Source organism: Herbaspirillum lusitanum (assembly GCF_026127345.1).
Taxonomy (GTDB): domain Bacteria; phylum Pseudomonadota; class Gammaproteobacteria; order Burkholderiales; family Burkholderiaceae_D; genus Herbaspirillum; species Herbaspirillum lusitanum.
Genome location: NZ_QXFG01000009.1, coordinates 110403 through 165839 on the forward strand (window position 1 = coordinate 110403; position 55437 = coordinate 165839).

At 60.2% G+C, this 55437-nt stretch carries 59 protein-coding genes, 1 tRNA gene and 1 pseudogene (2 of these 61 running past the window's edge); 31 read left to right on the top strand and 30 right to left on the bottom strand.

Annotated elements, in window-relative coordinates; all coding sequences use genetic code 11:
- The 4 genes in view from DXT88_RS14160 to DXT88_RS14175 are tightly spaced (each overlapping or abutting the next) and all read right to left on the bottom strand, a layout consistent with a single transcriptional unit that may run on beyond the window.
- Positions 1-368, bottom strand: partial view of a VapE domain-containing protein gene (locus DXT88_RS14160; protein ID WP_265214368.1) — the 5' end (the start) only. The gene continues 2140 nt to the left of window position 1, outside the view; the window shows 368 of its 2508 coding nt (coding positions 1-368); the start codon lies at positions 366-368; its stop codon lies off the left edge, out of view.
- Entirely contained in the window at positions 358-825 is a 468-nt protein-coding gene (locus DXT88_RS14165) for a YmfL family putative regulatory protein (protein ID WP_265214370.1), read from the bottom strand. Before DXT88_RS14165 ends, DXT88_RS14160 begins: the two co-directional genes overlap by 11 nt.
- The gene (locus DXT88_RS14170) at positions 791-1057 is read right to left on the bottom strand and encodes a hypothetical protein (protein ID WP_171939046.1); all 267 of its coding nucleotides are present in this window, start codon (positions 1055-1057) and stop codon (positions 791-793) included. The genes DXT88_RS14165 and DXT88_RS14170 overlap by 35 nt, the downstream gene beginning before the upstream one ends.
- Positions 1050-1664 carry a hypothetical protein gene (locus tag DXT88_RS14175; RefSeq protein WP_265214373.1) on the bottom strand — a complete coding sequence of 205 codons (615 nt, stop codon included), beginning with the start codon at positions 1662-1664 and terminating at the stop codon, positions 1050-1052. Before DXT88_RS14175 ends, DXT88_RS14170 begins: the two co-directional genes overlap by 8 nt.
- A gap of 86 nt (positions 1665-1750) precedes the next feature.
- Between DXT88_RS14175 and DXT88_RS14180 the strand changes: the two genes are divergently transcribed.
- Positions 1751-2083 (top strand): hypothetical protein, encoded by a 333-nt coding sequence (locus DXT88_RS14180; protein ID WP_265214375.1) that lies wholly within the window; start codon positions 1751-1753, stop codon positions 2081-2083.
- Here the strand turns inward: DXT88_RS14180 and DXT88_RS14185 are convergent.
- Complete coding sequence (locus tag DXT88_RS14185) at positions 2056-2271, bottom strand: transcriptional regulator (protein WP_112069179.1); 216 nt, start codon at positions 2269-2271, stop codon at positions 2056-2058. The two genes, DXT88_RS14180 and DXT88_RS14185, sit on opposite strands and share 28 nt — an antisense overlap.
- 25 nt (positions 2272-2296) lie before the next feature.
- Between DXT88_RS14185 and DXT88_RS14190 the strand changes: the two genes are divergently transcribed.
- The 11 genes and pseudogenes from DXT88_RS14190 to DXT88_RS14240 all read left to right on the top strand — a co-directional run.
- Positions 2297-3064: an XRE family transcriptional regulator gene (locus tag DXT88_RS14190; protein ID WP_265214381.1), complete on the top strand. Its 768-nt coding sequence runs from the start codon at positions 2297-2299 to the stop codon at positions 3062-3064.
- A gap of 366 nt (positions 3065-3430) precedes the next feature.
- Positions 3431-3715, top strand: a complete 285-nt coding sequence (locus DXT88_RS14195; RefSeq protein ID WP_265214383.1) for a hypothetical protein — start codon at positions 3431-3433, stop codon at positions 3713-3715.
- On the top strand, positions 3712-4008 hold the full coding sequence (locus DXT88_RS14200) for a hypothetical protein (protein WP_265214385.1): 297 nt from the start codon (positions 3712-3714) through the stop codon (positions 4006-4008). Before DXT88_RS14195 ends, DXT88_RS14200 begins: the two co-directional genes overlap by 4 nt.
- Entirely contained in the window at positions 4005-4145 is a 141-nt protein-coding gene (locus DXT88_RS14205) for a hypothetical protein (protein WP_265214387.1), read from the top strand. The genes DXT88_RS14200 and DXT88_RS14205 overlap by 4 nt, the downstream gene beginning before the upstream one ends.
- On the top strand, positions 4142-4393 hold the full coding sequence (locus DXT88_RS14210) for a hypothetical protein (RefSeq protein WP_265214389.1): 252 nt from the start codon (positions 4142-4144) through the stop codon (positions 4391-4393). The genes DXT88_RS14205 and DXT88_RS14210 overlap by 4 nt, the downstream gene beginning before the upstream one ends.
- Before the next feature lie 4 nt (positions 4394-4397).
- Entirely contained in the window at positions 4398-4676 is a 279-nt protein-coding gene (locus tag DXT88_RS14215) for a hypothetical protein (protein ID WP_265214391.1), read from the top strand.
- A gap of 13 nt (positions 4677-4689) precedes the next feature.
- On the top strand, positions 4690-6522 hold the full coding sequence (locus DXT88_RS14220) for a ParB/RepB/Spo0J family partition protein (protein WP_265214392.1): 1833 nt from the start codon (positions 4690-4692) through the stop codon (positions 6520-6522).
- A complete protein-coding gene (locus tag DXT88_RS14225) occupies positions 6519-6983 on the top strand; it encodes a hypothetical protein (RefSeq protein WP_265214394.1) in 465 nt (154 codons plus the stop codon). Before DXT88_RS14220 ends, DXT88_RS14225 begins: the two co-directional genes overlap by 4 nt.
- Positions 6980-7237 (top strand): helix-turn-helix transcriptional regulator, encoded by a 258-nt coding sequence (locus tag DXT88_RS14230; RefSeq protein ID WP_265214395.1) that lies wholly within the window; start codon positions 6980-6982, stop codon positions 7235-7237. The genes DXT88_RS14225 and DXT88_RS14230 overlap by 4 nt, the downstream gene beginning before the upstream one ends.
- Complete coding sequence (locus tag DXT88_RS14235; RefSeq protein WP_265214397.1) at positions 7234-7434, top strand: hypothetical protein; 201 nt, start codon at positions 7234-7236, stop codon at positions 7432-7434. Before DXT88_RS14230 ends, DXT88_RS14235 begins: the two co-directional genes overlap by 4 nt.
- Positions 7406-8209: pseudogene (locus tag DXT88_RS14240) on the top strand (recombinase family protein); the annotation flags it as partial. The gene DXT88_RS14235 and the pseudogene DXT88_RS14240, both read left to right, overlap by 29 nt.
- A 288-nt stretch (positions 8210-8497) precedes the next feature.
- On the opposite strand, the gene DXT88_RS14245 reads toward DXT88_RS14240, so the two are convergent.
- Together DXT88_RS14245 and DXT88_RS14250 are read right to left on the bottom strand one after the other, a co-directional pair.
- Complete coding sequence (locus tag DXT88_RS14245) at positions 8498-8887, bottom strand: hypothetical protein (protein WP_265214398.1); 390 nt, start codon at positions 8885-8887, stop codon at positions 8498-8500.
- A gap of 61 nt (positions 8888-8948) precedes the next feature.
- Positions 8949-9025: transfer RNA gene (locus tag DXT88_RS14250), tRNA-Met, on the bottom strand.
- Positions 9026-9285: 260 nt separating this feature from the next.
- Here DXT88_RS14250 and DXT88_RS14255 point away from each other — a divergent pair.
- From DXT88_RS14255 to DXT88_RS14270, 4 genes are all read left to right on the top strand, one after another.
- A complete protein-coding gene (locus tag DXT88_RS14255; RefSeq protein ID WP_029363812.1) occupies positions 9286-9870 on the top strand; it encodes an NUDIX hydrolase in 585 nt (194 codons plus the stop codon).
- A gap of 15 nt (positions 9871-9885) precedes the next feature.
- Positions 9886-10608 carry a leucyl/phenylalanyl-tRNA--protein transferase gene (gene aat / locus DXT88_RS14260; protein ID WP_265214401.1) on the top strand — a complete coding sequence of 241 codons (723 nt, stop codon included), beginning with the start codon at positions 9886-9888 and terminating at the stop codon, positions 10606-10608.
- A gap of 145 nt (positions 10609-10753) precedes the next feature.
- Positions 10754-11482, top strand: coding sequence for an arginyltransferase (locus DXT88_RS14265; protein WP_016835662.1), 729 nt, complete (start codon positions 10754-10756; stop codon positions 11480-11482).
- 123 nt (positions 11483-11605) lie between these two features.
- A complete protein-coding gene (locus tag DXT88_RS14270) occupies positions 11606-12640 on the top strand; it encodes a quinone-dependent dihydroorotate dehydrogenase (protein ID WP_265214404.1) in 1035 nt (344 codons plus the stop codon).
- 76 nt (positions 12641-12716) lie between these two features.
- Here DXT88_RS14270 and DXT88_RS14275 read toward each other — a convergent pair whose 3' ends face one another.
- The 5 genes from DXT88_RS14275 to DXT88_RS14295 form a co-directional block, all read right to left on the bottom strand.
- Positions 12717-13439 (bottom strand): amino acid ABC transporter ATP-binding protein, encoded by a 723-nt coding sequence (locus DXT88_RS14275; RefSeq protein WP_265214406.1) that lies wholly within the window; start codon positions 13437-13439, stop codon positions 12717-12719.
- Complete coding sequence (locus tag DXT88_RS14280; RefSeq protein WP_016835659.1) at positions 13436-14188, bottom strand: amino acid ABC transporter permease; 753 nt, start codon at positions 14186-14188, stop codon at positions 13436-13438. Before DXT88_RS14280 ends, DXT88_RS14275 begins: the two co-directional genes overlap by 4 nt.
- Before the next feature lie 86 nt (positions 14189-14274).
- Entirely contained in the window at positions 14275-15054 is a 780-nt protein-coding gene (locus DXT88_RS14285; protein WP_016835658.1) for a basic amino acid ABC transporter substrate-binding protein, read from the bottom strand.
- A 194-nt stretch (positions 15055-15248) separates the two neighbouring features.
- Positions 15249-16172 carry an arginase gene (gene rocF, locus DXT88_RS14290; protein WP_265214413.1) on the bottom strand — a complete coding sequence of 308 codons (924 nt, stop codon included), beginning with the start codon at positions 16170-16172 and terminating at the stop codon, positions 15249-15251.
- Between the two features lie 30 nt (positions 16173-16202).
- Positions 16203-17264, bottom strand: a complete 1062-nt coding sequence (locus DXT88_RS14295; protein WP_265214415.1) for an ornithine cyclodeaminase — start codon at positions 17262-17264, stop codon at positions 16203-16205.
- Positions 17265-17407: 143 nt separating this feature from the next.
- Between DXT88_RS14295 and DXT88_RS14300 the strand changes: the two genes are divergently transcribed.
- Entirely contained in the window at positions 17408-17875 is a 468-nt protein-coding gene (locus DXT88_RS14300; RefSeq protein ID WP_016835655.1) for an Lrp/AsnC family transcriptional regulator, read from the top strand.
- Here the strand turns inward: DXT88_RS14300 and DXT88_RS14305 are convergent.
- Both DXT88_RS14305 and DXT88_RS14310 read right to left on the bottom strand, forming a co-directional pair.
- Positions 17856-18449 carry a tRNA-uridine aminocarboxypropyltransferase gene (locus DXT88_RS14305; protein ID WP_265214531.1) on the bottom strand — a complete coding sequence of 198 codons (594 nt, stop codon included), beginning with the start codon at positions 18447-18449 and terminating at the stop codon, positions 17856-17858. The two genes, DXT88_RS14300 and DXT88_RS14305, sit on opposite strands and share 20 nt — an antisense overlap.
- Positions 18450-18478: 29 nt before the next feature.
- Positions 18479-19387 (bottom strand): LysR family transcriptional regulator, encoded by a 909-nt coding sequence (locus tag DXT88_RS14310; protein WP_265214418.1) that lies wholly within the window; start codon positions 19385-19387, stop codon positions 18479-18481.
- A 110-nt stretch (positions 19388-19497) separates the two neighbouring features.
- On the opposite strand from DXT88_RS14310, the gene DXT88_RS14315 reads away from it, so the two are divergent.
- On the top strand, positions 19498-20496 hold the full coding sequence (locus DXT88_RS14315; RefSeq protein WP_407649341.1) for an SDR family oxidoreductase: 999 nt from the start codon (positions 19498-19500) through the stop codon (positions 20494-20496).
- Between the two features lie 18 nt (positions 20497-20514).
- Here DXT88_RS14315 and DXT88_RS14320 read toward each other — a convergent pair whose 3' ends face one another.
- A complete protein-coding gene (locus tag DXT88_RS14320; RefSeq protein WP_265214422.1) occupies positions 20515-21528 on the bottom strand; it encodes a sulfonate ABC transporter substrate-binding protein in 1014 nt (337 codons plus the stop codon).
- A 310-nt stretch (positions 21529-21838) separates the two neighbouring features.
- On the opposite strand from DXT88_RS14320, the gene DXT88_RS14325 reads away from it, so the two are divergent.
- From DXT88_RS14325 to DXT88_RS14345, 5 genes are all read left to right on the top strand, one after another.
- Positions 21839-22336, top strand: coding sequence for a rhodanese-like domain-containing protein (locus DXT88_RS14325; protein WP_265214532.1), 498 nt, complete (start codon positions 21839-21841; stop codon positions 22334-22336).
- A gap of 64 nt (positions 22337-22400) precedes the next feature.
- A complete protein-coding gene (epsC, locus tag DXT88_RS14330; RefSeq protein ID WP_265214424.1) occupies positions 22401-23333 on the top strand; it encodes a serine O-acetyltransferase EpsC in 933 nt (310 codons plus the stop codon).
- A 36-nt stretch (positions 23334-23369) separates the two neighbouring features.
- The gene (locus tag DXT88_RS14335) at positions 23370-23705 is read left to right on the top strand and encodes a helix-turn-helix domain-containing protein (protein ID WP_265214426.1); all 336 of its coding nucleotides are present in this window, start codon (positions 23370-23372) and stop codon (positions 23703-23705) included.
- An 80-nt stretch (positions 23706-23785) separates the two neighbouring features.
- Positions 23786-24718: a family 2A encapsulin nanocompartment shell protein gene (locus DXT88_RS14340; protein ID WP_016835647.1), complete on the top strand. Its 933-nt coding sequence runs from the start codon at positions 23786-23788 to the stop codon at positions 24716-24718.
- An 8-nt stretch (positions 24719-24726) separates the two neighbouring features.
- Positions 24727-26715 carry a family 2A encapsulin nanocompartment cargo protein cysteine desulfurase gene (locus DXT88_RS14345; protein ID WP_265214429.1) on the top strand — a complete coding sequence of 663 codons (1989 nt, stop codon included), beginning with the start codon at positions 24727-24729 and terminating at the stop codon, positions 26713-26715.
- A 97-nt stretch (positions 26716-26812) separates the two neighbouring features.
- Here the strand turns inward: DXT88_RS14345 and DXT88_RS14350 are convergent, their stop codons facing one another.
- From DXT88_RS14350 to cysT, 8 genes are all read right to left on the bottom strand, one after another.
- Positions 26813-28516, bottom strand: coding sequence for a ShlB/FhaC/HecB family hemolysin secretion/activation protein (locus DXT88_RS14350; protein WP_265214431.1), 1704 nt, complete (start codon positions 28514-28516; stop codon positions 26813-26815).
- Between the two features lie 95 nt (positions 28517-28611).
- Positions 28612-29070, bottom strand: coding sequence for a hypothetical protein (locus DXT88_RS14355; protein ID WP_157137938.1), 459 nt, complete (start codon positions 29068-29070; stop codon positions 28612-28614).
- Between the two features lie 30 nt (positions 29071-29100).
- Positions 29101-29493: a hypothetical protein gene (locus tag DXT88_RS14360; protein ID WP_157137937.1), complete on the bottom strand. Its 393-nt coding sequence runs from the start codon at positions 29491-29493 to the stop codon at positions 29101-29103.
- Complete coding sequence (locus DXT88_RS14365; protein WP_265214434.1) at positions 29490-35972, bottom strand: two-partner secretion domain-containing protein; 6483 nt, start codon at positions 35970-35972, stop codon at positions 29490-29492. Before DXT88_RS14365 ends, DXT88_RS14360 begins: the two co-directional genes overlap by 4 nt.
- 302 nt (positions 35973-36274) lie before the next feature.
- Positions 36275-37210, bottom strand: coding sequence for a CysB family HTH-type transcriptional regulator (locus DXT88_RS14370; protein ID WP_016835643.1), 936 nt, complete (start codon positions 37208-37210; stop codon positions 36275-36277).
- The gene (locus DXT88_RS14375; RefSeq protein WP_016835642.1) at positions 37207-38307 is read right to left on the bottom strand and encodes a sulfate/molybdate ABC transporter ATP-binding protein; all 1101 of its coding nucleotides are present in this window, start codon (positions 38305-38307) and stop codon (positions 37207-37209) included. Before DXT88_RS14375 ends, DXT88_RS14370 begins: the two co-directional genes overlap by 4 nt.
- A 14-nt stretch (positions 38308-38321) precedes the next feature.
- Positions 38322-39248 (bottom strand): sulfate ABC transporter permease subunit CysW, encoded by a 927-nt coding sequence (gene cysW, locus DXT88_RS14380; RefSeq protein WP_016835641.1) that lies wholly within the window; start codon positions 39246-39248, stop codon positions 38322-38324.
- A 1-nt stretch (position 39249) separates the two neighbouring features.
- The gene (cysT, locus tag DXT88_RS14385) at positions 39250-40107 is read right to left on the bottom strand and encodes a sulfate ABC transporter permease subunit CysT (protein WP_016835640.1); all 858 of its coding nucleotides are present in this window, start codon (positions 40105-40107) and stop codon (positions 39250-39252) included.
- A gap of 461 nt (positions 40108-40568) precedes the next feature.
- On the opposite strand from cysT, the gene DXT88_RS14390 reads away from it, so the two are divergent.
- The 7 genes from DXT88_RS14390 (at position 40569) to DXT88_RS14420 (ending at position 48629) form a co-directional block, all read left to right on the top strand.
- Positions 40569-41309: a FadR/GntR family transcriptional regulator gene (locus DXT88_RS14390; RefSeq protein ID WP_265214438.1), complete on the top strand. Its 741-nt coding sequence runs from the start codon at positions 40569-40571 to the stop codon at positions 41307-41309.
- A 137-nt stretch (positions 41310-41446) separates the two neighbouring features.
- Positions 41447-42877, top strand: coding sequence for a glucuronate isomerase (gene uxaC / locus DXT88_RS14395; protein WP_265214440.1), 1431 nt, complete (start codon positions 41447-41449; stop codon positions 42875-42877).
- A 117-nt stretch (positions 42878-42994) separates the two neighbouring features.
- Positions 42995-44182 (top strand): extracellular solute-binding protein, encoded by a 1188-nt coding sequence (locus tag DXT88_RS14400; RefSeq protein WP_265214442.1) that lies wholly within the window; start codon positions 42995-42997, stop codon positions 44180-44182.
- Between the two features lie 80 nt (positions 44183-44262).
- Complete coding sequence (locus DXT88_RS14405) at positions 44263-45363, top strand: ABC transporter ATP-binding protein (protein ID WP_265214444.1); 1101 nt, start codon at positions 44263-44265, stop codon at positions 45361-45363.
- Positions 45364-45368: 5 nt separating this feature from the next.
- The gene (locus tag DXT88_RS14410) at positions 45369-46241 is read left to right on the top strand and encodes an ABC transporter permease (RefSeq protein ID WP_265214533.1); all 873 of its coding nucleotides are present in this window, start codon (positions 45369-45371) and stop codon (positions 46239-46241) included.
- 29 nt (positions 46242-46270) lie between these two features.
- Complete coding sequence (locus DXT88_RS14415; RefSeq protein WP_265214446.1) at positions 46271-47149, top strand: ABC transporter permease; 879 nt, start codon at positions 46271-46273, stop codon at positions 47147-47149.
- Positions 47150-47171: 22 nt separating this feature from the next.
- Positions 47172-48629 (top strand): mannitol dehydrogenase family protein, encoded by a 1458-nt coding sequence (locus DXT88_RS14420; RefSeq protein ID WP_265214448.1) that lies wholly within the window; start codon positions 47172-47174, stop codon positions 48627-48629.
- Between the two features lie 10 nt (positions 48630-48639).
- Here DXT88_RS14420 and DXT88_RS14425 read toward each other — a convergent pair whose 3' ends face one another.
- On the bottom strand, positions 48640-49542 hold the full coding sequence (locus DXT88_RS14425) for an AraC family transcriptional regulator (protein ID WP_265214450.1): 903 nt from the start codon (positions 49540-49542) through the stop codon (positions 48640-48642).
- Positions 49543-49703: 161 nt separating this feature from the next.
- On the opposite strand from DXT88_RS14425, the gene DXT88_RS14430 reads away from it, so the two are divergent.
- The gene (locus DXT88_RS14430) at positions 49704-50471 is read left to right on the top strand and encodes an SDR family NAD(P)-dependent oxidoreductase (RefSeq protein WP_265214452.1); all 768 of its coding nucleotides are present in this window, start codon (positions 49704-49706) and stop codon (positions 50469-50471) included.
- A 341-nt stretch (positions 50472-50812) separates the two neighbouring features.
- Here the strand turns inward: DXT88_RS14430 and DXT88_RS14435 are convergent, their stop codons facing one another.
- From DXT88_RS14435 to ssuD, 6 genes are all read right to left on the bottom strand, one after another.
- The gene (locus tag DXT88_RS14435; RefSeq protein ID WP_265214453.1) at positions 50813-51406 is read right to left on the bottom strand and encodes an RBBP9/YdeN family alpha/beta hydrolase; all 594 of its coding nucleotides are present in this window, start codon (positions 51404-51406) and stop codon (positions 50813-50815) included.
- Position 51407: 1 nt separating this feature from the next.
- The gene (locus tag DXT88_RS14440; RefSeq protein WP_265214454.1) at positions 51408-52259 is read right to left on the bottom strand and encodes an EAL domain-containing protein; all 852 of its coding nucleotides are present in this window, start codon (positions 52257-52259) and stop codon (positions 51408-51410) included.
- A 24-nt stretch (positions 52260-52283) separates the two neighbouring features.
- Entirely contained in the window at positions 52284-52499 is a 216-nt protein-coding gene (locus DXT88_RS14445) for a TOBE domain-containing protein (protein WP_007884497.1), read from the bottom strand.
- Between the two features lie 77 nt (positions 52500-52576).
- Positions 52577-53443 carry an ATP-binding cassette domain-containing protein gene (locus tag DXT88_RS14450; protein ID WP_265214470.1) on the bottom strand — a complete coding sequence of 289 codons (867 nt, stop codon included), beginning with the start codon at positions 53441-53443 and terminating at the stop codon, positions 52577-52579.
- A gap of 50 nt (positions 53444-53493) precedes the next feature.
- On the bottom strand, positions 53494-54342 hold the full coding sequence (gene ssuC / locus DXT88_RS14455; RefSeq protein ID WP_265214472.1) for an aliphatic sulfonate ABC transporter permease SsuC: 849 nt from the start codon (positions 54340-54342) through the stop codon (positions 53494-53496).
- Positions 54343-54351: 9 nt separating this feature from the next.
- Positions 54352-55437 carry the 3' portion of an FMNH2-dependent alkanesulfonate monooxygenase gene (gene ssuD, locus DXT88_RS14460; protein WP_265214474.1) on the bottom strand. It continues 90 nt past the right edge of the window, so only the last 1086 of its 1176 coding nucleotides appear in the window; its start codon lies beyond the right edge, outside the window; it ends in the stop codon at positions 54352-54354.

A 55437-nucleotide genomic window follows, 5' to 3' on the forward strand; every position in this document is an offset into this window, starting at 1 on the left:
GCAGGCGCTGATTTCTGTGGCAAGTGGGGAGTCCCGTTGGGAATCCTCTTGACCTTATCAGCGCCGTGAATAGCGATACCCAGCTCACTGGCTAGGCGAGCGCACGCCTTCCCTTGCGAGATTGATTCCTTTGCAGCGAAGAGCGAAATAGGATCACGGCCGGCTTCGCCGTCCATGGAAAAATCGGACCAAAAACCAGCTTTGTCGCCTTTCAGGCGAACACGCAATGATTTGCCGGCTTCGCCGGAAAGGGAACCAATGCAAAACTCGGCGCCATCAACCACGCCGTTGGGAAACCATTGGGCCAGCAGTGAATCCAGGGAGGCAAGTGCCGCCGCATTGACTGCATCGAAGTCCTCAAGCTCCACTCACCGGCTCCTGATCATGGCTGCAATAGATCTGGAACATCAGTGCCATGAGCTCCTGCATGGTGCGTTGAATCTCGTTAGAGATGCGCTGCAGGTCTGCCTTCTCACGGGCATCAATGTGGTTGTCATCCGTATAGGCGGTGTACGCCCGAGACAATTCGCCGAGACGCGCCCACAGTTCCTGGAACTTCGAATGCAGGTCTTCTCGGTCGACGCTGCCAGGCGTGATCAGCTTGACGAATACACCACCGCTCGCGACCGCAATGGCTTCAGCGAAGAGCGTGGTACTAGTGAATGCCTGCATCTCCAGCGAGTGCTGCGTGCGTACCGCTTGACCTTTACGCTCATAGACGCGATTTGAGAGCGCATCTCGCGTCATTCCCAAAGCGGCCGCCATGGCATCCCATCCCCCTGGGAAGGCATCAATCATTCCCTGGTGTGCTTGGCGTAAATTCATGTGTACTCCCTCGTATTTTGGCGAATATTGCGCCGTGATATATTCCGAAAACACTCAACAGCCCATTACTGGAGCCTTCGTGAAGAAAAATCGCCCGCCCCTGCTGACAATCGGTGACCTCAAAAGAATGCTCGCTGGATTCGATGACAACGACGAACTCGATTTCAGCGGACTGGATTTCTATCGGCTCAAGATCCGCGGCCCAAACTTGGTTCAGGTCGAGTTCAACCAACAGGTTTATCGGAATGCTGAAGGTGACGTGGTGGTTGAAAATCTTGAATAATTGAAATCGCCCAAACTGATGCAACGTCGCGTGTGACGGGCCGATACGATTCGGCAGTCACGCCATTGACTATCCGACGGAAGATGTAGCGCTCAGCTGCGCGTTCAATTTGCCAAACGTCGACTGGCTTGAGGGTGCTGGTGACCTTCTGATTTTTTGGCAGGGCGGCCGGCCCATCGGAATGGGTTCGGCACGCATAGCTATTGATGTAGTCAGCCACGCTGTCGGCAAGATGGTTCGCTGAATCCACGCTCAGGCGCAACCGGATAATGCCGTCGCGAGTCTCGAAGCCGATACCAATTTCATCGGTGCTATCGTCTACAGGGGTCGTATTGCGCCAGGATGCAGGTACATAGATAGCTGGTATTCGGGATTGACGGTCAGCCGCCCTGTGAAGCCGATATTGCTTGTCATCGACGTTGACAGTGAGCCTCGGTTGCAACACCTGGAAGAGCCGCGCCACCTCGGCCATACCGTCATTAAATTGCGTGGACGGCACTGCAGTCCCACCAGCCATACGCCAGAATTTGCGTTCGTGTTTCGGTTTGAATTTCACAATCCACTCCCTTTCATTGTGGTTTTCTCGATTGCCTGGCAGTCATATGCTTCGCCCCATCATTCAAAAAACATGAAGGAACGAGCATGAAGGCCGACAGATACTTAGTTCTCATCCACTTCGCGGCCAAGGTCACCAGGGCCAACTTGTCCGAAGTAGCCGTGCAGGTAACGCGCGCAGTCCGAAACACCCTGCTGAACTGTGAGGCGATTTGCTCGACCGCTTCCTCCGTCGCATTCGTGGGTGAGTCCCGTGCATCGGCAGACTCCCTATTCCGCTTACTGGCAAGCGATCTCCGGCCTGGCGACAACCTGAGTATTTTTTCGCTGGGGCAAGGCATTGCCACCTCGCACTCAGGCTTGCATAAATGGGCGACGCGCCAGGGAGTGATTCAAGCAGCGGAAACCGGCGACCCGTAAATATCCGGCCGCAGTTCAAAGCGAGAAACCTCGCCGCCAGTTGCTCGTTCGATTGAAAGACACCGTTCGGCGGGAGCGGATTTCCTCGCAACCCACTGTTGGACGGCCTGAGGAGTCACACCGACCTTCTCGGCAAGCTCTGTTTGTCCGCCCACCAAGCGGCAGGCTTTCTCAATTGAAGTTTCCATGCGCCGAGTTTAAAGGCTAACTTGTATGAATACAAGTATTTCTTCAAGAGACAATTACAAGCCCAGCTTGTACCATCGCGCGATGGAATTCAAAAACCGATTACAGCAGTTACTCCAAGCAAAAGACGGTGGGAACATGTCTGCCCTTGCTTCTTTCTGCGGAGTCACGCCTCAGGCGGTCCAGCAATGGATCGCGCAGGGTCGAACGCCCCGCGCGCATCGCCTGCAGCAAATTGCGGAATATTTTGGAATTACCGAAAAGGATCTTCTCTTTGGAGAAGATGTGCCAAACGTTGCGGCTGACACGCCGGAAGCTCCTGGCCTTCTTCCAGACTCCTACATTCAAGTTCGTGCATACGAACCCGGTGATGACGACTTTGTGACAATTAAAACAGTAAGACTCAAACTTTCAGCGGGCATAAGTGGGTACTCGACCGAACCCGAGCGCGGTGAGGGAATGCCGATTGTTTTTCAGAAGGAATGGCTGGAAAAGCACGGTTATTTCCCGGACAACCTTATCGCACTGAAGATCCGTGGTGAAAGCATGCGCCCCAAACTGGATGATGGCGACCTGGTAGTGATCAATACCGCAGACCGTATCCCGAAAGATAACCAGATATATGCCGTAAATTTTGATGGCGAGGACGTGATAAAACGCCTGCGTCGAGAGAATCGAGAATGGTGGCTTGTCTCGGATAATCCGGACCAAAAGAACTATCCAAAACAGATCTGCAGGGGTGCTAATTGCATCATCATTGGACACGTGATTTACATGCAAAGCAGAGCCCTCTAACGACGTTACGGTAAGCCATTCACCAGTCACTAAACCGCGCTCCACAAACCGCCTCTCAGGCGGTTTTTTTGTTTCTGGCACCGGGGAAATTAGGCACTTAACTTAAACTTTAAAAACAACACTTCTTAATACAAGTTTTACTTGTCGCTTTACAAGTTTAACTTTATTATCCCTCCATCTGTGCCGTGCACCCTAGATGGAGGATTAGATGCAATCAGTCCGCAAAAAAGCCGCAGCCATTCAGCTGCCAGCCAAGTTCAACTTCCTTGCCGGTCGCCGACCGCCGTCACGCCGAGAATGGCCCCTCAACACGCCAGTTTCGTCGGCGCAAGGCGTTGCAGCAAGCGAACCTTCGCGAGGCGCCAAATGACCCGCTTCCACCTGGCGCCGGAATCTGAGGCACGCTTCCGCGCCGTCACCCACAAGACCCTCCATGTCTCGCACGTGCGTCACAAGTGCGCATGCGGCAAGCAGACGACCGCCAAGGCCCTGACGCAGTACGGCCATTGCGTGAGCTGCCAGAAGACAGCGGAGAAGCATGCTCCCAAGATCACCTTCATCACCAGCCCCAGCGACAGACTTCTCCCCGACAACAACGACCGGCGCTTCGTCGCTTTCCCTTGCACCTGGACGAAAGCGAGGAAGGCATGAGCGCGCCCGAAACCCAGAGACTCCAGGTCTCGACACCGATCAAAGCCCTGCATTTATCCGTATCTCGCTGCGAAACTCGGTGCTGGGCCTCCCTTTTCTATACCTCCAAGGCACGCCCCAGCCAAATGCTGGCCTATGCAAGTGGACAAACACTCTCCAACGCGCGCGTTGAAGGCGTCGGTGACAATGTTTGGGCTCTATGGATAGGAGATACGGCGTTTGACATCGCCGCGAAGGAAGCTCCGAAGGTTGCCGCGTTTTTGGATTGCCAGATCAAGGAGCGCGCCGCATGAAAGCCTTCCTGCTGACAGTCACTCGCGAGAGCGGCGTCCCGCTGACCCTGACCATCATCGCGCACTCCTCTTTCGATGTGCATACGTCTGCACTCGATATGTTCGGCATGTGCAAGATCTCGGTGAGGCCAGCATGATCCGAACCGCCCTCACCCGCCTCATCGCCGCCATTGCGGCCGTCTATCTCCTGCTGATTGCCCAGGCATTCACCAAGAACGGCCCCGAGCTGGAGGCCTTCGTGGATCTCGGCCGCGAGATGACTATCGAGGAGCTACCGTCTGTCGATCAGCTGCGCTCCCTGTGTTCAGTCGAGTGGCCGAGGGATGTTGCTGGCCCTAGGACCGCAGAGGCCCGCCGTAATGCCTGCAGCGTATTCGGGGAGTGACCACATGCGCCACCTCCCCAAGACAGTCGCCCCACAGATGACGCTCCAGGAGCTGGGGCTTGCCGTCGCATCCAAGGCCGGCTGCTCGCCCCTGCTTGGCCAGGATGTCGCTCGTACGCTCCTAGACGAATTCAACTCAATGCTCGCTGCCGGCTACCAGCTCAGCGTCCCACAACTTTGCCGGCAGACCAGGCCGGGCCATACCACCTGGCGCATCGATGTCGCGAACCCGGTTCTCGGCTTCGCTGGTGCCCTGCTCTTCACCGTCCCCACCACTCACTAATCCGGAGATGACCATGAATCAAGTCACCCAAGCGCAGTTCGGGATGATCCCGCTGCAATTTATCGAGACCGATCCCAACCAGCCGCGACGGACATTTGATGAAAACGCCCTGCAGGAACTGGCGGATAGCATTAAGGTCAGCGGCGTTATCCAGCCCATCCTGTTGCGTACCATTGAAGATAGCGATACGCGCCTGCAGCTGGTCGCAGGCGAGCGCCGATATCGAGCATCCCAGATCGCCGGCCTGACCGAGATCCCCGGCATCGTGCGTCAGTTGAGCGATGCCGAGGTGGCCATTATCCAGCTAGTCGAGAATCACCAGCGCGCCGGCGTGCCACCGCTCGAAGAGGCCGAGGCTATGGCCCGCGCCATGCGCGACCACGGCCTAAAGATTGACGATATTTGCACCGAGCTGGGCGTTAAGCGCCGCTGGGCGTATTCACGCCTGCAGCTGCTTGACCTCTGCGCCGAGGCACGTATCGGCTTAAACGACGGTCGGCTTGCACCATCGACCGCATTGCTCATCGCCCGCATTCCAGTAGCCAGCCTCCAAGAGCGAGCTGCAGGCGAAGTTCTGACAAACAATGGAGCAGGCTCCCCCATGTCCTACCGGCAGGCTAAGACTTGGATCGAGCAACGCTACACCCTTGACATCAATCGAGCTGTATTCAGCCTGGTGGATGCGAAGCTCTGCAAGGCAGCAGGATCATGCGCAGAATGCCCGAAGCGTACCGCAAACGATCCCGATAAGTTCCCCGACATCACTGCAGACGTCTGCACTGATCCCGACTGCTTTGAAATGAAGACCGAGGCGCACAATACGGCTGAAATCGATAAAGCCGCAAAGAAGAAAATCCGCTTCTACGAATCTTGGGAGCAATGCAAGACGGAGCGCAACGGTGATCTGAGCACGGACTTCGTCCTGGCGCGTACCTTCGACCGGCTTATCAACGCCGATCACCAGAACATGCCTGTCGATGATTTGCTCGGCACCGACCGAATGCCCAAGCCTATTGGAATATTCAAGAATCTATCTGGACACATCACGAACATCTACTCGAAGAGCGATATCCAGTGCGCGCTCGAGAAGGCAGGCTTGGCCAGGACCGAAGCAGAAGAAGAGGAATTCGATAAGCAGGAAGAGCAACAGCGCATCGAACTGGCGAAGGAGAAGAAAGCGACGGACCAGGAAGACCCCGCCGCCGTTCTGCGCAACCGTCTTGGTGAGATCAACTGGAAGATCGCCAAGGCCTATAACGTTTTCCATGAAGATCTCCTGGAGGAAATCAAGGATCTCGTCGATCAGCAGACCTTACTGCCAATCTACCGGACTCTGGCTGTCTTCTCAGCAGGACAAGCAGCGCGCTCCGAACAACTCAGTTTTTCGCAGAAAGTGGATGAGTCGTATAACGTCGATTTTATGGAGGCAGCCGCCGTCGAGGAGTTGGTAGAGCACGCCTCCGATGAGGATGTATGCCGCTTGCACCTCGACGCGGTACTCAGCAACATTCCGAGTGTCTACGGTGGCGCCATCGATGGTGGCCTCATCAAGTTCGAGGACGAATGGGAAGAATGGAATTATCAGCACTATCAGACCCTCATCAAGCTCGGAAACATCTGCGGCATCGACATTGATCTGCTACGAGACAAGCACCTCGCCGAGCCACTGCAAGAGCTTGCCGAGGCAATGACGCCTACCAAGAAAGAGCCGACTGAAGAGCCCGCCGAGACACCCAAGCCCAAGGCCGCGAAGAAGCAGCCTGCTCGGCCCAAGAAGACTGCGCCAACCCCGGATGCTGATCCGAACGCTGCCTGGCCCTTCCCGAAGTCGAAGGACGGATCGTGAGCGGCCATCTGCGCAGTCGGGCAAAGCGCGCAGCCCGTAAACACAAGCACCAGGTCGTCCGCGACCACGGCGGCCTGACGATGGCACAGATGCCGTGGCGGATGCGCGCCACCTTTGGACCCGTCGAAGATATCCTGACGACGCTCGAGACTACTGGCGACATCGATGCGGACAAGGATGGCGCGGTCTATCGCGCTCCCAGCAGCCACATTTGGTACGAGCTCGCCGGTGCCATCGAGGGCTTCGCCGAGTTCTACGAGGCGCACGCCCGCATCAGCGGCCGCGAGATGCCCACGAGCTCACTCCGCCAGTTGGCGAACAAATTTGCCTACGGCGTGATGATCTTCCAGTCGGATATTGATGCAGTCCGCCGCGACCTCGCGATCCTCAAAAAGGAGACGCTTCCCATGACGGAGCACTACACCACCACCATCATCCAGAGCATGACAGAGGATGTATGAATAGCCCGATCAAATTCTTTTTGGACATGCATGAACTGTGCATAGCGACAACACTGAGCGAAACTACGATACAGAAGCTCATCCGAGAGCAGCAGTTCCCCGCACCTCGCCATCTCGGCGGCCGACGCGTAGGCTGGTTGGTGAAGGAGGTCTTGGAGTGGGCAGAAAACCGTCCAGTATCAGACCTGCCGCCACCACCCAACACGGGAGCTAGAAAGCCGAAGCCCAAGCAGAAAAAGCTGGAGGTGAAATGATGAAGCGCACCAAAAACAAATACCCGAGTTCCCCATTTATGGGGACTGATATGCTTCAAGAAAACTCAAACATGCGCCCCCTGATCAGAATGCTTGCGTCTCAGGCTGTTAAGAAATGGCTGATCGGAAATCCACCAAATATCGAAACGTCAACAACACATGATGGCAATGAAGGCAACGATCTACGCACGGTATAGCAGCGACAAACAGAGCGAAACATCTCTCGACGATCAGTTACGTGTATGCCGCGCCCGGGCTGACCGGGAGGGCGCAACGGTCGAATTCGAGCGCTGCGATGCTGCCATCTCTGGCTCGACCGCAGTGGGCACCCGCCCTGCCGGCAACGCGATGCTGGCTGACGCGCTCGCCGGCCGCTTTGATCTGCTACTGGTGGAAGGCCTGGACCGCCTTGCACGCGACCAGGTCGAGCAAGAGCAGATTGTCCGTCGCCTGGAGCATCGTGGCATCCGGATCATCGGCGTTTCGGATGGCTACGACTCGCGGCACAGCGGTCGCAAGATAATGCGTGGCGTCCGAGGGCTGATCAACGATCTCTACTTGGACGACCTGCGCAGTAAGACGCATCGAGGCCAGGCCGGCCAGGTGGAGCGGGGATATATCGCCGGCGGGAAGTCGTATGGATATGACATCGTGAAGGCGGACGGCGGGAGCACGTACAAGATCAACGAAAGCCAGGCACGCTGGGTCGTTTGGATTTTCGAGCAATATGCCGCTGGAAACAGCGTGCAGCGGATCGCCCATGAACTGAATAACCAGGGCGTATCATCGCCGCGCGATAGCACGTGGGCCGTGTCCGCCATCTATGGCAGCCCGGTGAAGGGCTCGGGCATCTTGAATAACTCGATGTATGTGGGACAGTACGTCTGGAACAGATCTCAATGGATCAAAGACCCGGATACCGGCCGGCGCCAAAGAACAGAGCGCCCCCGACAGGAATGGCAGATGGCCAGTCTGCCGGAGCTGCGCATCATTGATGACGAACTCTGGCGCCGCGTGCGCGAGCGCATTGATGCCGGACGGGACGAACATGGGCGTAAGCGCCAGGTCCGGCCAGCGACGACTCTCTTTGGCGGGATGATGCTCTGCCCCCACTGCGGCGGGGCCGTGGTAGCGATCAATGCTGACCGCTACGGCTGCGCGGCCGCGAAGGATCGTGGCCCGGCCGTGTGCAAAGGTTTCTCCATCCCAAGAGACCTGGTTGAAAAGCGCCTGATTTCGATTATCCGGGCAGAGCTGCTGTCACCGATGGCGGCCGCAGAGTTTGAAAAGGCTTTTGAAGAGTTGCTGATAGAAAATACCGGCTCGACCGAAGATGTGGCCCAAGCTACTAAACGGATCACCCAGCTCACAGCAGAGATCGGGCGAGTGATTGACGCCATCACAATGGTCGGCGTCTCGGAGGCGCTGGCCGCCAAGCTGAAGGCTTTGGAAAATGATCGTAGCGCGCTGCAGCGCCGGCTCGCACTCAAAGCGGCAAGTGAGGCGGCACGCACGCCCAATGTCGGCAGCATCTTCAATGAGATCCTGATGAACCTGACGGATGCGCTGCGGGAGAACCCATTGATGGCCAGGAAGATCCTGGGCGATATCTTCGGCTCGATCCAGCTGGAGGTGAGGGAAGATAACCAAGTGTGGGCCAGAATGGCAACGGCCCGGCTACTTAAGCAAGTAGCCGGGCCGTCTATATCGGTGGTTGCGGGGGCAGGATTTGAACCTACGACCTTCGGGTTATGAGCCCGACGAGCTGCCAGACTGCTCCACCCCGCGTCTGAAGAAATAGATTATACGACATATCCGCCCCCGATGCAAACTTCCGCTGAGAATACTTTGCCTGAAGCACGTGCGTCATGCTGCGCATGCCTTGCAGAGGCATCGCGATTTGCACAGGGAAGGATGCATGCATAAAAGAGTAACCCTGATAGCGACAGTGATACACTTCTACCTCGCATTTGCCGTGAATCATCATGCCGACGATGGCGCATTATTTGCCGCCCGACGTTCCTACAAAAACACGCCTACCGCCTTTTATGAAATTTTGTTCTGAATGCGCTCATCCGGTTTCGTTGCAGATTCCTCCCGATGACAATCGCCCTCGCTTCGTGTGCGGCAATTGCGGCGCCATTCATTACCAGAATCCAAAAATGGTGGTCGGTTCGATCCCGGTCTGGGAGCGTGACGGCGAAGTGCGCGTGCTGCTGTGCAAGCGCGCCATCGAACCGCGTCACGGCTACTGGACCTTGCCGGCCGGCTTCATGGAAAACGGTGAAACCACCACCGAAGCCGCCGAACGCGAAACCGAAGAAGAAGCCGGCGCACGCATCAAGCTGGGCGCGCTGTTCTCGCTGATCAACGTGCCGCACGTACATCAAGTGCATTTCTTTTACCTGGCCGAACTGCTCGACCTCGATTACACCGCCGGCATCGAAAGCCTGGAAGTCACGATGTTCAGGGAAGACGAGATTCCCTGGGCTGACATCGCCTTCCCGACGGTGGAATATACCTTGCGTTCCTTCTTTGCCGATTTAGCCAAAGTGAAAACCGGCGATGGCGTGTTCGGTCTGCACACCGACGATATTCGCAAACGCATGGTGCAACCGGAACAGCCTGACTAATTTACGGAACAGCGCATGATTTCCTGGCTGGATGTCGATTCGCCCTTCCCCGATGTGTCCAAGGCGCTGGCCGAACCGGCCGGTTTGCTTGCCGCCGGCGCCGACCTGTCGCCGCAACGCCTGCTCGAAGCCTACCGCCGCGGCATCTTCCCGTGGTTCTCGGAAGGCCAGCCCATCCTGTGGTGGAGCACCGATCCGCGCATGGTGCTGTACACCGATCGTTTCATCATTTCCGACAGCCTCAAGAAAACCCTGCGCAAGATCGAGCGCAGCCGCCATACCGACCGCCGCTGGGAGATCCGTTTCGATTCGGCCTTCCGCGACGTCATGCGCGCCTGCGCCGGACCGCGCCGCGATGACGCCGGCACCTGGATTTCCAAGGACATCGTCGACGGCTATTGCGGCTTGCACCGCGCCGGTTATGCGCATTCGGCGGAAGTCTGGCTGGAAGGGAAGCTGGTCGGCGGCGCTTACGGCGTGTCGATCGGCCAGATGTTCTACGGGGAATCGATGTTTGCGCGCGTGACCGACGCCTCCAAGGTGGCGCTGGCGTACCTGGTGCATTTCCTGCGCCGGCACGGCGTGCAGATGATCGATTGCCAGCAGGAGACGCCGCACCTGGCGTCGCTGGGCGCGATCCCGATTCCTCGCAACGACTTCATCAACCACCTGCGCGTGGCCATCGAGGCGCCGCAGATCGGTTTCTGGCATCCGCTGGACCTGTTTCCGCCGGCCTGACGCCCGGCCCTCTTGCCTTGAAGCCCTGCCGACGGTGCAGTTACTGCCGCCCCAAAGTAGTGTAAATTACAGGGAATCGTGACGAAATCGTTACACCGCCGCGCACAGCGAAGCGACTGCCAATGATTGCAACACCAGGACGCCCATGACGCATCTCAAAGACCTGCCGTTTTCCACGTTGCAGTTTTATGCAACGGCTCCCTATCCCTGCAGTTACCTGGATAACCAGCAAGCCCGCTCGCAAGTCGCCACGCCGTCGCACCTGATCAACGCCGATGTCTATTCCGAACTGGTCAAGACCGGTTTCCGCCGCAGCGGCATCTTCACCTATCGCCCCTATTGCGACGGCTGCCAGGCCTGTACGCCGGTGCGCATCAAGACCGCCGAATTCATCCCCAACCGCAGCCAGCGCCGCGCCTGGAACAAGAACAGCGGACTGGTCACGCTGGTCACCAACCTGACGTACGCCTACGAGCATTACGAGCTTTACCTGCGCTATCAATCAGTGCGCCACGCCGGCGGCGGCATGGACCAGGACAGCCGCGACCAGTACGCGCAGTTCCTGCTGCAAAGCAAGGTCAACACGCGCCTGGTGGAATTCCGCGAAGCCGACGGCACGCTGCGCATGGTCAGCATCATCGATGTGCTCGACGACGGCTTGTCATCGGTCTACACCTTCTACGATCCCGATGTCGAAGGCTCGTCCTACGGCACCTACAACATCCTGTGGCAGATCGAGCAAGCCCGCCAGCTCGGCATCCCCTACGTCTACCTTGGCTATTGGATCAAGGAAAGCGCCAAGATGGCCTACAAGACCAACTTCCAGCCGCTGGAAGCATTACAGAACGGCAACTGGACTGCATTGCGCGAATAGCGCGGAGAGTGTCATCTCGTACGCGCCGTTTGCGCGGAAAAGCGCCCCGGACACGTTAAAATGGCGGCACTTTTTCTTCCGGCTTGCTTGCCGCTCACGTCCGTTTCCTTTCAGCCCATCACCGTGTCCGATAAATTCCTCTACGCCCTTGCCCGCCCGCTGCTGTTTTCGCTCGACGCAGAATCCGCCCACCACCTGACCTTGCCCGCCTTGCGCCGCGCCGCCGCGCTCGGCCTGACCGGCTTCATCAGCAAGCCGGCCGCCGATCCGCGTACGGTCATGGGCGTCACCTTCCCCAATCCGGTCGGCCTGGCCGCCGGCCTGGACAAGGACGGTTCCTACATCGACGGCCTGGCGGCGCTCGGTTTCGGCTCGATTGAAATCGGCACGGTCACGCCGCGCGCGCAACCGGGCAACCCGAAGCCGCGCATGTTCCGCCTGCCGGCTGCGCACGCCATCATCAACCGCATGGGCTTCAACAACGGCGGCGTCGACGCCTTCGTCGCCAACGTGCAAGCCTCGCGCTTCTACCAAGGCAAGCAAGGCGTGCTCGGTCTGAACATCGGCAAGAACGCCGACACCCCGATCGAACGCGCCGCCGACGACTACCTGCACTGCCTGGAAAAAGTCTATCCCTACGCCAGCTACGTCACCGTCAACATCTCGTCACCCAACACCAAGAACCTGCGCCAGCTGCAAGGCGCGTCCGAACTCGATGCCCTGCTGTCGCAGTTGAAGGATGCGCAACTGCGCCTGGCCGACCAGCACAAGCGCTACGTGCCGGTGGCGCTGAAAATCGCGCCGGACATTGACAGCGAACAGATCAAGAACATCGCCGACGCGCTGCTGCGCCACAAGCTCGACGGCGTCATCGCCACCAACACCACCATCACGCGCGACGCCGTCAAGGGCCTGCAATACGGTGAAGAAGCCGGAGGCCTGTCGGGTGCGCCGGTGTTCGAATTGTCGAACCAGGTGGTGCGCGGCCTCAAGGCCGAGCTCGGCGACGCGCTGCCGATCATCGGCGTCGGCGGCATCCTCAGCGGCAGCAACGCCAAGGCCAAGATGGAAGCCGGCGCTTCGCTGGTGCAGTTGTACTCGGGCCTGATCTATCGCGGCCCGGCGTTGGTCAAGGAATGCACCGACGCCTTGCGCTAAACCGCTCCGGCATAAAAAACCGCCGTTGCATTTGCATGCAACGGCGGTTTTTTCTTGCAGGATCAGTTCAAGCGTACTAGAGCACCTTGCGCAGGAAATCGCGCGTGCGTTCGTTCTTCGGCTCGCCCAGTACCTGCTGCGGCGGACCTTCTTCCATGATCACGCCCTGGTCGATGAACAGCACGCGGTCCGAGACTTCGCGCGCGAAACCCATCTCGTGCGTGACCACCACCATCGTCATGCCCTCTTCGGCCAGCGTCTTCATCACGGTCAGCACTTCGCCCACCAGTTCCGGATCGAGCGCCGAGGTGGGCTCGTCGAACAGCATGACCTTGGGCTCCATCGCCAGCGCACGGGCGATCGCCACGCGTTGCTGCTGACCGCCGGAGAGCTGGTTCGGGAAGGCGTCGATCTTATCCAGCAAGCCGACTTTCTGCAGCAGCTTCTCGGCCACCAGCACCGCCTCGCGGCGCGACAGTTTCTTCACCTGCATCGGCGCCATGATCAGGTTTTCCAGCACCGACATGTGCGGGAACAGGTTGAAGCGCTGGAACACCATGCCGAGGCCGGCGCGCAGCGTGTTCAGGTTGACGTGCGGATCGTTGACCTTGACGCCGTCGATGAAGATCTCGCCGTCGGTCGCTTCTTCCAGGCCGTTGAGGCAGCGCAGGAAGGTGCTCTTGCCCGAACCGGAAGGTCCGATCACGCACACCACTTCGCTCTCCCTGATCTCGCAGTCGATGCCGCGCAGGATGTGTGCTTCACCGTATTGCTTTTGCAATTGCTTGACGCTGATCATCGCGCATCTCCTTTGCCGTAGCGGTTTTCAAGATGCCGCACGAACGCCGACAGCAGCAAGGTAATCGCCCAATACACCAGCGAGATCGTCAGGTACGGCTCCCAGTAGCGCGCATAGGCGCCCGACACCGTGCGCGCGGCATAGGCCAGCTCGGCCAGGCCGATGGCCGACGCCAGCGATGAATCCTTGACGATGGCGATGGCGTTGTTGCCCAGCGGCGGCAGCATGCGGCGGAACGCCTGCGGCAGCACCACCTTGCGCAGCGTCTGCATGTAGGTCATGCCGAGCGAACGCGACGCCTCGCTCTGGCCGCGGTCGATCGACTGGATGCCGGCGCGGAAAATTTCCGACACGTAGGCGCCCGAGTTGAGCGTGATGGCCAGCACCGCCGACGCAAACGCGCCGTACTGCGAACGGATCTCGCGCGCGATGTCGCCGCTCAGAATCAGGCCGCCGCTCGGATTGATCAGCATCGGCATCAGCGCGAAGTGGATCAGCAGGATCTGCACGAACAAGGGCGTGCCGCGCAGGAAGCTGACGTAGAAGCGCACCGGCAGCTGCACCGCGTAACGCAGGAAATATTTCCAGAAACCGTGGCGCGCCTCAGCCAGCCGGCCGACGCCCAAGGCCAGGCCCCAGCACGTGCCCGAGATGACGCAGATCAGCGCGACCTTGATGGTCATCCACGTGCCCTCGATGAACAAGGGCAGGTACTCGCCGATGATTTCCCATTGGAAGAAAGAATTCATGAATGGAATCCGGGTAAAAATCTGCCCACGTCTCGCAAAGAAGACGTGGGCATTGAGAAGAAGTACTTAGATGTGCGGATTGCGGATTATTGCAGCGGCAGCGTCGGCACGTTGGCGTCGAACCATTCCTTGTAGATCTTGGCGTAGGTGCCGTCGGCAACGATCTTCTTCAGGCCGGCGTTGATCTTGTCCTGCAGTTCCTTGTTGCCCTTCTTGACGGCGATGCCGAAGTATTGACGGGTGAACTTGGCGTCGCCGACCACCTTGAATTGTTTTTCAGGATGGCTCTTGATGTAGAACTTGATCACGCCGACGTCGCCGATGGCGGCATCAACGCCGCCGCGGTACAGCTCTTCCAGCATCAGCGGCGTGTTGTCGAAACGGTGGATGGCGGTGCTGGACTTGCCGACTTCTTCCGACAGGATGATGTCGCCGGCGGTCGAGTTGACCACGCCCACTTGCAGCTTCTTCAGGTCAGCCAGCGCGGCGACCTTGGAGCCGGCGCCGGTGATGATGACTTGCTCGGCCGGGAAGTACGGCAGCGAAAAGTCGACCATCTGGGCGCGCTTCTCGGTGATGGTGATGCCGGAAATGATGATGTCGCGGTCACCCTGGCCCAGAGTGGCGAAGATGCCTTCCCATGGTGTGCTGACCAGCTTGATCTGGAAGCCGGACGCCTTGGCGATGGCCTTGATGATGTCGATGTCGAAACCGACCAGTTCCTTCTTCGGCGTCTCGAATTCAAACGGACGGTAAGTGCCGCCGGCGCCGACGACGTAAGTCTGGTCTGCTGCCTGGGCCGAGACGGCGGTCAGCGACAGAGCCAGCACGCTGCCTGCGAGCAGGACGAGTTTCTTGAGCGACATTGTTTTTCTCCCTGAATAAGCTTGTAGATAAATTTATGAAATGAGCTTGTTGATGAATTCTTGTTGCTTCCCGGGGCTGGATCCGAATTTGCGCAAACGCGCTGCAAAGCCGCCGCCCGGAGCGCGGAACCCGACATGATCCGGGGTATGCAGCGATCAGTCAACAGCCAATTTATTGATTTTTTATTACTTTTTTATCGAATCAATGTCGATTTTCCAAACAGGCTCTCCACCAGCTCCACCACCAGTTCAGCCGTCTGGTTGCGCACGTCGCAGGCCGGATTGAGCTCCATGACGTCAAGCGATGCGAGCCGGCCGGTGTCGGCGATCATTTCCATGCATAACTGGGTTTCGCGGTAAGTCGGTCCACCCGGCACTGCCGTGCCCACACCCGGCGCCACTGCGGGATCGAGGAAATCGATGTCGAAGCTCACATGCAGATGGGTGCCGGCGTCGATGCCCGACAAGGCCTGCTCCATGGCCACGCGCATGCCATGCTCGTCGATGTGGCGCATGTCGTAGACGCGCAGGCCGAGTTCGTGCAGGTGGCGCTTTTCGTCGCGATCGACGCTGCGAATGCCGACCTGGCGGATCGCATCCGGTTGCAGCACGGGTATTACTCCGCCGATGTGGGTGAGCGCATCGGGGCCGTTGCCCAGCAGGCACGCCACCGGCATGCCGTGGATGTTGCCGGTCGGCGTCGAGTCGCTGGTGTTGGCGTCGGCATGGGCATCCAGCCACAGCACCAGCAGCTTCTTGCCCTGCTCGCGGCAATGCTGCGCCACCGCCGCAATCGACCCGATCGCCAGCGCGTGGTCGCCGCCCAGCAGCACCGGAATCTGCCCGCGGTGCAAGGCGCCGTGCACCGCTTCATGCACTGCGCGATTCCAGGCCACCACTTGCTCCAGATGACGGAAACCCTGCACCGGACCTTGCTGCGGATTGGGCGGGCCGCTGACGTCGCCGCCGTCGGTCACGGCGAGGCCATGCTGCTGCAAGGCTTGCTGCAGGTTCGCCACGCGCAACGCTTCCGGCCCCATCGAGGCGCCGCGACGGCTCGCGCCGATGTCGGTGGGAGCGCCGATCAGGCGGATTTCCTTGCTGCGGTTTTCTTTCATTTGTTTCCTTCGGTTTCCATGGTTGATTGTTCAGGCGTGCAGCAGGTTCAGTGCGGCAGTGAATGTTTCCGTCGACTCGCCCTTCACGGCGGCGCCGTACAAATCCTTGGGATCGGCCAGGTCCGGCACCAGGTCGATCTGCTGTGTGAATCGTGCGTCCAGTTGTTCGTCCAGATAGCGCAGCGCCGAAAAATCCTCCAGCGCAAATCCCACCGAGTCGAACACCGTTACCTCGTCGTCGCCGACACGCCCGCTGGCCGCGCCTGCCAGCACTTGCCACAACTCGGTCACGGCGAACTCCGCCGGCATCTGTTGCAACTCGCCCTCTATGCGCGATTGCGGCTCGAACTCCACCACCACGCGCGCCCTGCTCAACACCTCGCGCTGCAACTCCGTCTTGCCGGGACAATCGCCGCCGACGGCATTGAGGTGCATGCCTGCTTCCACCATGTCGGCAGTGACGATCACCGCCCGACGCTTGTCCGCCGTGACGGTGGTGACGATGTCGGCGCCGCGCACGGCCTGGTCAACGCTGCCTGCGCGCACGATGCGCAAGTCCGGATACGCGCCCAGGTTGCGGCACAGCTTGTCGGTGGCCGCCGCATCGACGTCGAACACGCGCAGTTCATCAATTCCAAGCAGGCGATGGAAGGCAATCGCCTGGAATTCGCTCTGCGCGCCGTTGCCGATCAGCGCCATCACGCGGCTGTCCGGCCGCGCCATGTGCCGCGCCGCCAGCACCGAGGTCGCCGCCGTGCGCAAGGCCGTGGTCAGCGTCAGTTCGCTCAGCAAACGCGGATAACCGCTGCCGACGTCGGCCAGCACGCCAAAGGCGGTCACCGTCAGCAAACCGTGTGACGTGTTTCGTGGATGTCCGTTCACATATTTGAAGGAATACAGCCGCCCATCCGAAATCGGCATCAGTTCAATCACGCCCACGGCCGAATGACTGGCCAGGCGCGCAGTTTTGTCGAACTGTTGCCAACGCAAGTAGTCTGCTTTGATAGTGGCCGCGAGCCCTTCGATGACCTGCTCCAGCGGGCGCGTGGCGAGGAAGGACTGCAATTCCCGGGTTCCGATGTACTTGACCATGATGAATGGTGCGGCTTGACGCCGCTTTTGCTGCGATGAAGGAAATTTTACAGATGAACATTGGAAATTTGCTTTCTTTATCCTATAAATAAAGACATGCTTATGCAGCTTTATTTCGTAGCTCGAGCTTAACGGGAGGTTCCATGGACAAACTTGACGTCAAGATCCTTGAATTGCTGCAACAGGACGGTCGCATGAGCAATGTCGACATCTCGGAAAACATCCACCTGTCGCCGCCGCAATGCCTGCGCCGCGTGCGCGTGCTGGAAGAACAAGGCGTGATCCGGCGTTACGCCGCGCTGGTGGCGCCGGCGGCGGTGGGGCTGGACGTCACGGCGTTTGTCGCGCTGTCGCTCGACCGCGCGCAGTTCAAGCAGGTGCGCGAGGTTGAAAGCGTGATCCGCGACTTTCCGGAAATCATCGAGTGCTACACGATTTCAGGCGACTTCGATTATCTGCTCAAGGTGGTATCGCACGACCTCAAGAGTCTGTCGCACTTCCTGACCGATCGCCTGATGCAGGTGCCGGGCGTGGCCGGGCTGCGTTCGATGATCTGCCTGGAAGAAGTCAAACCGCTGTCGGGATTACCGATCAGGCTGGAGGATCGTTGAGTACGTCCGCGGGAACATAGGAACCCTGCTGCGTCACGAAACCATCGAAGGCTTGCAGTAGCGGCAAGTACCTGGCGGCGGCGTCCTCGAGCTGCCCCAGCGCATGACAAGCGGCTTCCAGCGTCGACAATTGATCGGCGCGATGCGCCTTGCGGATGCGATATTGCGAGGCCGGCGGATCGACCAGCGGCAAGCGCGGCAAGACCTGCAGCAAGGGATTCAGATACAGCATCTTGCGGCTCTTGCGCCAGGTGGCGTCGAGAATCACCAGCCGCAGCCGCTCTGGCGTGGACAGATCGGGCAAGGCGCCGGCCGGTTCGCCCGGCGTGCGTGGATACAGCAACACCGGCTGAATGCCTCCGCCGAACAGCAAATCCCGCAATACCGCTTCATCGAATTGCTCACCCTGCGCCAGCACGCTGTCCGTCAGGCTCAGGTGCAGCAGGCGCCCGCTGCCCTTGGCCTGGGCGACTTCCAGCGGATGCTGCAGGATCAACACCTGCGCCGCTGACGGTAGCGGCCGGATCCAATTGCAAATGCAACTGCTCTGCGCGCGCAGGCAACGTTCGCACATGGCGCGTTTGGAAGACGAATCAGCGCCCGTCACTTGATGTATTCCTGCAAACCCGCCGCCAGCGCATCGAATGCCACACGCACGCGCGCGCTGTTGCGCAGGTCTTCGTGCATCACCACCCAGGTCTCCAGCGCGAACGAAAACTGCTTTGCCAGCACGCGCACCAGGCTGGCGTCGCGTCGTGCCAGCGGCGTCTGGCAAAAACCGATGCCGTAACCGGCGCGGATCATCGCCAGCTGCGCAATGTCGCTGCTGGTGCGCAACGCGAACTGGCTGCGGCGCAAGGCCGGCATGTGTTTGGCGGCGCTGCGGATGAAGGCGGTTTCCTTGTCGAAACCGATGATGGCGTGCTCGTTCAGTTGCGCGAGATCTTTCGGCGTGCCGTGCTGCGCCAGGTAATCCTTGTGCGCATGCATGCCCAGTTCGATGGCGCCGATACGGCGCGCGACCAGCACTTCCTGGGTCGGCTGCACCATGCGCACGGCGATGTCGGCTTCTCGCTTGAGCAAGTCCTCGATGCGGCTCGACAGGGCCAGTTCGATCACCAGTTCCGGATGGCTGCGCTTGAGCGCCAGCAGGATGGGCGGCAGCACTTCGACGCCGATCACTTCGCTGGAGGTAATGCGCACCGTCCCGCGCACCTGATCGCCGGCGCCGCCATGCGCCGAGGCCGCACGCATCAGCGCCGCCGTGGTGGCGGCCAGGCTTTCGGCGTACGGCTGCAGGCTGAGCGCCGCCTCGGTCGGCATGAAGCCGTGCTGCGAACGCGTGAACAAGGCAAAGCCGACCGCCTGCTCCAGCGCGTCGACGTGACGGCCGATGGTCGGTTGCGTCAACCCCAGCGCACGCGCGGCGGCAGAGAGCGAGCCTTCCTGCAATACCGCGAGGAAAGAGCGATACAACTCCCAGCCGGGATCGGCGACGGTTCTTTTATCCATACAAATAAGTATAGCATCACGATACTTTTAACCAATTCCATTTAACCCACATTTACCCGACACTCCTCTCATCGCAACGAACAATCAGCGAATCAGACAATCAGGAGTGAATGATGGCAAACGAAAAAAACGTATTGATCCTCGGCGCCACCGGCGGCATCGGTGGTGAAATGGCGCATCGCCTGCATGCGCGCGGCTGGCACGTGCGTGCATTGCATCGCCAGGCCGGGCAGATCGCGGCCCGGCCTGGCATGCACAAGTTCGACTGGGTCAGCGGCGACGCCATGCAGCAGGCCGACGTGGTGGCCGCCGCGCGCGGCGTCGACGTGATCGTGCATGCGGTCAATCCGCCCGGTTACCGGCGCTGGGCCGAACTGGTGCTGCCGATGATGGACAACAGCATCGCCGCCGCCCAGGCCTTCGGCGCGCGTATCGTGCTGCCGGGCACGGTCTACAACTACGGCCCGGACGCCCTGCCCGAGCTACGCGTCGATTCGCCGCAGCACCCGGTCACGCGCAAGGGCGCGATCCGCGCGCAGATGGAACAGCGCCTGCAAACCGCGGCGACCAATGGCGTACGCAGCCTGATCGTGCGCGCCGGCGATTTCTTCGGCCCGCATGCCGGCAACAACTGGTTTTCGCAGGGGCTGGTAAAGCCGGGCAAGACGCCGGCCTCCATCATCTATCCCGGCAAGCCCGGCATCGGCCATCAGTGGACTTACCTGCCCGACCTCGCGGAAACCATGTCGCGCCTGCTGGAGCGGGAGTCGTCGCTGGAGAGCTTCGCGCGCTTCCACATGAACGGCCACTGGGACGCCGACGGCACGCAAATGACGGACGCGATCCGCCGCGTGCTCGGCAATGCACGGCTGCCGGTGCGCGGCTTCCCGTGGTGGCTGCTCGGCCCGGCCGCGCCGTTCGTGCCGCTGTTCCGTGAAATGAAAGAGATGCGCTACCTGTGGCAACAGCCGGTGCGCATGGATAACGTGCGCCTGCTGCAGGTACTTGGTGAAGAGCCGCATACGCCGCTCGATGAGGCCGTCCGCGCCACGCTGCGAGGGCTCGGCTGTCTTCCCGCGCAAGCCGGAACGCAGGCTCGCGCGGCGTAGGAACACATCAATCGAACATCACACCGCCAGCCACGGCGGCGCAGCTTCCTTCAGGTCGATCTTCCTGGGAATCAATTTCAGGTCGAAGAAAGTATCCGCGATGCGCTGCTGCTCCGCCAGGATGGCGCCGGTGATCGGTTCGGTGCCGAAGCTGTAGCGGCCGACCATGATATCGACTACTGGTTTCGGCAAGCCAAGCACCGTCGACAGTTCCGCCGACAAGGCCGCATGGTTGGCCTTGGCCCAGACGTCGATCTGGTTGAGTTCATCGATGATGAGGTTGATGACGTCCTTGTTCTTCTGCGCATAGTCCTTCGATGAAAAATAGTAGGCGCGATTCTTCACCACGCCGTTGGCATCCGCCAGGATCTGCGCCGACAAGGTGCTTTGCGCGGCCGCCAGATAAGGCTCCCAGATCGCCCATGCATCGATGGCGCCCTTTTCGAACGCGGCACGCGCGTCGGCGGGCGACAACCAGACCGGGTTGACGTCGGCATAGCGCAGGCCGGATTTTTCCAGCAGCTTGACCAGGAAGTAGTGAACGTTGGAACCCTTGTTCAGGGCGACCTTCTTGCCCTTCAGATCGGCCACCGACTTGATGGCGGAACCGGCCGGCAGCAGGATTCCTTCCAGCCCGGGACGGGGCACGGTCGCCGCAACATAGACCAGCGGCGACCCCGCCGCCTGCGAAAAGATCGGCGGGGCTTCTCCGACGTCGCCGAAGTCGATGGAGCCCACGCTGAGCGCTTCCAGCTGCACCGGACCGGCCGAGAATTCTATCCACTTGATCGAGACGCCCAAAGGCGCCAGGCGTTTTTCCAGCGTGCCGCGGCCTTTCAACAGACTGAGCAAGCCCTTCTGGTAACCGATGCGCAGCTCGCGCGTGGCGGCCGAGGCGGAGAGTGGGAACAGCGACGTCAAGGCAGTAAAGGCGGTGAGAGCGCTGAATCCTGCCCCACCCTTGAGGACGTTGCGACGCAAACTGTCGACGGCGGAGGCGGTATTCGATTTCAAGGTAGTTGTTTTTTTCATGTGTTTTTTATGATTGATCAAGTTGATCGCGGGCCTGCTTACTGTAAAGACGAGAGGCCGCAGCAGGGAACGAATAAAAAACCATATCAATATGCGGTCGCCGACGATCCGCACCGCAGTCTTCTTATTTGTTTTTCAAACTAGCGAACTCGTTTTTATTCGTTTTATTTCAAATTGGCGGCCCGTACATTTATGTCAACGGCCTGCTGTCGTCTATCGCCACCAGAATGACCGCAATGGCGAGCAGGTCCGAGCCGATTCGCAAGGTCAGAACATTCAGAACGTCAGAACAATCATCGAGGTCTCCTTCATGTCCGTCGCTTATTCGTCCGCACCTGTCCAATCCCCTGTATCCACAGCGGCCTTGCCCGAGGAGCTGGCCTCCATCAAGGCAGATGCCCGATCTTCTTCCCTGCCCTACGCCGGCGGCGTTCCGCCGGTGCTGGCCTGGAAGCTGTTTTCCACCCGGCAGGTCTTGCTGGTGGATGTCCGCTCGAATGAAGAGCGCAAGTTTGTCGGCCATGTTCCCGGCAGCATCCATGTGCCGTGGGCGACCGGCACTGCGCTGACGCGCAATCCGCGCTTCGTGCGTGAACTGGAAAGCAAGATCGGCGGCAAGGAGGTCGTCGCGCTGCTGCTGTGCCGCAGCGGCAAGCGCTCGGCGCTCGCGGCGGAAGCGGCGACCAAGGCCGGCCTCACCTGTATTTTCAATGTACTGGAAGGCTTCGAAGGCGAGATCGACGCGCAGCAGCAGCGCGGCAAAGCCGACGGCTGGCGCTTCCATGGACTGCCTTGGATCCAGGACTGAATACGGGGACTGAATGCAGGACCAAGCCCGGCCGGACGACAACAAGTAAAGATAAAGGAACAGCGTGGCCACTTTCGACATTCCCAACATCGTGCAGTCGTTGCACGAAGCGCGTCTCAGCTGGCGCCAGGCGCAACGGCGCGCCAGCGAACCGGGGGGACGCGAGTTTCCCTCACGTGACGCGCTGTCCGAAGTCATCGAGAGCCTGAAGGGCGTGCTGTTCCCGATGCGCCTCGGCCCGCCCGACCTGCGCCAGGAAAGCGAAGATTTCCACGTCGCTCATGCACTGGATGCGGCACTGCATTCGCTGCTGAAACAGGTGCGGCTTGAATTGAAATACAACGCCGCGCTCACCAGCGTCGCCGGCGCCACCGAGCGCGACATCGAGCATGGTGCACTGGCGGCGACACGGACTTTCGCAGCCGCGCTCCCGGCCATCCGCACCCTGCTCGACAGCGACGTGCTGGCAGCCTATCAGGGCGACCCGGCGGCGCGCAGCGTTGATGAAGTGTTGCTGTGCTATCCCGGCGTGCTGGCGATGATCCACTATCGCCTCGGCCACCAGCTGTATGTCCTGGGCCTGCCGCTGCTGGCGCGCATCGTCGCCGAACTCGCGCACGGCGCCACCGGTATCGACATCCATCCGGGCGCCACCATCGGCGCCGGCTTCTTCATCGATCACGGCACCGGTGTAGTGATCGGCGAGACTGCGGTCATTGGTGAACGCGTACGCGTCTACCAGGCGGTCACGCTGGGCGCGAAACGTTTTCCGACCGATGCGGAAGGCAATCTCCAGAAAGGCTTGCCGCGACATCCGGTGGTGGAAGACGACGTCGTCATCTATGCCGGCGCCACCATCCTCGGACGCATCACGCTGGGCAAAGGCGCGGTCATCGGCGGCAATGTCTGGCTGACCCACGATGTGCCGCCGGGCGGCCGCATCGCGCAGGCGGAGTCGCGTGAAGGCGCGTTTGCCAACGGCATCGCTTCCACGTGAACATCATCGTGAACCGCCTCATCCGGGAGAGCTGACATGAATACCAGACAACACGCCGGCAAGCCTCCGAAATCCGAGCCGACGGAAAGCAGCGACAACCTCCCCAGCCCGCTGGTGCAAAGCTTCGGCATCGGCGTGCGGCAGTTGCGCGAGGCGCAGGGCTGGTCGCAGGAACGCTTGGCCGAGAACTCCAACCTGAATCGCTCCTACATCGGCGAAATCGAGCGCGGCTGCGCCATCGCCTCGCTGGTTACCGTCGAGAAACTGGCCGTCGCTCTGAAGCTGACGCCCTCCGCCCTGGTGACGCGCGGCGAAGCGATCAGCCAGATGAACCTGGTGCGCGGGATCAAGTTGATGGCTATAGCATGTTGAGGCAACAACGCCGAGACGCCACACTCTGACGGTCATTTTTCAGTCGTCTTTTTTATTTCACTTATTGAATTGGAGTCACGATGTCGGCAACAGTTGGCGGTACCACCGCGCTTGGCGATAACGCCGCACGGCAACTAGCAAACGCAACCAAAACCGTACCGCAACTGGAAACCATCAGCCCCCGCTGGCTGACGCATCTGTTGCAATGGGTTCCCGTCGAGGCCGGCATCTATCGCCTCAACAAGGTCAAGAATCCCGAATCGATCAAGGTCACCTGCACCGCACGCGAAGAAGAAAACCAGCTGCCGCGCACCTTCGTCGACTACGAAGAAAATCCACGCGAATATTTCCTCAACGCGGTGTCGACCGTGCTGGACGTGCACACCCGCGTCTCCGATCTGTACAGCAGCCCGCATGACCAGATCAAGGAACAGCTGCGCCTGACCATCGAGACCATCAAGGAAAACCAGGAAAGCGAACTGATCAACAATCCCGACTACGGCCTGCTGGCGCAAGTCACCGATGAACAGCGCATCTTCCCGCTGACCGGCGCACCGACGCCGGACGATCTCGACGAGCTGCTGACCAAGGTCTGGAAAGAACCGGCCTTCTTCCTCACGCATCCGCTGGCCATCGCCGCATTCGGCCGCGAAGCCACCCGTCGCGGCACGCCGCCGCCGACCATCAGCCTGTTCGGTTCGCAATTCATCACCTGGCGCGGCATTCCGCTGATCCCCTCGGACAAGGTGCCGGTGGCCGACGGCAAGAGCAAGATCCTGCTGCTGCGCGTGGGCGACAAGCGCCAGGGCGTGGTCGGGCTGTTCCAACCCGGCCTGCCGGGCGAACAAAGCCCGGGCTTGTCGGTGCGCTTCATGGGCATCAACAACCATGCGATTTCGTCATATCTGATTTCGCTGTATTGCTCGCTCGCGGTGTTGACCACCGACGCGCTGGCGGTGCTCGACGATGTCGAGATCGGCAAGTACCACGATTATCCCGACACCTATAAATAAGCCGCGACGTGAGCCTACTTTCGCCCCCACCCTCATTGCCGTCCGGCCAGCCTGTCGGCGTTCCTGAAGCATCAGGCGCGCCGTTCGATCCGGCGGTGCTGGCGCGCCTGGCGACCGAGTTCTTCTCGGCCCCGCCGGCGCCGCCGTTCGCACCGCACGGTGTGCAGGCGCCCGCCAACATTGCACCGCCCGGTTCGCCGCTGGTCAGTCCGGCAGGTTTCGGGCCGGGCGTACCCGGCACACCGATCCCGCAGGGCCAGATTCCCGGCGCCAACCTGATCCCCGCATCGCCGACCCAAGTGCTGTCGCTGGGCAATCGCGCGCCTGCCCTGGCCCCGGTTGCTCCGGCCGGCAACGGCGTACCGGACAAGATCCTGAGCGCAGTGCCTGCCTACGATGCACGCAGCGGCGGCGCCTTGCTGGGCGTGCCGGAATCAGTTGGCGGGTCGGGCGGCACTCGGCCGACAGCCGGCGCATCGCCTTACTATTTCCTCAGCGACAGCTATGGACAGCCTGCTGCAGGAAATGTCCCCGGACCGGCAACACCGGATGCATATCATTTGCCGACACCGCCGATCCCGGAACACCGCAGCCTGACTGCGCCACCGGCGACCGGAATTCCAGGCGCGGCATCGTCCTCATCCGCGCCTTCGCCATCCGCCACGCCGCAGTATTACTTCGTCGACTCGGTGGTGCTGCCGAGCGGCTACGTCACGCCTGCCAAGGCGCAACCGCATGCGACGGTGCCGCTGGCCGGCGGCGATCGCCATGCGCCGTTCGACGTAAACGCGGTGCGACGCGATTTCCCGATTCTTCAGGAGCGCGTCAACGGTCGCCAACTGGTCTGGTTCGACAACGCGGCAACAACGCACAAGCCGCAGTCGGTGATCGACCGCATCAGCTATTTCTACGCGCACGAAAACTCGAACATCCACCGCGCCGCGCATGAACTGGCGGCACGCGCCACCGACGCCTACGAGGGCGCGCGTGAACGGGTGCGCCGCTTCATCAATGCGCCGGACGTCAACGAAGTCATCTTCGTGCGCGGCACGACAGAAGCCATCAACCTGGTGGCCAAAAGCTGGGGTGCACAGCATGTCGGCGAAGGCGACGAGATCATCGTCTCCAACCTCGAGCATCACGCCAACATCGTTCCGTGGCAACAGCTGGCCGCCGCCAAGGGCGCGAAACTGCGCGTGATACCGGTGGACGATTCAGGGCAGATCCTGCTGGACGAATATCGCAAGCTGCTCAACGACCGCACCAGGATCGTGGCGATCACCCAGGTGTCGAATGCGCTCGGCACGGTCACGCCGGTCAAGGAAATCGTCGAGCTGGCACATCGCGCCGGCGCCAAGGCGCTGGTCGACGGCGCACAGTCGGTGTCCCACATGCGCGTCGACGTGCAGGAGCTGGGCGCCGACTTCTTCGTGTTCTCGGGCCACAAGGTGTTCGGCCCGACCGGCATCGGCGTGGTCTGGGGCAAGCGCGACGTGCTGGAAGACATGCCGCCGTGGCAAGGCGGCGGCAACATGATCGCCGACGTGACATTCGAGAAGACGGTGTTCCAGCCGATCCCAAACAAGTTCGAAGCGGGCACGGGCAACATCGCCGACGCCGTCGGACTGGGCGCCGCGATCGACTACGTCAACAAGATCGGCATCGAAAACATCGCCCGCTATGAGCACGACCTGCTGGTCTACGGCATGCAGCAGCTGCGCGAGATCAAGGGCGTGCGCCTGATCGGCACGGCCGACGACAAGGCCAGCGTGATGTCGTTCGTGCTGGCAGGCTACAGCACCGAGGAAGTCGGTCATGCGCTCAACGAAGAAGGTATCGCCGTGCGTACCGGCCATCACTGCGCCCAACCGATTCTGCGCCGTTTCGGCGTCGAAACGACGGTACGCCCGTCACTGGCTTTTTATAATACCTTCGACGAAATCGACCGTCTTGCGACGGTCGTCAGAAGACTCGCCGGACAACGGCGAGCCGGCTGAACGGGCTATCGGAAGTCTGTTATGTCTGCTATCAAAGCGGCCACATCTTCGGGTGTGGCCGTTTTTTTCTTGAAAATCCCGACAGCAGTTATAACAATCAAAATGCAAGATTGACACTGAACCCACCCGTTACGTCCGCAGTCTTGAATCCATCCGGCTTGTTCAACGGCCTGGCGATAAAAGCGTCATAGCTCACCGTCCAGAATGCCCCGCGCAAGCCGATGACTGCACCGGCCAAACGATCTCCAAGAAGATATTGCGCCGACGGTCCACTGACCTGTCCCGCATCAATGCCGGCATACAACTCCTGATTGCCCTGCCCTAATGCCAACGCCAGTTCGTTGCGAACCAGCCAGCCGCGCTCGGCCTGCAGGATCAGCTCACCATCGAAGCCGCGCACAGTGTAACGGCCGCCGATGGCGAACTGGTCTTGCGACGGCAATGCGCCACGATTCCATTGCGTGCGTACGCTGCCGTTGTAACGCAGGCGCTGGCCAGCGATCTGGAATGGCGCATTGATCGTGGCGTCCGCCACGAAGAGACCGTAGCGTGTCGCCAACTGCGGAAGATCGGCGGTAGATTCGGGTTCCCGGCCTTGCTTGTCAAGTGCGCGGCGGTAGACCAGGTTCGCATCGACCGTGGCATCACCGATGAACTCACGATGATTCACGCCGGCCTCCCACGCGCTGGTCCGATGGCGTTGCGGCCCGACTTCGGTATCGTCGATGAAGTTGCGCGAGTTGCGCAGCAGACCTTTGAGCGACAGCGTCGTCTTGCGGACGGCATCGCGGTATATCAGGCGGGACAACTTCAATTCGGCGTTTTCGCTTTGGCCGCTATAAATAATGGAGTTGTTTGCGCCGGCAACTTGCTGATGATAGCGGCTGCCTGACAACGTGCCACCCAGCATCCAGTAGCCGGCAGGTACGGAATAATGGACCGTATAGCTGTTGACGCCATGATCGCCATAGTGACCGAGACTGCGATTCCAGCTTGCATAGAAGAGATCGTTGAGAGTCCACCAGTTGTCATAAGACAGCGTGGCGCCGGCCTGGTATTTGCCGGTGGCCTTGGAACCGCCATCGTCGAGCGCAACATTGAAGCGAAACGGAAAACTTTGCTGATAGCGGATCACCAGGTCGCTATCGCCGGGCTGCTCGGCCGCTTCGGTGGGAGTCACTTCGATGTCAGCTTGTGCCGTCGATACACGTTTGAAATTCTCCAGCCCTTGTTCGATATCGCGCAGATTGAGGATATCGCCTGCGTTGATCGGCAGGGCATTCCAGGCGGTTCCGCGCGGACTGGCATCAGGTGCGAAACGGATGTGACGCACGTGCCCGGGCAAGATCGTCAGGACCAGCTCGCCACTCTTAAGATCTTGGGTCGCTGCTCGGATCTGGGATGTCGTATAGCCTCGCAGGATGAGCGCATTTTGCATGTGCGCAATGACGATATTGACGCCTTCTGTTCCGAGACAACTACCAAGCGCACCGCCTTGGCCGGTGACGCTGCTCAGTGCGAACTGAAATCGTTCGGCCGCTTCGCCGATCAGGCTGATCCGAGAGATGGGAAAGCAAGGCGATTCTTGCACTGGAAAAATTGTAGAGACATCGACTTCTTTCGGCGCCGGCAAGCGCACATCGGGCGACTGCTCCTGCTGCTGACGCAGTAACCGCTCGCGTTCGCGTTGTAGTTGCTCCTGGTTGGCGGCGATGTCAGTGCCGGTGGTTTGCGCTTGGACAGATCCGCTGGCGAGCAGCATGGCGAGGCTGCTGAGCAAGCCTGATGTGATGCTTTGCATGAGTTTATTTCTTTTTGTCGTTTGATTTGACTGCGCTAGGTCGCTTGTTGGTGGAGGGTTATCACGACCAACTTCCAGATGAGATGGGTCTCGATTTACTGCCCTGCTTTCTTGCCAATCACTGTCACTTTAATATTGGATGATGCGTTTAGTTTGATGGCTTCTTCGGTCTCCACGTACAAAAAAATATGTTTCGAAGAAGTATTCTGAGTTACTTTTTCTATTGCAGCTTTGACTGTCGCAACGGTGACTAACGACGAATGACCAACTACCCCGATCGCTAGGTCACTTTTAAGATTGAGTAGTGATTCCAGAGATTCAATGGCATTCGAATTCATTACTCCCAATATCCCACTCATCATTGCATTGGCGACACCATTACCTGGTGACGGCACTATGACGATAAACATATTTGGCCTTCTTGCAACACGATTAATCGCGTCAATCTGAGTCTTATATTCGTCAGCATTAAATCGTTCTGGTGCACTAACGCACCCAGCCATGCTTAAAATAAGTACAAAGAAAGTTGCTAGCGATTCTCTTTTTATTTTCATGAAAAAATTATGTAGGTGGCTGACGTCCTATCAATCAGGTAGGGCATGGTATTCACCACGTGTGGATCGACACGCAAAGGAGTTCTTAAACGTCTGATAGGAGCAAATGTCCGGATATCCATCCGGCTTCGGCACGAATACATAGCCTTTTTTCAACATGCAAATGTCGCTATAGTTGGCACGATCTTCACTAGTGCCGGACGATAGTTCCTTATTTCTTTGAATTTCATTCCAACAGCCCCGGTCTGCACGTTTGATATCATCAACGCTTGCTCCTGATTTTTTCCATAGAAAATATTCTGGTGGCAATGGTTTATCCATATCAGCAATGGATTGACAGCCTCCAAGCGAGAAAATCGTTGTCATAACTACGGTCCGCAATAACTGCAAATCCGTTTTGAAAATATTTTTTTTAAGGTTCATTTTTTAACTCTATTTATATTTTTGGGTGGAACAAGTAGGGGCGTACTGATTTGCCCCTTCCCCCATACAACGTCAGTTTCATTCCGTGAGCGATTGCGATCTCCACTATCATTACGCTCTGGAGGCAAATATCCCGTATAGGCCCCGTGCGAGTCAGGAAATGACGATGTGTTGCCTCCAGTTGGCGCATTCCCACCAATCATCGTTCCCACCGGATCATTCTTGTGTGTAGATTGGTAAACAACACCTCTCCCGCTGGTAGCCTGATTAACGCGGTCGGCCATACGGTCTGCATTCGCCGCCGCACCATTGAACGTGACACTACCTATTGCCACATCTGTTGTCCCGCGATTCAATTGTTCCGCCACCGCATTGCTACTTGTTAGACTGCCTCGGCTATGATCAACTTCAATTACGACACCGCCTTGCATCTTTGCTTGTTCACGTATATCAATATTCGCTTTGCTAGCATTACTGATAGGCAAAGCGGCGCCCAAAATCTCATTGAGCTTGTCCCATCCGGCATATAACACTTCCGCCACAGGATTACCCGTGTAGGGATTAATGATGACGTAGACACCGTGCGCATTTGCTGCATCATTACTTTGTCTTCCAGCATTCTCCAACGCTTGCTTTTCTGTATTCATAATGCCGTGGTTGTAGACGTAAATTTTTCCATCGATCACTTTGACATCTGCTTGGTCGACTTTTGTGCTCTGACAGTTTTGCCCACCGCTATCGCATTTCTGTAACAGGATTTTTTTATCAGCCGTAGCAGATTGAATGACACGATAAATGGTCGCCACCGATACCTGTTTTGTTGCTTCCTGCATGATCTGGTTTTGCGCTTCGGCGTCTTGTTGCAGTTCCTTGCCGTTCCATGTCTTCTTGAGCGCGTTGCTGTTGTCTTTGTCGCTACGAACGGTTGTGTCGCCAGCAATGCCTGAGACGCCAGATGTGGTGGTGCTGGATACACTGCCACTGTCCTTGCCAAATCCAATGCCCGCGCCGTTCAGGGCGCTGTTACCGCCACCGACACTAAAGCTCTGACTCTCGGCCTTGTAGTCGCTCTTGTTCTGGAGGTTACTGGTGGTCAGACTGGCGGTGGTGAAACTGTTCTTGTTGTCGGTGATGGCCTTGTCATTGCTGGTGATCTTGCTGCCTTTCAGGTCGGTGTTGCCGTTGACGTTGATCTTGAAGCCGTCAGCTCCCGCCAGGATGCCGCTTTGCTCGGTGACGCTCTGGTAGTTGCCGTCGACCTTGCTTCTTGAGGCGCTGAGGCTACCTGACACAAAGCCTTTCGTGCCGAGGCCCACACTGATGCTGCCACCCAGGCTTTGCTGCTGGCTCTTGTATTGGCTGGTGTCTTGCAGGCTTTCCATATTGAGATTGCCACCGACATTGGCGGTGACTTGCTCGCCTGACGCCGTTGCTCCCTCGATGGTGGTGTCGCCGCCGGAGTTCATCGTCAGTTGGTTGCTGGCCTTGACGTGCGTATTGGTGACATCGCTGTCGCTGCCATCGCCCTTGCCACGACTACCCGAAGCGCTGGCATTGACCATGAAACCAGAACTGCCGAAGGAAATTCCGAGGCTGGCCGAGCTGCCCTTGTTGGTGCTGTGTTCTTCGTTGCTGTTGCGCTGACCAATAAGGTTGATCTGGCTGTCGGCTTTGAGGTTGACGTTAGTGCCGCTGACTTCGCTGCCACCGATGGTGAGATTACTTTTTGCACCTGCACCGATGGCGATGATCGTGGTATTGCCGCCTGCGACGACGGTCGAACCTGCCGACGTCGTGCTGGTTTGTACGGTGTTGCTCTGGTTGCTGGACGTACCCATCGAGATGGCTAGATCGACACCACCGGCCGGGGCGGCGCTGCCGCCTACTGCCCCGGCGGCGTTTGCTACGGCCAAGGCGCTGGCAGCATCGGCCAGCACCTTGCTGCGGCCGTTCTTAGTTTTTTGTTTGGCATCCTGCATGCTCATCACGGTTTGCACGGCAGACACCACCGGATTGGTGATTTGCACGGTGACGCCTTGCTGCTTGGATTTTGTTTCTTGCGTGTTCTGCTCGGTGTTGACGCCGGCGGTGATGTCGACTTGCTTGCCGCTGATGCTGACGTTGCCTTGCGGGGCAATAACGGCGCTGGCGGTCTGAGTGTAGTGCTGGCCGGCGGCCAGGGTCACGTCGCCGTTGGTGGCGCCGACGGTCGAGCCGCTTACGGTGCTGCTGCTGCGGGTCTGAGCTGTACTTTGCATCTTGCTGCCGACGGTGACGCCAAGGCCACCGCCGCTGAACATGCCGGAGGTGGTTTCTTTCTTGTAATGGCTTTCGGTGCTGGTGTCGGTGGCGGCGACGATGTTGATGTCATTGACGGCGGTAATCTGCGTGCCTTGTGTGGAGACAACGTCGCTGCCGGTGATGGTCGCGTTGTTGCCGGCGGCCAGCACGGTGGTGTTGCCGCTGAAGGTGCTGCCGGTTTGGCGGCTATAGCTGCTGGCGTCGTCGGTTTGCGTGGTTTTGCCACTGAGGATGCCGCTGGAACTCTTCTGGTGCTCGTCGCGCGCGCTGGCCGATTCATTGGCGGTGCCGATGTTCAGATTGTTGCCGGCGGTAGCGGCCAATGCAGCGACGGCTGTGACTTGCGTACCTTTAGTGGTGAGGTCGTGGCCGGCGTTGATGCTGATGTTGTTACCGGTGATTTGAGTGGCGACCTCCTGGCTGGCAGTGACCGTGGCGCGATTCACACCCGCTTCCGTGCCGTGGGCACCGTTGGCCTGATCGACGAAATTGGGGCCGGTAAGTGTACTGACCCAGTTGGAGGCGCCCTTGTCATCGGCCCAGCGTATTTGCTCGGTGTAGCCCTGCGTCACCGTGCCGAGGTTGACGTCGCGCACGGCAGAGAGATTGGCGTTGCCGGTGGCATTGATCACCGCAGCGTTGGCGGTGATGTCACGTCCGGCGGCCATGGTGAGTGTGTTGCCGGTGACGCTGGCGACACTGTCGATGTTGCTGCCGCTGGTGGTGGCGTTGGCGGTCGATACGCTGGTGCTGTTGACGCTGATGTCGCGATTGGCGAGCAAGGCCGCGCTGTTTCTGCCGTCGATCTTGCCGCCCAAATTATTAATGTCGGTCTGCGCCTGCAATATCGTATCGGTACCGGACACGCGGCCGCCGAGATTGTTGATGTTGTTGCCGGCCAGCACAGCAGTATTTTTAGCGGCAATCGTGCCGTAGTTGAGGATGTCGCCTGCGGTCTGGTAATTGACGTTGGTGCCGGAGATCAGAGTGCCTTCGCCGGTCACTTGCAGGCGGTTGGCGCGTAGGTAGACCTGTGGCACCAGCACGTCCTGTGTGCTGCCGTCGGCCAGTGTCACGGTTTGTTTGACCAGCCAAACGATGTCGGAGGTGAGCATGGCCATCTGGGTAGCAGTCAGTGCAATACCGAGCTGATAGTGGAAGAGCTGCGCCATTTGCACGCCGGCAGTCATCAGCGCCTGATATTGCGCTTCGTTATTGGCGTGGTTGCCTGCGTAGCGCTGGCCGATGGCCTTTTGAATCTGCTGCTGGACCAAGAGCTGCTCGTAAAAACCGTCGCCGAGTCGTTTCATGACCAGGTTGGGGTCCTGGCTCAATTGAGTGAGCATGAAATCTGAGCTGAGCCAGCTGCGGTAGTTGGCAAACTGCGGATCGGTGGCGATCAGGTAGCGGTTGTTGCCGGGTACGAACAAAGCGCTGTCGGGCAGGCTGATGTCGGGATTGCCGGTGCGTACGACCATGCTGGTGTTGCCGGGAATTGAGCTCGGAGTACTTTTAAGCGTCCTGGCTTGCTGGGCACCACTGCCGTTGGTTGGTGTGATGTCCAGCAAAAAACTGGTCTGTATCGATTGACCTTCATACGGGCGGGCGTCGTAGCGACGGTCATCAGCGCTGAAACGATGGCTCTTGATGTAGGTATATTTGGCGGTGCCTGTGGTGGTGACGACTTGCGTGCCGGTTACGCCGTTGTTGACAGGCTTGGTGCCGAGGACGTTGTTGCCGGTGTTGTCGCCGCCGGCGATGATCTGACTGTTGCGGTTATTGACGGTCATGCTGTTAAAACGCAGGTTTCCGCCGATATTTATCATGCCGGGATCGCTGCGGGTAACCTTGGTGCGAGAAATCTGTTCGGTGCCGTCGTAGATAGTCCATTCACTGACCATCTGCCCCGAGGGGAGCACCAGACGGTAGTTGTCTTCGTCGCCCATTTGTGCCCAGTCGGTCACTACCTGACCGCTGTCTTTGTTGACCAGGCGTACGCTGTCGGCGTCGAGCTTTTCGGTCGCGCCATTCAGGCGATATTGCACGATGCGACGGCCGGTGCTGTTCTCGACTGTCGTTTCCAGATGGGCGTTGATGTTGTTGACGATGTTGTGGTTGATCGTGGCGTTGCCGTCGGCGGCAATGGTGGCGCTGCTGTTGTTGATGGTGTCGCCCATGCCGATGGCTTGGTGGCTGGCGTCTAGCGCCTTGCCGGTAACAAGGTCGCCGGCGGAATAGATCAGGGTGTGGTCGCTGTTATTGATGGTGGTCTCGCCCAGGTCCATGCGCGTGCGCGCGGCGATGACCGGTGCCGAGGTGACGCCGTTGACGGTTTCTGCAAGATTGTTGAGCGTGTCACCGGAGAGAGCCACGTGGTCGCCGTAGATGCGGCCGGTGCCGATGTTGTTGATCGTCGGACTGTCTATGAACGTGTCGCTGCCATCGATCAGGCCACGATTGGTAAAGGTATGACTGTCGGTGGCGCGCAACTGATGGGTCTTGGCGATGAGTTGGCCGACTGTCTGGTTGTCGATCGATTTGGCGGTGGCGGCGAGCGTCTTGCCGGCCAGCAGCTTGCCGCTATTGATGAGTTTGCCGGCGGTCGTGACGGTGGTGTTGCCATCGGCTTGGATAATGCCGGTGTTTCTGTAGTTGGCGTCGAGCTCGAGTGACAGATCGCCCAGGCTGAGCGCTTTGCCATCGCCGGTCATGGTGGCGCTGTCGACAGACAGTTGCTTGCCGGCGATGAGCGTTCCACCGGTATTGACGATGGTTTGAGTTTTAGGACTACCAGCGGCATGGGTGTCGTGTACGTCCAGCGTCTGGCTTGCAGACAGCGAGCCATTGGTGTTGTCTATGGCGCCTGCGCCGGCCATCGTCAGATCGGTGTTGGCGCGAACTGTACCCGTCTTGTTATTGACGTTGGTGGCGGCAATCGTTACCGCTTGACCCTGTATGCCGAAATCAGCGCCTGTCGTATTGCTGTTGTTAACGTTTGCGGCAGTGATTGTCGTGGTGAGGTTGGAGCGGACCAAGCCATTGCTGTTGTCGAGCTGACCGGCGCCAAGTGCCAGTGTGGTGCTGCCGCCCGCCTGGAACTGGCTACCCTGGTTGTTCAGGCCGGTAGCGGTGGTGGCGATATTTTGCGTGGCTGTGATGCTGCCCTTGTTTTGCAGCAGGCCATCCACTGAAACGATGACGTCGCCTGCACCGGCGCCAATGACCCCGGAATTGTTCATGCCGACGCCGTGCTCAGTGCCGACCAGAACGATCTGCCCCGAATACATGCCTGCCAGCTTCGCCACGTCAATGGAAAATTGACCGGGCGCTGCACCCGTTGCGCCAGTGGTCGGTGTCACGACGCTATTGTCAGCAGAGATGGTATTGACGCCGGTGCTGACCTTGAGCTTGTTGGACCAGATGTTGGCGTTGACCTGCACGGCTCGCGCCATGATGTCGGTGTAGTCGGTCGATCTGGCATCGAGGCCGTTGCCGTCGATGATGACCGTACCGCCGCTGACGCGGTAGGAGTCGAGCGCGCCGCCCACGATGTTGGGGAGACCTGTCGTCAGTGTGGCGCGGCTGGCGTTCAGGAAGCCGCCGCCACTGATCACCAGACCCGAAGGATTCGCCAGAATGACTTGTGCACGATCACCTGCGACTTCGACATAGCCGCGCAAATAGCTGGGGTTGCTGGAGTTGACTTCGTTGAGGATGACCTTGGCGGTGCCGGTCGCCAACCAGGGATTACCCTGCACCCAACCGCCTAATTGCGTCAGTGCATTGTTGCGGGCGTTGTTGAGAATGACGCCTTTGCTATCGACGTCGAACTGGCTGTAGACATTGCGTGAGACGCCTTGGGCGCTTGGCGTCTGAATATTGACCAACGGCACGCCGTTACCGGTTTGCAGGACAGTGGGCTGTTGATTGCCCGGGGCATTGCGGTAAGCCACGACCTGGGCGTCGACAACGGTAGCGCTGCCAAAGAGTGCGGCGATGCCGACGGCCAGATAACGCAGGCGAAGGAAGAATAAACCGCTAAGTGCGGAGAGAGCGGCAATAAACAAAGCGGTGCTGCCGGTGGAGCGACCTTTGCTCCGGGTGCAGGTGGTTTCCGCGACGGCGGTGTATTCGCAGGTATTTCGATTGAAGACGACCCGATAACAGTTCTTGTTCATGTCCACACCCACTCAATCATTGATTAAGCGCGCGACTATAGACACTGACCTTCAAAGAAAATATAGGAAAAGTCTGAAAATGGGAGACACCATCGAATTTTCAAACTCCTTCGACTCCAACCCATTAAATTCGATAATTTTTACAAGGATTTATTTCGATCATGTCGACCACACCACGCCGCTTCCTGGGCAACAGGAGGTTTGGATTTACGGAACGAGTGTGCCGGAAGACGGGGCCGGCTGGCAGAACACATCACCTCAGTCCGTTGTCCGGCCCGAGGTGATTTTTTTATGCAGCCGGCTTAGTGCGAGCTCGGCTCATTGAGCGCCGCCACGATGTCGGCGCGCTTGAGTTCCGGTGCGAATTGCAGGATGAAGTCGTAGGTGTAGGCGCGCAGGTAAGCGCCGCGTCGCACCGCCAGGCGCGTGATGTTGGGCGCAAACAGATGCGAGGCCTCAATTGCCTGCAGGCCGTGATGCTTGCCCTGCTCGATCGCCATCGAGGCGACGATGCCAACGCCCAGGCCGAGCGCGACGTATTGCTGGATCACGTCCGAGTCCATTGCGGTGAGCACGATGTCCTTCTCGATGCCGGCCTTGCGGAAGGCGTCGTCGATGTGGCCGCGGCCGGTGAAGCCGACGTCGTAGGTGATCAGCGAATGCGCCGCCAATTCCTCGAGCGTGATCGGATGCTTGAGCGCCAGCAGCGGATGGTCTTGCGGCACCACGACGACGTGGTGCCAGGTATAGCAGGGAAACGACACCAGGTCCTTGAACTGGCTCAGGCCTTCGGTCGCGATGCCGACGTCGGCCTTGCCCGACATGACCCATTCGGCAATGTGTTCCGGTGCGCTCTGCTGGAGCGCAATACGCACCTGCGGAAACGCTGCGCGGAAGGCCTGCACCACGCGCGGCAGCACGTAGCGCGCCTGCGTGTGGGTGGTGGCGATGGTCAGCGTGCCGCTTTGTTCGCCGGCATATTCCTGGCTGGCCTGACGCAGGTTTTCCGCTTCCAGCAACAGCCGTTCGACGATGTGCAGGATACCCTTGCCCGGCTCGGTCAGACCGATCAGGCGCTTGCCGTTGCGTTCGAAAATTTCGACGCCGAGTTCTTCTTCGAGCTCGCGAATCTGGCGGCTCACCCCCGGTTGCGAGGTGAACAGCACATTGGCGACTTCAGTCAGGTTGAAACCGCAGCGGGCGGCTTCGCGGATCGAGCGCAGTTGTTGGAAATTCATCGTGCATCCTTATTCCGGGCGGCTTCGGTAGAGGCCGCGTTGTCGACGAACACGTGGAGGCGGCGCGGTCGCACCACCAGCGTTTCGCCGTCTTTCAGATTCAATTGTGCAAAGCGTTCATTGGAAATGACGGCTTCGATCAGTTCCGAATTGTCTTTGCGTTCCAGTTCCAGTTGCGCCAGCGGACCGATCGCATGCGAGCGCCTGAGCTGCGCCACGATACCTTCGGCGCCGGGAGAATAACGGTCGACTTCGAGGTCGTGCGGACGCACGTAGCCGATGCCTTTTTCGTCCTGCGCCTGGGCGTGGTCGGGTGCGTCGAAAGTGACGCCGCCGGCTTCCAGTACGCCTTCATGCACGCGGCCGTGGAACAGGTTGACGTTGCCGAGGAAGCCGTAGACGAACGGCGACGCCGGATGGTTGTAGACCTCGCCGGGCGAACCGATCTGTTCGACGTTGCCCTTGTTCATCAGCACGATCTGATCGGCGACTTCCAGTGCTTCTTCCTGATCGTGGGTGACGAAAATACTGGTGACATGCAACTCGTCGTGCAAACGGCGCAACCAGCGGCGCAGCTCCTTGCGGACCTTGGCGTCGAGTGCGCCGAACGGCTCGTCCAGCAGCAGCACGCGCGGCTCCACCGCCAGTGCACGCGCCAGGGCGATGCGCTGGCGCTGGCCGCCCGACAGCTGCGGCGGATAGCGATCGGCCAGCCAGTCAAGCTGCACCAACTCCAGCAGGCTGGTGACCTTTTCGCGGATCTGCGCTTCCGACGGACGCTGGGCGCGCGGTTTGACGCGCAGGCCGAAGGCGATGTTTTCAAACACGGTCATGTGTTTGAACAAGGCATAGTGTTGGAACACGAAGCCGACCTGGCGCTCGCGCACGTGGCGCGCCGAGGCGTCGTCGCCGTCAAGCAGGACCTGGCCGGAATCGGGCGACTCCAGGCCGGCGATGATGCGCAACAGCGTGGTCTTGCCACAGCCCGACGGACCCAGCAATGCCGTCAGTTCGCCCGCAGGAAAATTCAGGGAAACGTTGTTGAGCGCGACAAAATTGCCGAAACGCTTGTTGATGTCTTTGACTTCGATACTCATGCTCAGCTCCTGATTTATTCCAGATCCGCGCCGGGGTGGGCGACGTGGGCGGTCAACTGTTTATGCAGACGCCACTCGATAAAGCTCTTGACCGCCAGCGTCACCAGCGCCAGGAAGGCCAGCAGAGAAGCCACCGCAAACGCGCCGACGATATTGAATTCGTTGTAAAGGATTTCCACCTGCAGCGGGATGGTGTTGGTCTCGCCGCGGATATGGCCGGACACCACCGACACAGCGCCGAACTCGCCCATGGCGCGGGCGTTGCACAGGATCACGCCGTACAGCAGACCCCATTTGATATTCGGCAGGGTCACGTGCCAGAAGGTCTTCCAGCCAGACGCGCCAAGCACCAGCGCGGCCTCTTCTTCTTCGCTGCCTTGCGATTGCATCAGCGGGATCAGTTCACGCGCCACGAACGGGAAGGTAACGAACACCGTCGCCAGCACGATGCCCGGCACCGCGAACAGGATCTTGATGTCGTGTTCGCGCAGCCAGGGACCGAAGTAGCCTTGCAGGCCGAACAGCAGCACGTAGATCAGGCCCGAGATCACCGGCGACACCGAGAACGGCAAGTCGATCAGCGTCAGCAGGATGTTCTTGCCGCGGAATTCGAACTTGGCGATCGACCACGCCGCCGCCACGCCGAACACCAGGTTCAGCGGCACGGCGATGGCCGCGGTCAGCAGGGTCAGCTTGATGGCCGACCAGGCGTCCGGTTCGATGATGTTGTCGATGTAGACGTCCCAGCCCTTTTTCAGGCCTTCATAAAATACGGCGACCAGCGGCACGAACAGGAACAGGGTCAGGAAGGCGAAAGCGATCCCGATCAGCACGATGCGCACCCACAAGGGTTCCAGCGTGGCGGCCGGCGCGTAGGCGGGCTCGCCGCGCGGCGCTATCGAAGTAGCAGCGGTAATGCCCGGAGTAATGACGGCGCTCATGTCAGACTTTCTCGGCCTGGCCGCGCTTGCGGACCCAGGCTTGCAACAGGTTGATGGTCAGCAGCAAGGCGAACGACACGATCAGCATGACCACGGCGATGGCGGTGGCGCCGGTGTAGTCGTATTGCTCAAGCTTGGTGATGATGAACAGCGGCGTGATTTCCGACACCATCGGCATGTTGCCGGCGATGAAGACGACCGAGCCGTATTCGCCGGTGGCGCGTGCGAAGGCCAGCGCGAAGCCGGTCAACAATGCCGGAAACACGGTTGGAAAAATCACCCGCGCAAAGGTCTGCAAACGCGAAGCGCCGAGGCTGGCGGCTGCTTCTTCAAGCTCGCGCTCGGCGTCTTCCAACACAGGTTGCACGGTGCGCACAACAAAGGGTAAACCGATGAAAGTCAGCGCCACCAGCACACCCAGCGGCGTAAAGGCGACCTTGATGCCGAGCGGCGCGAGATAACGGCCGATCCAGCCGTTCTGCGAATACAGCGTGGTCAGCGCAATGCCCGCCACCGCAGTCGGCAACGCAAACGGCAAATCGACCAGTGCATCGATGATGCGCTTGCCGGGGAATTTATAGCGCACCAGCACCCAGGCCACGATGCCGCCGAAAATCACATTCAATAAAGCAGCTAATAAAGAAGCGCCGAAGGTCAGGCGATACGAGGCCATCACGCGCGGCGAGGTCACGGCGCTGACGAAAGCGTCCCAGGTCATCGTGAAGGTCTTGAGGAAGACCGCCGACAACGGGATCAGCACGATAAGGGTGAGGTAGAACAGCGTAAAACCGAGCGACAGGCGGAAGCCCGGCAACACCCGGAACGGCGCTTTCTTGTTCGTGGCAATGGAGACGGTCACGCTTGCACTTCCTTTTTATTGTCTTCTCCGGGGCCGCCTCGACACCTGCAAACGCGTATCAGAGCAACAACAACCGGAGCGATCTCTTATTACAAATACGACTAATGAGCGAAGATAATCGCATCGCATTGTTATAAAGAGAAGGAATTTTTTTGCATGTCCATAGAAGTTTTACGCATAAAGAATGACTTCCGAAGTGATTTATCGAGGGGGCAAAACCAAGCGTCAACATCCGCTCAAAGTCGCTTCTGAACTAGTCATCCGACGACTGACCACTCACATAATCAATAAGTGGTCAACCACTTAACATCGCATGAAACCCCATGCTTACAGCCTTGTAAGCCTTATAAAACAAGGATCCGGCACACCGTAAAATAAACCGGCCAGACCATATTGCAATATTGGTCAGGCCAACTTAGAATGGCCAGACCAATTTTCAGGGACCCTCCCTTTCGCCCGCCATGCTCAAAATCGTCACAGCCCTTGCCGAACTCAGCGCGCCCGAAACGCGCCTGTATCGCGTGGTCGCCGATCGCATCCAGGCATTCATCCGAGACGAACACATTGCGGCCGGCGAACGCCTGCCGTCGGAACGCGACCTGGCGGCGCAACTGAAGGTCAGCCGCGCCTCGGTGCGCGAAGCGTTGATCGCGCTGGAACTGACCGGCGTGATCGAAGTGCGCGGCGGCTCCGGTATCTACGTGATTGAAAAGAAAGGCGCCGCGCCGGCCATCCAGGAAATCGGCCCGGGTCCGTTCGAGATCCTGTCGGCGCGCTGCCTGATCGAAGGCGAAGTCGCCGCGATCGCCGCGCGCATGGCCACCGACGGTGCCCTCGACGCCATCCTGCGCGCGCTCAACGACATGGAGCGCTTCTATCACGACCGCCCCAACAATGAAGAAGCCGACCGCACTTTCCACCTCTCGATCGCCCGCGCCACCGGCAACAGTGCCCTGGTCAGCGTGATCGAAAACCTGTGGGACCAGCGCGGCCGCCTGTGGATCAAGATGGAAGAACATTTCCATACCGAAGAATTGCGCCAGCAGACGCTGGTCGATCATCGCCGCATCCTCGAGGCCATTGTCGATCGCGATCCCGAGGGCGCGCGCAAGGCCATGCACGCCCACCTCGAACGCGTGACCACCGAGTTCTCGCGCGGCTGGGGCGGCGGCAAGGCTTACATGCCGCATCATCAGGAGTAGCGGCACAGGATTGAATATTCAACACGGATCCGCAGCGCATCCGCCAGAGGCCAGCCATACAGAGCCGAGGATGCAGCAGCGACGAAGTCCGACTTGGCGTCAGACATAACGTCAGACATAGCAAATCAGGAGACAACATGCCATTGCTGCACCCAGACCGACTGTTCCCCGCCGATCCCGACACGCGCTCGATCGCGCGCCGTCTCTATAAAGAGATCAAGGACGCGCCCATCGTCAGCCCGCACGGCCACACCGACCCGGCCTGGTTCGCCGGCAACGCCGCCTTCCCCAATCCGTCGGCGCTGCTGATCCAGCCCGACCACTATGTATTCCGCATGCTGTTCAGCCAAGGCGTCAAGCTGGAAGATCTGGGCATTCCAACACGTGAAGGCAGCGACGGCAGCGCGGTGGAAGGCGATCCGCGCCGCATCTGGCGCATCCTGGCAAAACACTGGCCGCTGTTTCGCGGCACGCCGTCGCGCATGTGGCTCGATCACGTGTTCGAAGAAGTGTTCGGCCTCGAAGAGGGCCTGAGCGAGGCCAACGCCGACCGTCTCTACGATCACATCGACGGCTGCCTGCAGCGTCCCGAGTTCCGTCCTCGCGCACTGTTCGAGCGCTTCAACATCGATGTCATCGCCACCACCGAGTCGCCGCTCGATCCGCTGGCGCATCACGGCAAGCTCAAGAACGATCCCTGGCAGACCGCCAGGGGCCGCGCCCGCGTGGTGACGGCCTACCGTCCCGATCCGGTGGTCGATCCCGAATTCGAAGGCTTCACCGCCAACGTCGAGCGCTTCGGCGAACTGACCGGCGAGAACACCCGCACCTGGGAAGGCTATCTGCAGGCGCACCGCGTCCGTCGCGCCTTCTTCAAGGAACACGGCGCGACCTCGACCGACCACGGTCATCCGAGCGCACGCACCGCCGACCTGCCGCTCGCGGAATGCAAGGCGCTGTTCGACAAAGCGCTGTCGGGCAAGATCAGCCGCGACGAAGCCGAACTGTTCCGCGCCCAGATGCTGACCGAGATGGCGGCAATGAGCATCGACGACGGTCTGGTATTGCAGATCCATCCCGGCTGCTGGCGCAGCCACAGCCCGGCGATGCTGGCGCGCTTCGGCCGCGATAAGGGTTTTGATATTCCGATGCAGACCGAATACGTCGGCGCGCTCAAGCCGCTGCTGGATCGCTTCGGCCTCGACCCGCGCCTGTCCGTGATTCTGTTCACGCTCGACGAAACGAGTTACTCACGCGAACTGGCGCCGCTGGCCGGTGTCTATCCGGCCCTGAAACTGGGGCCGGCATGGTGGTTCTTCGATGCGCCGGAAGGCATGCGCCGCTTCCGCGAGCTGACCACAGAGACCGCCGGCTTTGCCAACACGGTCGGCTTCAACGACGACACCCGCGCCTTCCTGTCGATCCCAGCCCGCCACGACGTCAGCCGCCGTATCGATTGCGGCTATCTGGCGCGACTGGTGGCCGAACATCGCCTGCATGAAGACGAAGCGCTGGACCTGGCGCACGACCTGACGTATCGGCTGGCCAAGCAGGCCTACCGTTTGTGAGCATTTTTTGAAAGAGAGTCAGCGCAATAGCAGTACGGTTTGAAGATTCATCAGAGCGTCACAAGACGTCCGCTTTATCCCGGTACCCAACAATTCCATCTCTAGGAGGAGACATCAATGAAACAGGTTTTGAATACCTTGCACAAGGCGACCCGCCGCACCGTCATGGCCGCCGCCATCGGTTTCGGCTTGGCCGCCATGGTCGGCAGCCCGGCTGCACATGCGCAGGCAGCAGTCACCATCAACGTGGTCGACGTCGCCGGTTCGCTGGCGCTGCTGCAAGAGGCCATCGAGTCGTACAAGACCACGCATCCCAACGTCAAGTTCACCTTCACCAAGGCGCCGGCGCCGGAACTGCCGAGCAAGCTGAAGGCGATGCAGAACGCCAAGCGCAGCGACATCGACCTGGTCCTCGGCGGCACCGACATTCTGGCTGCCGGCATTGAGCAGAATCTGTGGGTGACGCTGCTGCCGGAGAACAACGCCAGGTTCGCTCCGCTAACCGAGAACTACCTGCCGGAAGTGAAGAAGATGCAGGAGCTGGCGCATAACCAGGGCCTGGCCGTCGCCTTCATGCCGGCCGGTCCGCTGCTGGAATACAACCCGGACAAGGTCAAGCAGGTGCCGACCACGCCGCCGGAACTGCTGGCATGGTGCAAGGCCAATCCGAACAAACTGATCTATGCGCGCCCGGCCAATTCCGGTCCCGGCCGCACCTTCCTGATGGGCCTGCCTTACCTGCTCGGCGACAAGGATCCCAAAGACCCGGTCAAGGGCTGGGACAAGACCTGGGCTTACCTCAAGGAGCTGAACACCTGCATCGAGTACTACCCGGGCGGCACCGGCGCCGTGATGAAGGAACTCGGCGAAGGTTCGCGCGACATGACGGTCACCGTGACCGGCTGGGACATCAACCCGCGCGCGCTGGGCGTGGTGCCGAAGGAATTCAAGGTTGGCGTCTTCAAGAACATGACCTGGGTCAACGACACCCATTACATGATCGTGCCGAAGGGCCTGGCTCCCGCCAAGCAAGCCGTGGTGCTGGACGTGATGGCCTACCTGCTGCAACCGAAGCAACAGGCGCAGACCTACGACAAGGGTTACTTCTATCCTGGTCCGGCGATCAAGAACGTGCCGGTGACGATGGCGCCGCAAGCCAGCCAGGACACGCTCAAGGAATTCGGCCGCGCCGAGTACGCCGACTGGATCGCCAGGTTCCCGCACGTGCAACCGCTGGATGCGCAGGTGATGGTGAAAGCATTCCGTATCTGGGATGAACAAGTAGGCGCTCAAAAGTTTAAATAAGCAAAAGCAAGTAGAGACAAGCCGGGCGGCAATGAAATATTCCACGTCGCCCGGCTCATTACGATCAATTAGAGGCAAGCATGAAACCTGACTTCAAGACATTGCGACTGGATCGCGTGACACGTCGCTTTGGCGGCCCGGCTAAAACTACCGACGCGCCGCAGATCGCCGCGCTGGACGGTCTGCAGATGGACATTGCGCGCGGCGAATTCATCGCCCTGCTCGGCCCTTCCGGCTGCGGCAAGTCGACCGCGCTGAATTGCATCGCCGGCCTGCTGCCCTTGTCGGACGGCGGAATCTATCTTGACGATCACCGCATCGATACCTTGCCGCCGGAACAGCGCGGCTTCGGCATGGTGTTCCAGAACTACGCCCTGTTCCCGCACATGACGGTGGCCAAGAACGTCGGCTTCGGCCTGCTGATGCGCGGCGTGCCTGCCGCCGAAATCCAGACCCGCGTCAAGCGCGCCCTCGACCTGGTGCAACTGGCGCAACACATGAACAAGCTGCCCGGCCAGTTGTCCGGCGGCCAGCAGCAACGCGTGGCGATTGCCCGCGCCATCGTCATCGAACCGCCGCTGATCCTGATGGATGAGCCGCTGTCCAATCTCGACGCCAAACTGCGCCTCGAAATGCGCTCCGAAATCCGTCGCATCCACGGCGAACTCGGCCGCACCACCCTGTACGTCACCCACGATCAGGATGAAGCACTGTCGCTGGCCGACCGCATCGTCGTCATGAAGGATGGCAAGGTGCAGCAGATCGGCACGCCGCCGGAAGTCTACGGCCAGCCGTCGAATCTCGCCGTGGCGCGCTTCATGGGCTATCGCAATGAACTGATTCTGGATGTGATCGGCCAGGATGCGCGGACCGTCACGCTGGCCGGTCCCGGCGTCAATCTGGCCGGCATCGCTAAGATGCGCCTGAACGGCCGCGCCGCCGTGTCGATCCGTCCGGAAGAATTCAGCATCTGCGCCGACGGCACCGCCCCCGACAACAGCATCAGCGCACGCGTCGAGTCGGTCGAATATTACGGTCGCGAATCGCTGTTCATGCTGCGCACGCAAGACAACACGCGCCTTTACGTACGTGCCGAAGGCAAAGCCTCGCCGGGCGAAACCATCCGCGTCTCCGTGCCCGCCGACCGCGTGCTGGCTTATCCTTTCGAACAGGTGGCATGATGCTGATGTCCTCGCAAACCGCCGGCGCGCGCTGGCGTGATCCGGCCATGTGGATGGCGGCACCGGCCGTGGTCTTCATGCTGGCGGTGTTCGTCTATCCGTTCATCCACGGCCTGATCCTGTCGTTCCAGCCGCTCGAAGGCGGCGGCATGCTGTCGAACTACGTCAAGTTCTTCAACACGGAAAACCTGTGGATGACCATCGGCGTGACGCTCAAGCTGGCCTTGCCGGCAACGCTGATCAACATCCTGATTGCGGTGCCGGTGGCCTATCGCCTGCGCCACAAGACGCCTTATCAAAAGATCGCCACGACGATCCTGGTGATTCCGATCACGCTGGGCACGGTGCTGATCGCCGAAGGCATGCTGACCTATTTCGGCCCCAAGGGCTGGTTCGCGCAGATCCTGCAGACGCTGCACATCTACGAAGGCGCAATCCGCCTGACGCACAACTATGCGGGGGTACTGATCTCGCTGGTGATCTCGGGCTTCCCGTTCGCTTTCCTGCTGATCCTGTCGTACATCACCGGCATCGATCCGGTGCTGCCGCGGGCCGCGGCGACGCTGGGCGCCAATCCGTTCAACCAGTTCCGCTACGTGATCTTCCCGCTGATCCTGCCGGGCCTGGCAATGGCGTTCTGCCTGTCGTTCGTACAAGCGTTTTCGGTGTTTCCTTCGGCGGTGCTGTTGGGTTCGCCGGCCGGTGCAACGCGTGTGATTTCGATTGCGGCGTATGAAGCGGCGTTCGAGAACTATGACTATTCCATGGCGTCGGCAGTAGCGATGATCATGGGCGCAGTGCAACTGGGCGTGGTGGTGATCGTGCTCGGTGCGCGCAATCTGTTCTACCGCGGTCCGGTCACCGGAGGCAAGGGTTAACCATGACACAAGCAACGACAACTTCTCCCATGATGACTTCGCAATCGATCTCACGACAGCCTGCACCGAAGCGCCGCTCCCACTGGGCCAGCCGTGCCTGGAGCGGACTGGTGGTCGGCCTGATGACCTTCTTCCTGATCAACGTCGGCCTGATGATCGCCTCGGTCGCCACCAACTCGGTGGCCAAGCGCTGGCTCGGGACCTGGCTGCCGAACGGCTGGACGCTGGAATGGTATTCCGCCGCCTGGCAGGAATTCCAGCTCGGCGACGTGCTGCTGGTAACGGTGCAGGTGGTGCTGTCGGTGGTGGTGCTGTCCATCGTGATCGGCGTGCCGGCGGCCTACACTCTGGCGCGGCGCAACTTCCGCGGCAAGAAACTGCTGACCGGCCTGTTCCTGCTGCCCCTGATGATCCCGCCGATCACCTACGGCATCCCGCTGGCGACCTTGATGTATGAACTGCACCTGGCAGGCACCCTGCCCGGCGTCATCATCGCCAACCTGCTGCCGGCGCTGCCGTTCGTGATTTTGGTGATGACGCCGTTCATCGAACAGATCGATCCGAACCTCGAATCGGCCGCACGGGTGTTCGGCGCACGCACCTTCACGATGTTCCGCCATGTGCTGGTGCCGTTGCTGGCGCCGGGCATCCTGGCTGCTTCGCTGCTGGTGCTGGTGCGCACGATTGCGATGTTCGAGCTGACCTTCCTGACGGCCGGCGCGGATACGCAGACGCTAGTGGTGGCGCTGTATTACTCGGTGTTCGCCGCAGGCGTGCGTGCTTCCCAGTCGATCGATGCGATGGCGATGGTGTACATGATCGTCACGCTGATCTGGCTGCTGATCGCGATGCGTTTCGTCAGCCCGACGCAACTGGTGTCGCGCGTCAAAGAGCATCCGCAAAAGTGATGAAACCTGACGCAGGAACACCATGAAGCTGAACAAGCAAACACTGGCGCAAGCAGATAAGCAGGCGGCGCTGCCGGACTATGACAGAGCCGCGCTACTACCCGGCATCGTGCATCTCGGACTGGGCGCCTTCCATCGCGCGCACCAGGCGGTCTACACCGACACGGTGCTGGCGCAGGGCGACCTGCGCTGGGGCATCGTCGGCGTATCGCTGCGCAGCCCTGAAACCCGCGATGCGCTGGCGCCGCAGGACAATCTCTATACGCTGGCGATCAGAGGCGTAGAAGGTGAACAGCTGCGCATCATCGGCTCGCTGGTCGACACGCTGGTCGCGCCGGAGTCGCCCGCCGCCGTGCTGGCGGCGATGAGTCATGCGCATTGCCATATCGTCAGCGTGACCGTGACGGAAAAAGGTTACTGCCACGACCCGGCGTCCAACACGCTGCGCTTCGATCATCCCGACATCGTCCACGACCTGGTGCATGCCGATGCGCCGCGTTCGGCGATCGGCTTCATCGTGCGCGCCCTCGGCAAGCGCCGCGATGCGGGCCTGCCGCCGTTCACGGTGCTGTCGTGCGACAACCTGCCGTCCAACGGCAATACTTCGCGCGCGCTGGTGCTGGCGTTTGCCGGGCATGTCGATCCTGAATTGTCGAAATGGATTTCCCGGCACGGCGCTTTCCCCAACTCCATGGTGGACCGCATCGTGCCCAAGACCACCGATGAGGATCGCGTCGCCATCGCCGCACGCCTGGGCGTCGACGACGCCTGGCCGGTGATGACGGAGCCGTTTTCGCAATGGGTGATCGAAGACCGCTTCGCCGGTCCGCGACCAGCTTGGGAAACCACCGGCGCAACCCTGGTGGAAGAAGCCGAGCCCTACGAACACGCCAAGCTGCGCATGCTCAACGGCAGCCATTCCAGCCTCGCCTATCTGGGTTCGCTGGCGGGCTACGTGACGGTCGACCAGGCCATCCGCGACGACGGCTTGCGCGGCTTCATCGAACAAATGATGACGCAGGAAATCGCACCGACGCTGCAACGTCCCGGCCTGGACGAATATCGCGACGAGCTGGTGGCGCGCTTCCGCAATCCGGCGCTGAAGCATCGCCTGCAACAGATCGCCATGGACGGTTCGCAAAAGCTGCCGCAGCGTTTGCTCGGCACCATCCGCGCACGCCTCGATGCGGGACTGCCTTGCATGCGACTGTGTTTTGCGGTGGCGGGATGGATACGTTATCTGCGCGGAGAAGATGAAGCCGGGCTGGCGTATCCGATCTCCGATCCGCTGGCTGATGCGCTGCAAGCGGCGGCGCGCATCGCCGACATCGACGCACGCGTGGATGCCTTGCTGGCGCTGGAAGCCGTGTTCGGAAATGATCTTGCCAAGCGGGTGGAGTTTGTGTCTGCGGTGAAGACATTCCTGCGCAGCATCGAAGAGCAAGGGGTTCTGAAATCGCTCGGCAAGATCGGCGCGTAATCAGGCGTAGTTATACGGGAGCGGAAGCGGAAGCACGCACCTTGCTCTTCGCCTCTTCGGTATCCTTCGCCGGCGGCAGGCCGAACATCCTGCCGTATTCGCGCGTGAACTGCGGCACGCTCTCATAGCCGACTGCAAACGCCGCACTGCTGGCGCTGACGCCGTCGGTCAGCATCAGCCTTCTGGCCTCGATCAGGCGCAACTGCTTCTGGAACTGCAGCGGCGACAACGAAGTCACGCTGCGGAAATGCTGATGAAATGACGACGGGCTCATGCCCGCCACCGCCGCCAGGCGTTCCACCGGCAACGCCTGCGCGAAATCGGTCCGCAACACCTCGACCGCACGCGCCACGCGCCGCGCCTGACTGTCCGGCCATCCCAGATTGCGAATCGCAGCGCCATGCTTGCCCGCCAGCAGCCAGTAATGCAACTCGCGCGTCAATTGGGTCTGCAGCACCGGCAACGCGGCCGGACGATCAAGCAAGCGCATCAGCCGCAACGCCGCATCGGCGACTTCCGCATCGGTCGGGTCGACGCGCACCGGTGCCTGTGCGGAAGCAGGTGCGGCTTCCATCTGCATCGCCAGATCGGCAATCACCGCAGGATCGAGTTCCAACACCAGCGACAGGTAAGGCGCGGCAAGGCTTGCGTGCGTAATCTGGCTGACCGTCGGCACGTCGGCCGTGATCAGCAGCGAATCGCCGGCCGAGAAGGCAAAGGCCTGCGCACCCATGGCTACACGTTTGCCGCCTTGCAAGACCAGGCACACCAGCGGTCGCGAAATGGCGTAGAGCAATTCGCTGACCTCGGTCGCGCGCACGATGGTGAGTCCGGCGATGGGCGTATGCGCCAGCCCGTCCCGCCCGGCATGAGCGTCGGCATAGCGTTGCACGGCAGTGAGTAAGGTCGTCATGGTGCAAGCCTACCTTGTCGGCGATTGTCTTGCACGCGACTTGCACGCGACTTGGAGGATCAGGCAAGGAACGTCGAGTATCCGGTAACCGGACCCGCCCCCTGCGTTCGATACTGCGGCTTCCATCAACGCATCGATACATCACAGCACAGGAGCCCACCATGACCACCACTGCCACCAGGATCACCCTCGTCACCGGCGCCAGCCGCGGACTCGGCCGCAACACCGCCCTCAGCATCGCCCGCCATGGCGGCGACGTTGTCGTCACCTACCACAGCCGCAGCGACGAAGCGCAAGCCGTGGTTGCTGAAATCCAGGCACTCGGCCGCAAGGCGGTCGCGTTGCAGCTCGATACCGGCGACGTCGCCGCATTCGCGTCCTTTGCGGAACGCCTGCGCGCCGCGCTGCGCGACACCTGGTCGCGCAACAGCATCGATCACCTGGTCAACAACGCCGGCCACGGCGACTACGCCCTGATCGGCGACACCACCGAGGCGCAATTCGACGGCCTGGTCAATGTGCATTTCAAGGGCGTCTATTTCCTGACGCAAACCCTGCTGCCCCTGATCGCCGACGGCGGCCGCATCGTCAACCTGTCCTCGGGCCTGACGCGCACCTCGTTCCCCGGCTATGCGGTATATGCCGCCGCCAAAGGCGCAGTCGAAGTGCTCACGCGCTACATGGCAAAGGAACTCGGAGCCCGCGGCATCGCCGTCAACACGGTCGCCCCCGGCGCCATCGAAACCGATTTCGGCGGCGGCGTGGTGCGGGACAATCCCGAGATCAACAAACAGTTTGCGGGCCTGACCGCACTGGGCCGCGTAGGCGTACCGGACGACATCGGCCCGATGATCGCCTCACTGCTGTCGCAGGACAATCGCTGGGTGACGGCGCAGAGAATTGAAGTGTCCGGCGGACAAGGAATTTAAGACGAGGACGAGGAAGCAGGAGTAAAAGCGACAGGCGATCTAAAAACCATCTCATTCCCCTGGCGACGCGCAGCGAGCCAGTCTGGAATTCCCGCTTGCGAGTAGCCGGTGGCGGCAGGTGCAAATTGGATAAAGAAGGGAAACTTGTCTGAGCGCAGCGAGTTTGTTTCCCTTCCCGATTTGTGCCTGACGACGCCGGGAACCCCGAAGGGGCTACGAACTTGCGGTCGCCTTTCTTTGCTTACTTTCTTTGGCGAAGCAAAGAAAGTGAGCGGCTGCCGGGCCGCCCCCGGCGAGGTCGTCCGAAGAAAGAAAAAAATTAATGAGAACAGGAAGACAGGTCAGGTAGAGGCCACAGAATTACGGTTACCAACCCGCTTAACCAACTCCGCCAACACCTCCTGCCCAGCCACCCAATCCCCCAACCCCGAAGCAGTATTGATATGCCCCACCGCCCCCGCATTGACAAACTCGGCGCCCCAAACACCAGCCCAATATTCAGCACGTTCGGCAGACATCCAGGGATCGTCGGTGCTGCCGATCACCACTGAAGGAAACGGCAGCCGCACCTGCACCACATCGGCCACTTTGAATTTTTCAGGATCCGCCGGCGCCACCAGCAGTGCACCGACGATCTGACCGGCATCAATCCCCACACGATGCACCGACGTCAGACAGCCAAAGCTGTGCGCAACGATCACGGTAGGACGAACATCCTGCGCCAGCACTTCCTGCAAACGCGCTGACCACACCGGCAAATCGGCAACGTCCCAGCGATCCTGCTCTACCCGCTCGAAGGCCGGATACAGCCGTTGCCAACGCGACTGCCAATGTTCGGGACCGCTGCCGTCAAGTCCCGGCACCACCAACACGCGGAAATCCGCAATGCGTGGAACAACGGAGCTGCCTTGATTGCGTGCGGTCGTCTTGCCCATGTCAGGCCACCTTGCTTTCAGCGTCGGGAAGCGGGAGCGCCAGGATCGATTTCGGCGTATCCCAGAGATAGCCCTGAGCATACACCGGCGTGCCGAGTTTGCCGCCGAAGTCCTGCAACCGGGCGAACACCGCAGGATTCTCAACGCGCTTGAATACCACCCGGATGCCGTGTGCAGCAGCTTGCCGCAGCAACTTCTCGGTGCCCTCTTCATCGGTCAGTTCGCGCGCGTCGACCTTGATCATGTCGGGCTTGACCTTCTCCAGCAAGGCCAGCGCATCGCGTGCATCGGCGGCGCTGATGCCGAGTCGGAAACCGTTGCGCCGGTAGTTGTCCAGCACGTAGTTGAGCAGCCAGCCTTGGTTCTGCGTCACCACCGGCATTTGCAGCACGATCTTGTCATGCGGCAATTCCAGCAGATTGAGGATACGGCGGAAAGCGATGCCGTGATTGCTGTCGACGGCTGCCAGCAAACGCGCATGCACGCTCAGGTGCAGACTGACGTCGTGGTCCACTTGGCGATAAAAATTGATCGAATGCAACATGCGGCACAAGCGATCCAGTTCGACCGACTCGTCATCACTGGCGGCCTGGTCGAGCAGGCGCCACAGATGCAGACCGCTGTCGTCTTCGGAATAGCTGCGCGCAAATCCTTCATGCGCAACGACGGTGGCGTCCGGCGTGCCGGCGCTGCCGAATACGCGTATCGGTTGAAACGCGGAAGTGAGCGTGGTGTTGAAATACTTGCCCTGCGCCCGCCCTTCCGCATCCAGCCAGACCTTGGACTCTTGCCCGCCTGAACCGTCGGGCCCATTGAGGCGGGCAAGATATTTTTCCAGGGCTTGATACTTCATCAATGGCTCCGCGATGAAATCGGATCAGAGCTTGGCGATCGACACTTCGGTCGCCTTGACCAGCGCGACGACTTCGCTGCCGATCACCAGGCCCAGGTCCTTGACCGAGCGTGTGGTGATGACCGATGTGACGATACCGGCTGGTGTTTCGACATCGACTTCGGAGACAACGGAGCCTTCGATGATGGCTTTGACTTTGCCCTTGAATTGATTGCGGACGTTGATGGCTTGAATGGTCATGCTTGACTCCTGGTGGGGTGGAAAACTGCGTTAAAAAATTAAAAACGAAAATAAAAACGAAAACAAAAAATGAAAACTTAAATTGCCCACTGCACCTGATTGACGGTCTTCTGCAGCGAGACATCGCCGAGCGTGCCGTCCGGCGCACTGGCCGGGTGTTGCAGCACGCGCGACAGGATGTACTCTTCCATCTGCGCGAACGCAGGGTTGCCGCGTGCACGCGGACGCGGCAGGTCGATGATTTGGTCGAGCGTGATGTTGCCGTCTTCGATCAGCACCACGCGATCGGCCAGCGCGATCGCTTCCTGTACGTCATGCGTGACCAGCACGGCGGTGAAGCCGCGCTTTTGCCACAGCGATTCGATCAGTTGCTGCATCTCGATGCGGGTCAGCGCATCGAGCGCGCCCAGCGGTTCGTCCAGCAGCAATAATTCGGGGTCGTGCACCAGAGCGCGCGCCAGCGCCACGCGTTGACGCTGGCCGCCGGACAGGACAGCCGGCCATTCGCCGGCGCGTTCTTCCAGACCGACCTGGCGCAGCGCTTGCGAGGCCGACGACAAGGCTGCCTTGGGCAAGCCCAGCGCGACGTTGTTGAGCACGCGTTTCCATGGCAGCAGGCGCGAGTCCTGGAACATGATGCGGGTCTCCGGCTCGAAGCCCGCTTGACGTCCGTCGGCGTCCTTGGCGAAGGCGACTTCGCCGTGGGTGGCGGTTTCCAGTTTGGCGATCAGGCGCAGCAAGGTGCTCTTGCCGCAGCCGCTGCGACCGACGATGGCGACGAATTCGCCGGGCTTGACGTCGAGCGCGACGGCTTTCAGAACTTCGCGACCGGCATAGGATTTCGACAGGCCGTCGATGGCGACGCGCACGCCACGGCTTTGCTTGCCGGCTTGCGCTTCGGCGGCATTCTTTACTTGCGTGGTTTCGACAGGATTGTTTTGCATCGCGACGCCCTTATCCGTTTCTTTGCTGGTTGCTTTGTTGGTTGCCTTGTTCATTGATAACCCGGATGCCAGCGCAGCCAGAATTTTTCCAGGCTGCGCGCCAGCACGTCGGCCAGTTTGCCGAGCAGCGCGTACAGCAGGATGCCGACCAGCACCACATCGGTTTGCAGGAATTCGCGGGCGTTCATGGTCATGTAACCGATGCCGGCTTGCGCCGAGATGGTTTCGGCCACAATCAGCAGCACCCACACCAGGCCGAGCGCAAAACGCACGCCGACCAGGATCGACGGCAACGCGCCGGGCAGGATCACGTCGCGATACAGCGGCCAGCCGGACAAGCCGTAGCTCTTCGCCATTTCGATCAGGCCCTTGTCGACCGAGCGGATGCCGTGGAAAGTATTGAGGTAAATCGGGAAGAACACGCCGACCGACACCAGGAACAGCTTGGAAGTCTCGTCGATGCCGAACCACAGGATCACCAGCGGGATCAGCGCCAGCGCCGGAATATTGCGCACCATCTGCAGCGTGGTGTCGAGCAGCACTTCGGCCTGGCGGAAGGTGCCGGTCAGCAGTCCAAGCAGCAGGCCGAGTCCGCCGCCGACGGCGAAGCCCGAGGCGGCGCGCCCTGTGCTGACGCCCAGATGCGTCCACAACTCGCCCGATACCGACAGGTTCCAGGCTGCGCGCAACACTGCCCACGGCTCGGGCAGGATACGGCTGGACAGCCAGCCCAGTTGCGCTGCGATCTGCCACACCACGATCAGGCCGACCGGCAAGGCCCAGGACAATAATTGCGTGGCGCCAAAACCATTGCTGCTGCCGCTGCCGCTGACGCTACTTTTGGCAGCAGCGATCTTGCGCGGCGTATCGACGGTAGGGCTGGCGATGCTTGTACTCATGACGGCTCCTTAACTCTCCGAAACTTGCTGCGCCGGCTTGGCGACCGGCGGCGGTACGTGGGTGTTGCCGACGATCTCGCCGAACGGGCCGGTCAGGTTGAAGCCGGGCAGCGTTTCCTTCTGCTTGCGCGGCAACAGCGGAAACACCAGTTCGGCAAAGCGATACGATTCTTCCAGATGCGGATAGCCGGACAGGATGAAGGTGTCGATGCCGAGGTCGGCGTATTCTTTCAGGCGTGCCGCCACGGTCGGACCGTCGCCGACCAGCGCGGTGCCGGCGCCGCCGCGCACCAGGCCGACGCCGGCCCAGAGATTCGGGCTGACTTCGAGTTTGTCGCGCTTGCCGCCGTGCAGCGCGGCCATGCGGCGCTGCCCTTCGGAATCCATCTTGGCGAAGGTCTTCTGCGCCTTTTCGATGGTGGCGTCGTCGAGTTTGCTGATGAGCTCGTCGGCGGCGCGCCAGGCGGCTTCCGTGGTTTCACGGACGATCACGTGCAGGCGGATGCCGAAGCGCAGAGTGCGGCCGGCCTTGGCGGCGCGTGCGCGCACGATGGCGATCTTTTCGGCGACAGCTTCGGGCGGTTCGCCCCAGGTCAGGTAGACGTCGACTTGTTCAGCGGCGAGGTCGATCGCTTCGTCCGAGGAGCCGCCGAAATACAGCGGCGGGTATGGCGCCTGTACCGGTGGATAGAGCGCCTTGGCGCCCTTGACGCTGAGGTGCTTGCCTTCGAAATTGGTTTCGCCGCCAGTATGGGTCTTGCTCAGCACATCGCGCCAGATCTTGAGGAACTCATCGGAGATTTCATAGCGCTCCTTGTGGGTGCCGAAGATGCCGTCGCTTTCCTGCTCGGCAGGATCGCCGCCGGTGACGACATTGACCAGCAAGCGGCCACCGGACAGGCGGTCGAAGGTCGCTGCCATGCGCGCCGACAACGTCGGTGCGCTCAGGCCGGGACGCACCGCGACCAGGAATTTCAGTTGCCTGGTTTCACCGATCAGGCTGGCGGCTGTGACCCAGGCGTCTTCACAGGAACGTCCGGTCGGCAGCAGCACGCCGTCATATCCCAAGGTATCGGCGGCGACTGCGACCTGCTT

Coding starts and splice junctions, on each gene's coding strand:
- DXT88_RS14165 (WP_265214370.1), bottom strand. CDS start 825: ATGAATTTACGCCAAGCACACCAGGGAATGATTGATGCCTTCCCAGGG.
- DXT88_RS14180 (WP_265214375.1), top strand. CDS start 1,751: ATGAAGGCCGACAGATACTTAGTTCTCATCCACTTCGCGGCCAAGGTC.
- DXT88_RS14185 (WP_112069179.1), bottom strand. CDS start 2,271: ATGGAAACTTCAATTGAGAAAGCCTGCCGCTTGGTGGGCGGACAAACA.
- DXT88_RS14190 (WP_265214381.1), top strand. CDS start 2,297: ATGAATACAAGTATTTCTTCAAGAGACAATTACAAGCCCAGCTTGTAC.
- DXT88_RS14195 (WP_265214383.1), top strand. CDS start 3,431: ATGACCCGCTTCCACCTGGCGCCGGAATCTGAGGCACGCTTCCGCGCC.
- DXT88_RS14200 (WP_265214385.1), top strand. CDS start 3,712: ATGAGCGCGCCCGAAACCCAGAGACTCCAGGTCTCGACACCGATCAAA.
- DXT88_RS14205 (WP_265214387.1), top strand. CDS start 4,005: ATGAAAGCCTTCCTGCTGACAGTCACTCGCGAGAGCGGCGTCCCGCTG.
- DXT88_RS14210 (WP_265214389.1), top strand. CDS start 4,142: ATGATCCGAACCGCCCTCACCCGCCTCATCGCCGCCATTGCGGCCGTC.
- DXT88_RS14215 (WP_265214391.1), top strand. CDS start 4,398: ATGCGCCACCTCCCCAAGACAGTCGCCCCACAGATGACGCTCCAGGAG.
- DXT88_RS14220 (WP_265214392.1), top strand. CDS start 4,690: ATGAATCAAGTCACCCAAGCGCAGTTCGGGATGATCCCGCTGCAATTT.
- DXT88_RS14230 (WP_265214395.1), top strand. CDS start 6,980: ATGAATAGCCCGATCAAATTCTTTTTGGACATGCATGAACTGTGCATA.
- DXT88_RS14235 (WP_265214397.1), top strand. CDS start 7,234: ATGATGAAGCGCACCAAAAACAAATACCCGAGTTCCCCATTTATGGGG.
- DXT88_RS14255 (WP_029363812.1), top strand. CDS start 9,286: ATGAAATTTTGTTCTGAATGCGCTCATCCGGTTTCGTTGCAGATTCCT.
- aat (WP_265214401.1), top strand. CDS start 9,886: ATGATTTCCTGGCTGGATGTCGATTCGCCCTTCCCCGATGTGTCCAAG.
- DXT88_RS14265 (WP_016835662.1), top strand. CDS start 10,754: ATGACGCATCTCAAAGACCTGCCGTTTTCCACGTTGCAGTTTTATGCA.
- DXT88_RS14275 (WP_265214406.1), bottom strand. CDS start 13,439: ATGATCAGCGTCAAGCAATTGCAAAAGCAATACGGTGAAGCACACATC.
- DXT88_RS14280 (WP_016835659.1), bottom strand. CDS start 14,188: ATGAATTCTTTCTTCCAATGGGAAATCATCGGCGAGTACCTGCCCTTG.
- DXT88_RS14285 (WP_016835658.1), bottom strand. CDS start 15,054: ATGTCGCTCAAGAAACTCGTCCTGCTCGCAGGCAGCGTGCTGGCTCTG.
- rocF (WP_265214413.1), bottom strand. CDS start 16,172: ATGAAAGAAAACCGCAGCAAGGAAATCCGCCTGATCGGCGCTCCCACC.
- DXT88_RS14295 (WP_265214415.1), bottom strand. CDS start 17,264: ATGGTCAAGTACATCGGAACCCGGGAATTGCAGTCCTTCCTCGCCACG.
- DXT88_RS14300 (WP_016835655.1), top strand. CDS start 17,408: ATGGACAAACTTGACGTCAAGATCCTTGAATTGCTGCAACAGGACGGT.
- DXT88_RS14305 (WP_265214531.1), bottom strand. CDS start 18,449: ATGTGCGAACGTTGCCTGCGCGCGCAGAGCAGTTGCATTTGCAATTGG.
- DXT88_RS14310 (WP_265214418.1), bottom strand. CDS start 19,387: ATGGATAAAAGAACCGTCGCCGATCCCGGCTGGGAGTTGTATCGCTCT.
- DXT88_RS14315 (WP_407649341.1), top strand. CDS start 19,498: ATGATGGCAAACGAAAAAAACGTATTGATCCTCGGCGCCACCGGCGGC.
- DXT88_RS14320 (WP_265214422.1), bottom strand. CDS start 21,528: ATGAAAAAAACAACTACCTTGAAATCGAATACCGCCTCCGCCGTCGAC.
- DXT88_RS14325 (WP_265214532.1), top strand. CDS start 21,839: ATGTCCGTCGCTTATTCGTCCGCACCTGTCCAATCCCCTGTATCCACA.
- DXT88_RS14335 (WP_265214426.1), top strand. CDS start 23,370: ATGAATACCAGACAACACGCCGGCAAGCCTCCGAAATCCGAGCCGACG.
- DXT88_RS14340 (WP_016835647.1), top strand. CDS start 23,786: ATGTCGGCAACAGTTGGCGGTACCACCGCGCTTGGCGATAACGCCGCA.
- DXT88_RS14350 (WP_265214431.1), bottom strand. CDS start 28,516: ATGCAAAGCATCACATCAGGCTTGCTCAGCAGCCTCGCCATGCTGCTC.
- DXT88_RS14355 (WP_157137938.1), bottom strand. CDS start 29,070: ATGAAAATAAAAAGAGAATCGCTAGCAACTTTCTTTGTACTTATTTTA.
- DXT88_RS14360 (WP_157137937.1), bottom strand. CDS start 29,493: ATGAACCTTAAAAAAAATATTTTCAAAACGGATTTGCAGTTATTGCGG.
- DXT88_RS14365 (WP_265214434.1), bottom strand. CDS start 35,972: ATGAACAAGAACTGTTATCGGGTCGTCTTCAATCGAAATACCTGCGAA.
- DXT88_RS14370 (WP_016835643.1), bottom strand. CDS start 37,210: ATGAATTTCCAACAACTGCGCTCGATCCGCGAAGCCGCCCGCTGCGGT.
- DXT88_RS14375 (WP_016835642.1), bottom strand. CDS start 38,307: ATGAGTATCGAAGTCAAAGACATCAACAAGCGTTTCGGCAATTTTGTC.
- cysW (WP_016835641.1), bottom strand. CDS start 39,248: ATGAGCGCCGTCATTACTCCGGGCATTACCGCTGCTACTTCGATAGCG.
- DXT88_RS14390 (WP_265214438.1), top strand. CDS start 40,569: ATGCTCAAAATCGTCACAGCCCTTGCCGAACTCAGCGCGCCCGAAACG.
- uxaC (WP_265214440.1), top strand. CDS start 41,447: ATGCCATTGCTGCACCCAGACCGACTGTTCCCCGCCGATCCCGACACG.
- DXT88_RS14400 (WP_265214442.1), top strand. CDS start 42,995: ATGAAACAGGTTTTGAATACCTTGCACAAGGCGACCCGCCGCACCGTC.
- DXT88_RS14405 (WP_265214444.1), top strand. CDS start 44,263: ATGAAACCTGACTTCAAGACATTGCGACTGGATCGCGTGACACGTCGC.
- DXT88_RS14410 (WP_265214533.1), top strand. CDS start 45,369: ATGTCCTCGCAAACCGCCGGCGCGCGCTGGCGTGATCCGGCCATGTGG.
- DXT88_RS14415 (WP_265214446.1), top strand. CDS start 46,271: ATGATGACTTCGCAATCGATCTCACGACAGCCTGCACCGAAGCGCCGC.
- DXT88_RS14420 (WP_265214448.1), top strand. CDS start 47,172: ATGAAGCTGAACAAGCAAACACTGGCGCAAGCAGATAAGCAGGCGGCG.
- DXT88_RS14425 (WP_265214450.1), bottom strand. CDS start 49,542: ATGACGACCTTACTCACTGCCGTGCAACGCTATGCCGACGCTCATGCC.
- DXT88_RS14430 (WP_265214452.1), top strand. CDS start 49,704: ATGACCACCACTGCCACCAGGATCACCCTCGTCACCGGCGCCAGCCGC.
- DXT88_RS14435 (WP_265214453.1), bottom strand. CDS start 51,406: ATGGGCAAGACGACCGCACGCAATCAAGGCAGCTCCGTTGTTCCACGC.
- DXT88_RS14440 (WP_265214454.1), bottom strand. CDS start 52,259: ATGAAGTATCAAGCCCTGGAAAAATATCTTGCCCGCCTCAATGGGCCC.
- DXT88_RS14445 (WP_007884497.1), bottom strand. CDS start 52,499: ATGACCATTCAAGCCATCAACGTCCGCAATCAATTCAAGGGCAAAGTC.
- DXT88_RS14450 (WP_265214470.1), bottom strand. CDS start 53,443: ATGCAAAACAATCCTGTCGAAACCACGCAAGTAAAGAATGCCGCCGAA.
- ssuC (WP_265214472.1), bottom strand. CDS start 54,342: ATGAGTACAAGCATCGCCAGCCCTACCGTCGATACGCCGCGCAAGATC.